The following is a 56479-nucleotide window of genomic DNA, read 5'->3' as shown; positions in this document are numbered from 1 at the left end:
GCGCCGCGGGCAGCGGCCGCCGCCACGAGGCCAGCGCCACCAGCACGGCGGTGGTGGCGAACGCGATCGCCAGCGCGGGCGGCAGCTGCAGCAGCAGCGGGATCAGCAGCAGCACGGCGGCGCCCAGCGTCCAGGCGCGGCTGCGGCCGCTCAGCGTGATCGGCGCAGGTGCGCTCATGGCAGCAGCGCCAGTGCGCGCAGGCAGGCATGGCGGTGCTGCGGTCCCAGGCCGGGGCCGAGCGGCGGCTGTCCGGGCAGCAGCAGGCGCGAGCGCAGTCCCTGGCGTTCGGCCTCGTCGATCCAGCGCGCCAGGCGGGCGATGCGCTGCTCGTCGCCCAGTGGCGCCAGCCTGCGCCAGTCCAGCACGACCTCGGTGCCGAGCGGGCGCTCGTACTCGCGCACCAGCAGACTGTCGCGCCGCGCCGAGTGCTTCCACGCGATCGCCCGCGGCGCATCGCCGGCGCGGTAGGGACGCAGCTGGTGCAGGTCCTCGCCCAGTGCGTGCAGGCGGCTGTGGCGGGCGTCGCCGGCGCCGTCCGGCAGCGGCGGGCCATCGTGCTCCGGGCGCGGGTACACCAGCAACGGCTGCTGCGGCCAGACCCATGACCACGCGCGCACCAGGCCCAGCGGCTGGGTGGTGGAGATGCGGATGCGCTCCAGCTCCAGCCAGCCGCGTTGCACGGTGGGCACCTGCAGCTGCGGATCGGCCTGGTGGGCGGAGTCGAGGCTGCAGAACGCCTTGGCGTCGCCGTGGTCGATGCGCAGGCCGCGCCGGGGACGGCCGTCCTGGCGGGCCAGTGCCAGCCGCATCCGCAGGGGCGTGCCGGCCGCGACCGGCTCGGCCGCGACCGTCTCGATGCGCAGCCCCGACAGCTGCAGGTGCGCGCCGATGGTGCTGGCCACGGCTGTTGCCCCCAGCAGCAGGGCCAGCAGCAGCGCCGGGTTGTTGTTGTAGTTCAGCGCACCCAGCAGCATCGCGCCCAGCAGCATCGCCACGAACAGGCCGAAGCGGGTCGGCAGCACGTAGATGCGCCGGCGGTCCAGCGTCACCGGCAGCGGTTCGGCCGCGCGCGGGCGCGCCAGCCGCTGCAGCCGCCGTCGTGCCGGGCGGATGCGCGGTCCCACCGTGCTCAATCCACCGGCACGCTGTGCAGGATCGCCTTGGCCAGGGTCGGGCCGGAGGAGGATTCGGCCACCGGCACGATGCGATGCCCGGCCACCGCCACGAACAGCGCCTGGATGTCCTCGGGCAGCACGTGGTTGCGGCCCAGCAGCAGCGCATAGGCCCGGGCGGCGCGCAGCAGCGCGATGCCGGCACGCGGCGACAGTCCCACGCGCACGCCGGCATGCTGGCGGCTGCGGGCCAGCAGCGCCTGCACGTAGTCGACCAGAGCCTCGCTGGCATGCACCTGCGCCGCCGCCGCGCGCAGGGTCTTCACCTCGCCGGCGGAGAGCCGAGGCTGCGCCTGCGCGATCAGGTCGCGGCGGTCGCTGCCGGACAGCAGCGCCTTCTCGGCCTGCGCATCGGGGTAGCCCAGCGCCAGCCGCAGCAGGAAGCGGTCCAGCTGCGAGTCCGGCAGCGGGAAGGTGCCGGACAGGTCCACCGGGTTCTGCGTGGCGATCACGAAGAACGGGTCGGGCAGGGCGTGGGTGGCGCCATCCAGGGTGACCTGCTGCTCGGCCATCGCCTCCAGCAGGGCGCTCTGCGTGCGCGGCGGGGCGCGGTTGATCTCGTCGGCCAGCAGCACGTGGGTGAACACCGGGCCGGGATGGAACTGGAACTGGCGCGATTGCGCGTCGTAGACCGATACCCCGAGCACGTCGGCCGGCAGCAGGTCGGAGGTGAACTGCACGCGCTGGACGCCCAGTCCCAGGCTGGACGCCATGGCGTGCGCCAGCGTGGTCTTGCCCAGGCCCGGCAGGTCCTCGATCAGCAGGTGCCCGCCCGACAGCACGGCGACGAATGCCAGCCTGACCTCTTGCGCCTTGCCCAGCAGCAGCGAGTTGACCTGGTCCTGCGCCTGGCGCAACGCATCGCGCAGGGCATCGGTTAGCATGCTCGTCGAGCGAAGTGATAAGGACATCACGTTTCCATGGCCTTCTGAAGGGGATCCCCACGCAATGCACGGCGAGGCGCGCGCGCAACGCAACTTCGTGATCCTGTGGACGTTGGTTACCGCCGTCAAGCTGGTCGTCGCGGCGCGGTTGCCGCTGTTCGTGGACGAGGCCTTCTACTGGCAGGAAGGCCGGCACCTGGCGCTGTCGTATTCCGATCTCCCGGGCATGACCGCATGGATGGCGCGGCTGGGCGTGGAAATCGGCGGCAACCACCTGTTGGCGCTGCGCATGCCGTTCCTGCTGGTGGCGGCGCTGCTGCCGTGGCTGGTCGTGCGCATCGCCACGCAGTGGTTCGGTGCCGCCGCGGGCTGGCGTGCGGGCAGCCTGACCGTGCTGATGCCGCTGTCGGCGACGCTGGGCATCCTGGCGCTGCCGGACGTGCCGATGGCGCTGGCGGCGATCCTGTGCCTGGGAGCAGGCGCGCGCCTGCTGCGCGAGGTCGAGGCGCCCAGTACCGTCGAGCTCGCGCTGGGGCTGGCGATCGGCGCCTTCAGCCATTACCGCTTCCTGGGGGTGATCGGCGTGGGCCTGGTCGCGCTGGCCTGCATCCCGCGCGGCCGCCAGGTGCTGCTCGATCCGCGGGTCTGGGTGGCGCTGCTGATCGGCATGCTCGCCTGGCTGCCGCTGCTGGCGTGGAACGCGCACCATCAGGAGGCCGGGCTGCGGTTCCAGCTGCTGGATCGCCATCCGTGGACGTTCCAGATCACCGGGCTGTCGTTCCTGGCGGTGCAGGCACTGCTGGTGACGCCGCTGCTGTTCGTCGCGATGGCCGGCGTCGCGCTGGCGGCGGCGCGCAGCGGCGGGACTGCCGGAACGCGGCTGCAGTGGCGCTACTTCGGGCTGGTCGGCGGTATTTCCACCGTGCTGGTGTTCGGCCTGGGCTTCTTCACCGACGTCGAACGCGTGAGCTTCCACTGGCCGCTGCCGGGGTACCTGGCGCTGCTGGTGGCGGTGCCGGTCGTCCTCAACCGCTGGGCGCGGCCGCTGCGGCTGGCGACACTGGGGCTGGCGGGCGTCGGGCTGGTGGGCGCGCTGGGCTACTACGTCGCCGTCTCCGTGCCCTCGGTGCGCGAGCAGGCGGCGGGCCACAAGTTCTACCCGCGCAACTTCGCCGGCTGGGATACGCTCGGCGCCGCCGTGCGCGAGGAACTGCAGGCGATGCCGGACGGCACCCGCGTGCTGGCCGACAACTTCAAGGTCGGTGCAGAGCTGGGCTTCGTGCTCGACGATGCGGACATCGAGGTGCTGCCGGCGCCGCTCAACGACAAGCACGGGCGCACCGTGCAGCTGCGAACGTGGGGCCTGCTCAGCGACGGCGATCGCGACGGGCCGCGGCTGCTGGTGCTCTCGCCCAGCGACAATCCCTACAAGTTCCTGCTGCAGCGCTATCACGACCTGTGCGCACTGGTGGGGCCGTTGCCGCCGCCGCGCGTGGTGTCGCTGGACCACGGCTACCAGCGCTTCCTGCTGATGCGGCTGCCGGCGCAGCGTGCATCCGGGGACTGCGTGACGCCGGCGATGGCGTGGATCGACGCGCCGCTGCCCGGTGCGGGCGTCGACGGCGCCTTCGAGGTGCAAGGCTGGGCGTTCAAGGACGGCGTGGGCCTTTCGAGGGTGGAACTGCTGCTGGACGGCCGGCCGCTGGCGAGCGCCGACTACGGGCACGTGCAGGACGTCACCGGGTTCTGGAAGATCTCCAACGACCCGCAGCACCCCCGTGTCGGCTTCCGCGCGAGGTTGCGCAGCCAGGACCTCCCGGCCGGCCGGCACTGGCTGGGCCTGCGCCTGCATGGCCATGACGGCAGCGTCGAGGACTGGTGGGAACAACCGCTGGAAATCAGGCATCCTTGAGGCCTCACCTGCCGCCCTGCAGTCACCGCGCCGCCATGTCCCCCTCGCTGGCCACTTCTCTGCCCGCGCCGCCATACGGGCCCGATATCGCCGTGCTCATCCCTTGCCACGACGAGGCGGCCGCCATCGCCAAGGTGGTGGGCGACTTCGCCGCGGCACTGCCGACGGCACGGATCTGGGTGCTCGACAACAATTCCTGCGACGGTACCGCCGGGGTGGCCAAGGCCGCCGGCGCGTGCGTACGCAAGGTCGCGCTGCAGGGCAAGGGCAATGTCGTCAGGCGCGCCTTCGCCGATATCGACGCCGACATCTACGTGCTGGTCGATGGCGACGATACCTACGATGCCGCCGCCGCGCCGGTCCTGGTCCGGCGCCTGCTCGATGATGGCCTGGACATGGTGGTCGGCGCTCGGCTCAGCGGTCACCAGTCCGCCTATCGAGCCGGCCACAGGACCGGCAACGCACTGCTAACGCGCTGCGTAGGCTTCCTGTTCGGGCGCAGCTTCGACGACATGCTTTCCGGTTACCGGGTGTTCTCGCGGCGCTATGTGAAGTCGTTTCCGGCGCACTCGTCCGGCTTCGAGACGGAAACCGAACTGGCAGTGCATGCGCTGCAACTGCGGATGCCGGTGGCGGAGGTCGAGACCCGCTACGGCGCCCGTCCGGAGGGATCGCAGAGCAAGTTGCGCACCTGGCAGGACGGGTTCCGCATCCTTGGCATGATCGCCCGCCTGTTCAAGGCGGAACGGCCTCTGTTGTTCTTTTCCTTCGGCTTTGCCGCCTGCGTGGTTGCCTCGCTCGTCCTGGCCGCCCCGCTGTTTCTCACCTACCTGGAGACCGGACTGGTGCCGCGCTTCCCCACGGCCGTCCTCTGCGTCGCACTAATGCTGTTGGGGGTGTTGCTGCTGGCCTGCGGGCTGATCCTGGATACGGTCACGCGCGGGCGTATCGAATCCAAGCACTTGGCCTATCTGGCCATTCCGCCGTGGCGGGAGCGCGGCGGCGGGAGGGAATCGCCCCAATGAGCCAGGCCGCAACCGGGAGCGGGGTGCAACCGCGGTCTCCGCGCTGCGCCAGGCACCTGGTCCGCCTGGGCCTGTGGCTGGACCACCGCTTCGCCTTCCGCAGTGCCGGCAACGTGGCGGCCACCGTCATCGCGGCGACGCTGGCCTGCGCGATGGCATCGCTATGGCTTGGCCAGGATGCCAACTGGGATCTGCGCAACTACCATCTCTACAACGCCCATGCATTGCTCCACGGCCGGGTCGGCATCGATCTGGCGCCGGCGCAGATGCAGAGCTATTTCAACCCGTTGCTGGATCTGGTGCATTACGGGCTGTTGATGCACTGGCCGCCGATGCTCGCGGCGATGGCGCTGGGGGCATTCCATGGGCTGTTGCTGCCGCTGGCCGCCGGCATCGCCTGGATGGTGCTGCCGGCCGATCAGCACCGTCCACGTCTGGCGCCCTTGCTCGGGGTCGCGGGTCTGTGCAGCGCCGCCTTTCTGTCCGAGCTCGGCGGCACCATGGCCGACAACACCACTGCGGTGTTCGTGCTCGCTGCCGTGGCGCTGGTGCTGTGGGCACAGCGGCGGCAGCGCGAACGGGTCGGTTTCTCCGTTCTGTGGTGGGCGTTGGCCGGTGCGGCGCTCGGCCTGGCAGTGGCTCTCAAGCTCACCAATGCCGCGTATGCGATCGCGCTCGGGCTGGCGGCACTGGCCGATGGCGGCAAGGCCGGGACGCGCGTCGCAGGGCTGGTGGTGATGACGGTCGTGGCGCTGGCGGTATTCACCGTGGCCGCCGGGCCATGGCTGTGGACGATGTGGACCACCTTCGGCAACCCGTTGTTGCCGCAATTCAATCACTGGTTCCAGTCGCCGATGGCATCGCTTGTCGGCGTGGCAGATGCCCACTGGTTGCCGCGCAACTGGGGCGAGCGGCTGGCCTGGCCGCTGGTGTTCACCGCAAATCCCTACCGGGTCGGCCAGGTTGCACTGTTGCAATGCATCTGGACGGCGTTGTACCTCCTGGCTGCCGTGCTGATCGTACGCTGGGGCCTGCGCCACATTGGTGCAGTGCGGCCACGCGCTGTCGTTCCGGCGGCGCCCCCGGCATTGCGGACCGTGCTCGTGTTCTTCGTGGCCGGCTACGTGTTCTGGCAGGCGATCTTCAGCATCCATCGCTACCTTGTCGTACTCGAGGTGCTCGCGCCGCTGCTGTTGTGGCTGGGTATGCGCAGGTTGCAGACATCCGCAGCTTCGTGCCGTTGGCCAGCGTTGGTAGTGGCCTTCTGCGCGCTGGTTTCCTTGGCCGGTTGGAGTGACTGGGGGCATACGCGCTGGGCGCCCCGGGCATTCGATGTCGAAGTGCCGGCTCTGTCGCGGCCCGGCGACTCGGCAGTGCTTCTGGTCGGCGATGAACCGCAGGCCTGGCGCGTGCCGTTTTTGCCGCAACACGCCGTGTATGCGGCGGTGGCGTCCAACTTTCCCGAAGGCGTGGGCTATCGCATGCGTCTGGATGCCATGCTGGCGCAGCGTTCCGAGGTGTTCGCGATGATCCCGGCCGCCGTCGACAGAAAGGCGGAGCGCCTGGTGCGTATCAATCGCTGGGCAGCGCGTCTGGGACTGGCCACGCAACCAGGCTGCACGACGCTGCGCTGGCTCGAGCGCCGGGGCCTGAAGTTGCAGGTCGAGGAGATCGGGGGACGCTGCCGGCTGGCGGCGCGGCCCGGCAGCCTGATCGATGTGGCAGCCGCCGATGCGGAACTGGCGCTTGCCGCGGATGCACAATTGTCCGCCTACGGATTGGAACTGGATCGCTCCGGCTGCCGGACGCTCCGTGCACGGATCGGGCAGGGAAATTTCCCCTACCAGTGGTGCCAGGTGCGGCGGCGTTGATTCCTGCTTTCCGCTGGCTGGCAACCGCGTAGCCTGGGGCGCCGGTCAGCCCGGGTGCGCGTGCTTGCCCGGGTTACGGATCTTGCGAACGGGCGTGTCCTGGCCGAATGCCAGCCATGCCCCGATCGTCGGGCTCAGGGCAGGATGAATCCCGCCTCGCGCAGCAGTCCCGACAGCGCGATCAGCGGCAGGCCGACCAGGGCGGTCGGGTCGCGGCTTTCGATCGCCTCGAACAGGGCGATCCCCAGCCCTTCGCACTTGAAGCTGCCCGCGCAGTCCAGCGGCGATTCGGCGTCGATGTAGCGTTCGATCTCATTCCGATCGAGCGGGCGCAGGCGCACGGTGGTGACGTCCGCGGCTGCCAGCGCCCGGCCGTGCCGCATCAGGCAGGCGGCGGTGTGGAAGACCACGCTGCGGCCGGACATGGCTTCGAGCTGGGCGATCGCCGCCGCGCGCGTGCCGGGCTTGCCCAGGGGGCGGCCATCGAGCTCCGCCACCTGGTCCGAGCCGATGACCCAGGCGTCCGCCGCCTGCACCGCGACCGCGGCCGCCTTGGCCGTCGCCAGCCTGGCCGCCAGGGCCCGCGGCGCCTCGCCCGGCAGCGGGGACTCGTCGACATGGGGCTTGCTGCAGGAGAAGGTCAACCGCAGCCGCTGCAGCAGTTCGCGCCGGTAGGGCGAGGTGGAAGCCAGGATCAGTGGGGGCAAGACCGGCGCTCCGGCGGCGGAAGAGGCGCAGTCTGCAGGCTGCGGCCATTGCCGGCAACCGGGTGTCGCGTCCACGCTAAAGTGCCCGCCCGGGAGTCACCCTCGGCCCGCATCGCCGCGTTGCCGGCCTTGCCGCGACGGCCAGTCCTGGCGGCCGGCGCCTTGCGCTGCAAGCCGATGGCGGCGTGCACGATCGGCACTGGAACGCGGGCGCGACACGGCGGTTTGACAGCGGCCGGGGCAGTCCTTAACATTCAGCGGCTTATGTCCGCGAACGTGCCCGAACTGTTGGATGCCTGGCGGATGGTGGCTGCGCATCGGCGCTTCGACGGCGTGCTGCCGTTGGCGGCGATGAAGCGCCTGCAGGGCAGTCTGGTCGATGACGGCGGCGAAGTCCGCTACTCGATCGAGTTCGGCCGTGACGACGCGCTCCAGGTACCCTACGCGGAACTGACCATCGACACCGCGCTGCCGCTGCAATGCCAGCGCAGCCTGCAGCCTTTCCTGCTGCCGGTGCAACTGGTCCAGCGGGTGGGCCTGGTCCGCAGCGAGGACGAGGAGGCGGCCCTGCCGCCGGACTACGAGGCGCTGCTGGTGCCCGAGGACGGCATGCTCAGGCCCGCCGACCTGGTCGAGGACGAGCTGGTGCTGGCGGTACCGCTGGTGCCGGTGGCGCCCGGGAGCGAGGCGGTCGAGGGCGACTGGCCGGCAACCGAGGAAGAACAACGCAAGGCCAGTCCGTTCGCGGCGCTGGCGGCGCTGAAGAAGCAATAGCCGCCGGCTTTGCCGGATGGCAGGACGTGGCGCCGGGCCCTGGCCCGATGCCGCGGAAAACCTAAAATAGACGAACCGAGTTTTGGAGCAATCCCATGGCTGTGCAGAAATCCCGTGTCACCCCCTCCCGCCGCGGCCAGCGCCGTGCGCACGACTCGCTGAGCGCCAAGCAGCTGTCGACCGACCCGACCACCGGCGAGATTCATATCCGCCACCACGTCACCGCTGACGGCTACTACCGCGGCAAGAAGGTGATCGCGACCAAGACCTCGACGGTCGAAGAAGACTGATCCGTGCCGCCCGCCGCGACCGTCGGCGGGCGACGCTACGTTCTTCCAGGGCGGTGCCTGCGCGCACGGCCCGCGCAACAGGAACCAGCATGAGCAAGCGGATCTATTCCAGGATCGCGGGCACCGGCAGCTATTTGCCCGAAAAGGTGTTGACCAACGACGATCTGGCCAAGATCGTGGACACCAGCGACGAATGGATCCGTAGCCGCACCGGCATCGGCGAGCGCCACATCGCCGCCGAGGACCAGACCACCAGCGACCTGGGCTACCGGGCCGCGATCAAGGCGATCGAGGCGGCCGGCATCGCGGTGGAGGACATCGACCTGATCGTGGTCGGCACCACCACCCCCGATTTCATCTTTCCGTCCACCGCCTGCCTGATCCAGGCGCGGCTGGGCGCGCTCGGCTGCCCCGCGTTCGACGTCAATGCCGCATGCTCCGGCTTCGTCTTCGCGCTGAGCACCGCCGACAAGTTCATCCGCTCCGGCGCCGCGCGTACCGTGCTGGTGATCGGTGCCGAGACGCTGACCCGCATCGTCGACTGGACCGACCGCAGTACCTGCGTGCTGTTCGGCGACGGCGCCGGCGCGGTGGTGCTCAAGGCCGACGATGAGACCGGCATCCTCAGCACCCACCTGCACGCCGATGGCAGCAAGAAGGAACTGCTGTGGAATCCGGTGGGCGTGTCCGCCGGATTCGGCGAGGGCGCCGGTGGCGGCGGCCACATCCTGATGAAGGGCAACGACGTCTTCAAGTACGCGGTCAAGGCGCTGGACGGCGTGGTCGACGAGGCGCTGGCCGCCAACGGGCTGGACAAGCAGGACCTGGACTGGCTGATCCCGCACCAGGCCAACCTGCGCATCATCGAGGCCACCGCCAAGCGGCTGGAGATGTCGATGGACCAGGTGGTGGTGACGGTTGACCGCCATGGCAACACCTCCTCGGCCTCGGTGCCGATGGCGCTGGACGCGGCGGTGCGCTCGGGCCGCGTCGAGCGCGGCCAGCTGCTGCTGCTGGAGGCCTTCGGCGGCGGCTTCACTTGGGGCTCGGTGCTGCTGCGCTATTGATCCGCCGAGTTCCGCATGCCGCGCCGGCCGCACGCCGGCCGCCTTTCCGGAGTTGGTTCCATGGCCGAACCCATAGTCATCGACGGGCAGCGCGCCTGGCTGAAGCAGTACGGCGACAGCAGCCGTGCGCTGACGCTGGGCGTGCTCGCTTTCGTTTCCCGGCGTTTCCATCTCGACGCGCTGCGCCCCCCGCCGCATCGCGGCGGCGATGCCGCGCGCGATGTCGAGGCGCGGCGGCTGGCCGAGCTGCACTCCCAGGACGTCAACGTGCCGCAGGTGATCGGGCAGGGGCGGGCCGCGCTCGTCCTCAGCGACAATGGTCGCTCGCTGGCCGCCTGCCTGGGCGAGGCCGACGACGCCGGCCGCGATGCGCTGGTGTCGCTGGCGATGGCCGCGATCGCCAGGGCGCATCGCAACGGCGCCTATTTCGGCCAGCCGTGGCCGCGCAACATGACCTACGACGGGCATGCGATCGGCTTCATCGATTTCGAGGAGGACCCGCTCGAGGTGATGGACCTGGAGCAGGCGCAGGCGCGCGACTGGCTGATGTTCGGCTATGGCGTGGCCAAGTACTACGACGACCGCCCCGACGTGCTGCAGCGGCTCATGTCCGCGGCGCTGGGCGAGGAACGGGCGCCGGTGCGCGCGCATGCCCAGGCGGTGACCGGGCGCCTGCAGGGGCTGGCCCGCGTCGGCCTGCGCATGGGACGTTCGGCGAGGGCGCTGGCGCATTCGATCCTGGTCATCCATGCCGCCGTCTCGCTGGGCGTGCTGCTGGTGGCGGTGATCTGCGTGGACTGGTTCATGGACGGCCATCTGGACATCCTCGATCCGTTTGTCTGAGAGGCTGGGATTCGGGATTCGGGATTCGGGATTGGTGGGGCCGGAACGAGGTCGCGCCGCATGGGCACTCGTGCAGGAGGCCTGGCCGCCGCACGATCTGCGAATCCCGAATCCCGAATCCCGAATCCCGAATCCCAGCCTCCGTGCATACGCGACAGTACAGACGCACGGACGGTTTCGCCCGTATCATCCCCGGCCTCGCTTTCCCGCAGGTGCAGCAGCGCGTGACCGATTCCAAACTCGCTTTCGTCTTCCCGGGCCAGGGCTCGCAGTCGCTGGGCATGCTCGCCGAACTGGCCGAACTGCACCCGCTGGTGCGCGAAGCCTTCGTCGAGGCGTCCGACGGCGCCGACGCCGACCTGTGGGCGCTGTCGCAGGGCGGGCCGGAGGAGATGCTCAACCGCACCGAGTACACCCAGCCGGCGCTGTTGGCGGCGGGGATCGCACTGTGGCGGCTGTGGCAGTTCCAGGGTGGTGCGCAGCCTGCGGTGCTGGCCGGGCACAGCCTGGGCGAGTACACCGCGCTGGTCGCCGCCGGTGCGCTTTCGCTGCACGAGGGCGCGCGCCTGGTGCGGCTGCGTGGCCAGTTCATGCAGGAGGCGGCGCCGGCCGGGATCGGCGCGATGGCCGCCGTGCTCGGCGCCGACGATGCGCTGGTGCAGGAAGTCTGCGAGCAGGCGGCGCAGAGCCAGGTGCTGGTGCCGGCCAACTACAACTCGCCCGGGCAGATCGTGATCGGCGGCGATGCCGCCGCGGTGGACCGCGCGCTGGCGCTGCTGGCCGAGCGCGGTGTGCGCAAGGCGGTCAAGCTGGCGGTGAGCGTGCCGTCGCATACCCCGCTGATGCGCGAGGCCGCCAACCGGCTGGGTGAGGCGATGGGCGCGCTGCGCTGGCAGGAGCCCTCGCTGCCGGTCGTGCAGAACGTCGATGCACGCGTGCACGACGGCGTGGAGGCGATCCGCGCCGCGCTGGTCGAGCAGCTGTACCTGCCGGTACGCTGGACCGAATGCGTGCAGGCGCTGGCCGCACGCGGCGCCGTGCGGGTCGCAGAATGCGGCCCGGGCAAGGTGCTGACCGGCCTGGCCAAGCGCATCGACAAGTCGCTGGATGCGCGCGCGCTGGCCACGCCGGCCGATTTCCAGGGCGCGCTGGAGGCGTGGCGCGCCTGAGCCATTCCCGTTGCCGTGGACATCGTGTCCGCGGCCGCAACCGCGGCGCCGGGCGCCGCTGCCGAAGAGGAACATGAAATGTCGCAACCCCTGAAGGGCGAGATCGCCCTGGTCACCGGTGCCAGCCGCGGCATCGGCGCCGCCATCGCCGACGAACTGGCCGCGCAAGGCGCCATCGTCGTCGGCACCGCCACCTCCGATGCCGGCGCGCAGGCGATCGGCGAGCGCCTGGCCGCCTCGGGCGGTGCCGGGCGCAGGCTCGACGTCACCGACGCGGCCGCCATCGATGCGCTGGTCGAGGCCGTCGCCAAGGATTTCGGCCCGGTCTCGATCCTGGTCAACAACGCCGGCATCACCCGCGACAACCTGCTGATGCGGATGAAGGAGGAGGACTGGCAGGCGATCATCGACACCAACCTGTCCAGCGTGTTCCGCACCTCCAAGGCGGTGATGCGCGGGATGATGAAGGCGCGCCGCGGCCGCATCGTCAACATCGCCTCGGTCATCGGCGTGACCGGCAACGCCGGGCAGGCCAACTACGCCGCGGCCAAGGCCGGCATCATCGCCTTCTCCAAGTCGCTGGCCAAGGAGATCGGCTCGCGCGGGGTGACCGTGAACGTGGTCGCCCCCGGTTTCATCGATACCGACATGACCAAGTCGCTGCCGGAGGAATCGCGGCAGACGCTGCTTGGCCAGATCGCCCTGGGCAGGCTCGGAGAGCCGGCCGACATCGCCCGTGCGGTGGCATTCCTGGCCAGTCCCTCGGCCAGCTACATCACTGGCGAAACCCTGCACGTCAACGGCGGCATGTACATGCCGTAGGCAGCTGGCGGACCTGGCCGGGCCGGGGCCGCGATGCGTCTGTGCGGTGCGGGATTTCCGCCCCTGCGCAGCCGGATTTCCGCCTCGATCCGCCAGGCCGGCAGCCTCCTGGCGTGCGGTGGCGCATGGAGCGCCTTCCAAGTGGTTGATCGCAGTGGACTTTGGCTGCATGCAAGGTCCTGCCGCTTTCCACTACACTATCCAACGCGGCCATCGCAGCCCGATGGCGTTTTTGTGAGTCCCCTCACAGGAGCACCGCACATCCACGTGCGGGGGTCCTTTTTTCGAACCACCACTACTCCATCTGGAGCGAGAACCCAATGAGCACCATCGAAGAACGCGTCAAGAAAATCGTCGTCGAACAGCTTGGCGTCAAGGAAGAGGAAGTCACCAACAGCGCATCGTTCGTCGATGACCTCGGCGCCGACTCGCTGGACACCGTCGAGCTGGTGATGGCGCTCGAGGAAGAGTTCGAGTGCGAGATCCCGGACGAAGAGGCCGAGAAGATCACCTCGGTCCAGCAGGCCATCGACTACGTCACCGCGCACGTCAAGAGCTGACGCGTGCTGCCTCGCGGCGGCAGGGCGAGCGCGTCCGCAGCCGCCGCGTGACACATCCATGGGGCCGCGCATGCGGCCCTGTGCTTTTACAGGGTCGACCCTCCAGTGAACGGGTCAGGAGAATCCGCAATGAGTCGTCGTGTCGTCGTTACCGGCATGGGCATGGTGTCGCCGCTGGGCAATGACCTGGCCAGCAGTTGGGAAGGCATCGTCAACGGACGTTCGGGCATCGGCCCGATCACCCAGATCGATGCGTCGCAGTTCACTACCCGTATTGCCGGCGAGATCCGCGACTTCGATCCGACGAAGTTCGTGTCCGCCAAGGACGCCAAGCGGATGGACCCGTTCATCCACTACGGCGTCGGCGCCTCGTTCATGGCGCTGGACGACTCGGGCCTGGAGATCACCGAGGCCAACGCCGAGCGCGTGGGCGCGATCCTGGGTTCGGGCATCGGCGGCCTGCTCGGCATCGAGGAGCAGACCGTCAAGTTCCACGAGGGCGGGGCGCGCAAGATCTCCCCGTTCTACGTCCCCAGCACCATCATCAACATGCTTCCCGGGCAGGTCAGCATCATCAAGGGGCTGAAGGGGCCGACGTTCTCGGCGGTATCCGCCTGCGCCACCGCCAACCACTCCATCGGCACGGCGATGCGCATGATCCAGCACGGCGACGCCGATGCGATGCTGGCCGGCGGCGCCGAGCGCGGTTCCTCGCCGACCTCGGTGGGCGGCTTCTGCTCGATGAAGGCCATGTCCACCCGCAACGACGATCCGACCCGGGCCTCGCGTCCGTGGGACAAGGACCGCGACGGCTTCGTGCTCGGCGACGGCGCCGGCGTGCTGGTGCTGGAGGAATACGAGCATGCCAAGGCCCGCGGCGCGCGCATCTACGCCGAGCTGATCGGCTTCGGCGCCAGTTCCGACGCCTACCACATGACCGCGCCGAGCGAGGATGGCGACGGCGCCGCGCGCAGCATGCTCAATGCGATCCGCGACGCCGGCATCAATGCCGAGCAGGTGGACTACCTCAATGCCCACGGCACCTCGACGCCGCTTGGCGACCTGGCCGAGACCATGGCGATGAAGCGCGCGCTGGGCGACCACGCCTACAAGGCGATGGTCAGCTCGACCAAGTCGATGACCGGCCACCTGCTGGGCGCGGCCGGCGGCGTGGAGGCGATCTTCTCGGTGATGGCGATCCACGACGGCATCATCCCGCCGACGATCAACCTGGACGAGCCCGGCGAAGGCTGCGACCTGGACTACGTGCCCAACGTGGCGCGAGAGAAGAAGATCGACGTGGCCATGTCCAACGGCTTCGGCTTCGGCGGCACCAACGGCACGCTGGTGTTCCGGCGCATCTGAAGCCGCCCGCCGGGCTCGTCCTCGCAGGAGCCTCCCCTTCTCCCGCTCGCGGGAGAAGGTGGCGCGCAGCGCCGGATGAGGGGGCTTTTGCTGTTGCTTCCCGATGCTCCGAACAGCCCCCATCCGCCCTTCGGGCACCTTCCCCCGCAAGCGGGAGAAGGAGAGAGGACGAAGATTCGGGCTTTCCAGGAAGCGGGCTTTCCGGAAGCCGGAAGGGACAACCGCGCCACCGCGCATCCCCCATCACTCCAGGCCGATGACCCTCATTCGACCCCTGCGCGCCGATACCGACCTGCTGGCGCTGCACCGGCTCGCGCCGCAGCGCTACCCGGCGCTGTACGAATCCACCGCCTCCGGCACCGAGCATGGCCGCTGGGACCTGCTGCTGATGGCCGACGGCAGCGGATTGCGCCTGGAGGCCGATGGCCGGGTGCGCGACCTGCGCGGCGCGGCGGTCGCCGGCGGCTTCCTCGCTGCGCTGGACGCCGCATGGCGGACGGAGCGCATCGACGTGGCCGCGCCGCCCGCGTCGTTGCCGTTCCGCGGCGGCTGGGCGCTGTTGCTGGACTATGAACTGGCCGCGCAGGTGGAACCGGTGCTGGCGCTGCCGATGCGCGCCGATGGCGTGCCGGTCGCGCTGGCGCTGCGCTGCCCCGCGGCGCTGCTGCGCGACCGCCGCGACGGCACATGCTTCGCCGTGGCCGAGCCGGGGCAGGAACCGTTGCTCGAACGCATCGCCGCCGATGCCGGGACGGCGATGGCGCTGCCGCCGTTGCCTGGCTGGGAGGCGCCGGTCGCCATCGAGGAGGACGATCCGGCGCGATTCACCGCAGGGGTGGAGCGGGTGCTGGAGTACCTGCGTGCCGGCGACGTGTTCCAGGCCAACATCTCGCGCGCCTGGCAGGCGCGCTTCGCCCGCCCGCTGTCGCCGGTGGCGCTGCACGCGCGGCTGCGGACCGCCAATCCCGCGCCGTTCGCCGGCCTGTTCGTCGCGCAGGGGCGTGCCGTGGTCAGTTCCTCGCCCGAGCGGCTGGTGTCGGTGCGCGGCGATGTCGTGCAGACCCGCCCGATCGCCGGCACCCGCGCGCGCTTTCCCGGCGACGACGATGCCGCGCGCATCCGCGAGCTGGTCGGCCATCCCAAGGAGCGCGCCGAGCACGTGATGCTGATCGACCTGGAGCGCAACGACCTGGGGCGCATCTGCGCCCCGGGCAGCGTACAGGTGGATGAACTGATGGCGGTGGAGAGCTATGCCCACGTCCACCACATCGTCAGCAACGTGCGCGGGCGGCTGCGCCGGGCCGTCACGCCGGGCGAGGTTATCGCGGCGGTGTTCCCCGGCGGCACCATCACCGGCTGCCCCAAGGTGCGCTGCATGCAGATCATCGCCGAGCTGGAGCGCGCCCCGCGCGGCGCCTACACCGGCGCCTTCGGCTGGCTCGGCCGCGATGGCGACCTGGACCTCAACATCCTGATCCGCAGCGCGGAAGTCGCGGGAACCGGCGCGCGCTTCCGCACCGGCGCCGGCGTCGTCGCCGATTCCGATCCGCAGCTCGAGCTGGATGAGACCCGCGCCAAGGCGCGCGGGCTGCTGCGCGCCTTTGCGGCGTCGAAGTCCCTGTAGGGACGATGCAGGAGCGACTTCAGTCGCGGGGCCTTTTCCCCGGGACCGATCGGTGCCGAGTTCCAGTCCTTGCTCATCGCTACGGCCTTTCGGTCGTAGTCCCCGCGAAGGCGGGGCCCCAGCTACATGAGCTTCTGCCGCGACAAGGCACCGGGTCCCCCCCTTCGCGGGGACGACGGTCGGGTTCGATGCGAAAACTGGCACTTGGCACCAATCAGGTCCCAGCAAGGTCAGGTCCCGGCTGACGCCGCTACCGGAGGCAACCCGGGCGGGTTTGGCGGGGTTGCGGCGTGGCGCGGTATCCTGCGCGCCGCGAAATCGGATTCGAGGTGGTCGTGGCGGCAGTCAAGCGCGGGTGTCTGGCGGTGGTGGCGATATTGCTGGTGCTCGTGCTGGCCGTTGCCGGCGGTGCTGCGTGGTCGTGGCAGCACTACCAGCAGTTCGCCGCAACCCCGGTCGCCACCGGCCAGCCCAGCGTGACGATCGCCTCCGGCGATTCGCTCAAGGTGGTCGTGCGCAAGCTGCGCGAGGCCGGCGTCCACGCCGGGCACGACCTGGAATGGCAGCTGCTGGCCCGCGAACTCGGCGCCGCCGGCAAGCTCAAGGTCGGCGAGTATGCGCTGCAGCCGGCGCCCAGCCCGCGCGAGCTGCTGCTGCGCATGCGCGACGGCCGGGTGATCCAGTACCGCTTCACCGTGGTCGAAGGCTGGAACATCCGCCAGCTGCGCGCCGCGCTGGACGCGGCCACGCCGCTGCTGCACGAGACCGCCGGACTGGACGACGCCGCGCTGATGCAGCGGCTGGGCTTCCCCGGCCAGCATCCCGAAGGGCGCTTCCTGCCGGAGACCTATCTCTACCAGCGCGGCGATTCCGACCTGGACCTGCTGCGCCGCGCGCATGCGGCGATGGATGCCGCGCTGGCCGAGGCCTGGGCCGCGCGCGCCGCCGACCTGCCGCTGGAAACGCCCGAGCAGGCGCTGATCCTGGCCTCCATCGTCGAGAAGGAAACCGCACTGCCGGCCGAGCGGCCGCAGATCGCCGGCGTGTTCGCGCGCCGGCTCAAGCTGGGCATGAAGCTGCAGACCGACCCCACCGTGATCTACGGGATCGAGAACTACGACGGCAACATCCGCAAGCGCGACCTGGTCACCGACACGCCGTACAACACCTACACCCGCACCGGGCTGACGCCGACGCCGATCGCCATGCCCGGGCGCGATGCGCTGCGCGCGGCGGTCAAGCCGGCCGAGGGCAGCAGCCTGTATTTCGTCGCGGTCGGCGACGGCTCCGGCGCGCACGTGTTCAGCGACAGCTACGCCGAACACACCGCCGCGGTGGCGCGCTACCTGCAACGGCTGCGCCAGGCCCCGGCCGAGGCCCGGCCATGACCCCGGCGCTGCTGCGGCACCCGCGCTTCATCAGCCTGGAAGGCGGCGAAGGCGCCGGCAAGACCACCGCCATCAATGCCATCCGCGACTGGCTGCAATCGCAGGGCCACGACGTGGTGCTGACCCGCGAGCCCGGCGGCACGCCGCTGGCCGAGCGCATCCGCGAGCTGGTGCTCGGAGGCGCGCCCGCGCTGGAGATCGAGGAACCGCTGGCGCCGGAAACCGAACTGCTGCTGGTGTTCGCCGCGCGCGCCCAGCACGTGCGCGAGGTGGTACGCCCGGCGCTGGCCCGCGGCGCCTTCGTGGTCAGCGACCGATTCACCGACTCCAGCTATGCCTACCAGGGCGCCGGCCGCGGCCTGGACCTGCAGTGGATCGCCGACCTGGAGCGGCGCGCGGTCGGCCTGCAGCCCGGGCTGACGCTGCTGCTGGACGTGGACGTGCGCGTCGGCCGTGCCCGCGCCAGCGGCCGCGACCTGTGGCCGGACCGCATCGAGAACGAGCGCGACGACTTCTTCGAGCGTGTGCGCGAGGCCTTCCGCCGGCGCGCGCAGGACGATCCCGGGCGCTTCCGCATGATCGACGCCGGCCAGCCGCCGGCCGGCGTGGCCGCCGACGTCGCCGCGCAGGTGGCCGCCTTCGTCGCGCGCGGGGAAACGGCATGAGTACCGTGTTCTCGCCCTGGCAGCAGCGCGCCTACGACCAGACCGTGGCCGCGCTCGACGCCGGCCGCCTCGGCCACGGCCTGCTGATCTGCGGCCCGGCCGGACTGGGCAAGCGCGAGGTCGCGCTGCGGCTGGCCACGCACGTGCTGGAGCAGGGCGAGGATGCGGCCACGCGCGCGCGCCATGCCCAGCTGATCGCCGCCGGCACCCATCCGGACCTGCAACTGGTGTCGTTCGTCCCCAACCATAAGGGCGACAAGCTGCGTACCGAGATCGTCATCGAGCAGGTGCGCGCGATCTCCGAGAAGCTGGCGCTGACGCCGCAGTACGGCGTGGCGCAGGTGGTGATCGTCGATCCGGCCGACGCCATCAACCGCGCCGCCTGCAACGCACTGCTCAAGACCCTGGAGGAGCCGTCGCCCGGCCGCTACCTGTGGCTGATCAGCGCGCAGCCGGCGCGTCTGCCGGCGACCATCCGCAGCCGCTGCCAGCGGCTGGAATTCAAGCTGCCGCCGCGCGCCGAGTCTATGGTCTGGCTGCTGGCGCAGGGCCATCCGGAAAAGACCGCCGCCGAGGCGCTGGACGCCGCCCGCGGCCATCCCGGCCTGGCCGACCAGTGGCTGCGCGAGGACGGGCTGGCGCTGCGCCGGCAGGTGATCGCCGACCTGGAGCAGGTCGGCAGCGGCCGCCTGGGCGTGGTCGAGGCAGCGCAGCGCTGGACCGGCGACGAGCACGCCGACCTGCGCCTGCGTCACGCCGCCGACCTGGCGCTGGCGCAGGCCGCGGCCGGCTTGACCGCAGCGGCGCGCCTGCACAAGCTGGCGGACTGGTTCGATGCGGCCAACCGGACCCGCGATCTGCTGCACACCACCGTTCGCAGCGATCTGGCGGTGGCCGATCTGCTGCTGGCCTGGCGCGAAGCAGCACAGGATGGGAGAGCGCCGACATTGCAGCAGGGGAGCCGACGATGAGCGCCGCCACCACCGCACGCCAGGGCATTCTTTCGCTGGCCATCCGCGACAACGCCGCGCTGTACAGCGCCTACATGCCGTTCGTGAAGAACGGCGGCATCTTCGTGCCCACGCCCAAGCGCTACTTCCTCGGCGACGAGGTGTTCCTGCTGCTCACGCTGCCCGATTCCAGCGATCGCCTGCCGGTGGCCGGCAAGGTGGTATGGGTGACGCCGCTGGGGGCGCAGGGCAACCGCACCGCCGGGATCGGCGTGCAACTGGCCGAAGGCAGCGAGGGCGAGGCGGTCCGCAACCGCATCGAGCCCCTGCTGGCCGGTGCGCTCGGCGGCGAAAAGCCGACCCAGACGCTGTGATGGCGTTGACGCGCGTTGCAGCTGCTATATAATGCGCGGCTCGCAACACGGGCGGTTAGCTCAGCGGTAGAGCATTGCCTTCACACGGCAAGGGTCACAGGTTCGATCCCTGTACCGCCCACCATGCGACGCATCTCACGAAAAGCCGGCCCTGGGTCGGCTTTTTGCGTTTCCGGCGTCTTGGCAGAGGCGGAGGGCTGCCGGCCGCCGTGCTCAGCCTTGGTTCTTGAGCGCGGGGGTATTGCCCAGCTTCTCGATCGTGCCGCCGTCGCGCTCGAACTTCTTCAGGTCGGCGTCGATGCGTTCGTGGGTAAGCTGTGCCTTGCCCGAGGCCGCGCGGTCGCTGCGGGTGAACGAGGTGTTGTCCTTGTTGCGCGGAGTGGCCATCGGTGCGTTCCTGGTCGGTCAGTACATCGTGATGGGGATGCCGCGGCGGCGTTGTTCCCGGTAGCTGTCGTGGATGTCGCAGCAGTAGGGGCCGGCCATGACGAAGCGCCGGCAGGTGTCCGGGCGGGTTTCGTAGATGGAACAGCGCATGGTGGCCGGGTCGATCGCCACGCACCAGCCTTCCTCGTCGCGCGCCATGATCGTCCAGCCTTCGCGGGTGCGGTGGGTGAGGTGGGCGGGGATGCTGTCGCTGGCTTCCACCACCACCAACAGGCGGCAGCAGACGGCATCACAGCTGTCGCAGTGCGGTTTGCGGGATGTCGCTACGGATGGCTGTGGTTGCAAGAGGTTTCCGGTGCCGTCCCCCCGGGGGGACTTCTGGAAGAGAACGGGACGGCAACGGGGTGGATCGCCGGATCGGAGCACCGTGGCGCGGTGCAGGTCCATGCTACACCGCGGATGTTCTTTCGCCGTGTTGGCGGAGGCGGGGCGGGCGCTTGGTACCGGCTGCCGGCGACGAACCCGTGGCCCGGGTAAGCGGGAGGAGCGCCGGTCAATCGGCCATTCTGGGTGCGCTTCGCTTACCCGGGCTATGCGTGTGGGCCGTCGTTGGTTCCACGCGGCCGACGCGCGGGTAGGCAGCGCTCATGCGAGCCGGAGGTGCGGCCCGGCATGGCCGAGGCTTTGCCGCGGTGCTTGCCGCTGCTGTGCCGCGCTTGCCGCTCATGGCATCTCGCGCAGCCAGCGCCACAGCGTGGTACGCGAGATGCCGAGCAGGCGCGCGGCCTGTTCGCGGTTGCCGTCGGCACGCTGCAGTGCCTGGCGCAGTGCTTCCGCACCGGGCCTGCGCGGTTGCGGGGCAGGCGAGCCAGCGGGAGTGGAGGGCATTGGCGACGGGGCGATGGCGTCTTCGCCCAGTTCCGGCGTCCACGCCAGCAGTTGCCGCAGCGATATCGGGCCGCCGTCCGCCGCGGCCGCGCGATGGATCTGCAGGCGTTCGACCACGTTGCGCAGTTCGCGCACGTTGCCGGGCCAGGCATGTGCATGCAGCCGCGCCAGCGCCTCGGGCGCCAGCACCTGCGCCGCGGGCAGGCCGAACAGGTGGGCGACCAGCGCGTCCAGGTCCTGCAGCCGCTCGCGCAGCGGCGGGATGTCGATCCGCAGCGTGGCCAGGCGGTAGTACAGGTCGCGGCGGAAGCGGCCCGCGGCGACCTGGGCTTCCAGCGCCTGCAGGCTGGCGGCGATCACCCGCACGTCCACCGCCACCGGCTCGGTGGCGCCCACGCGCAGCACCTCGCGTTCCTCCAGTACCCGCAGCAGCCGGGTCTGCAGGCCCAGCGGCATCTCGCCGATCTCGTCCAGGAACAGGCTGCCGCCATCCGCCGCTTCGACCAGGCCCATGCGTCCGCCGCGGCGCGCGCCGGTGAAGGCGCCCTCGCTGTAGCCGAACAGCTCCGCCTCCAGCAGCGATTCGGTGATGGCGCCGCAGTTGAGCGCGACGAAGCGGCCGCGGCGACCGCTGGCGGCGTGCAGGTGGTGGGCGACCAGTTCCTTGCCGGTGCCGGTCTCGCCGCCGACCAGCACCGTGCCCGGATGCGGCGCGTACAGGGCGATGCGCTCGCGTACCTCGACGATGCCGGGGCTGGCACCCAGCAGCGGCTTCTCCTGGCGCGCGACGCGGCGGCTGCGGCGACGCAGGACGGGGTCGGCGGCGGCGGGGCGGGCCAGCGTCCGCGCCAGTTCGATGGCCTGCTCGAACGCCCGCCGCACCGAGTCGGCCGAGTACAGCAGCACCCCTGGCAGGCCGGCCTGCTCGGCCAGGTCGATCGCCATGCCGGTGCCGACCACCACCTCGATGCCGGCGGCGGCCAGGTCGGCGATGCAGTGGCGTGCGTCCTCGGCGGTGACGAAGCGGCGGTGCTCGATCTCCAGTCCGAAGCTGTCCTGGAAGTGCTGGAACGAGGGCACATCGCCGGCATGGGTGACCACGCCGATGCGCGGGGCGATGCGCCGCGCGCGCGCCAGCGCTTCCATCAGGTCGAAGCCGTTGGCCTGGATCGGCACCAGCGGCACGTCCAGCCGCGCGCGCAGGTAGGCGGCATTGGAGCCGGCGGCGACCACCACGTCGCAGCGCTGGCGCCGCAGGCGCTGGCCGATGGCGTCCACCGCCTCGGCAAAACCCAGGTTGACCGGGACGATGGCGGCGCGCGCATCGAACTCGGGGGTGACATCGGCCAGCAGGGCACTCAGGCGCGAGACGCTGACTGTCCAGATGGCCGGTCGTACGGAATCGAGGTCGGGCATGTTTCGTTTCATCGTGTTTCTGATGGTTCAAGTGTGACATATGAAACAAGAATCGAAACGCCGCGACCATAGAAATCAACGACTTGCAGTTGGCACGGCCCTTGCGCAAGGGAACATATGCCGAATCTCACGATGCCAAGCCAAGGACTCTCGCCATGACCGCAGCCCCGTCTCCAGCGCCCGCCAGTGCCGGCGCCTCCGCATCCCCGGGAGCGAAGTTCCGCGCCGCGCTCGCCGCCGAGTCGCCGCTGCAGGTGATCGGCGCGATCAACGCCAACCACGCGCTGCTGGCCCAGCGCGCCGGCTACAAGGCCATCTACCTGTCCGGCGGCGGCGTGGCGGCCGGCTCGCTGGGCCTGCCGGACCTGGGCATCAACACGCTGGAGGACGTGCTGATCGACGTGCGCCGGATCACCGACGTGTGCCCGCTGCCGCTGCTGGTGGACATCGACACCGGCTTCGGCCCGTCCGCGTTCAACATCGAGCGCACCGTCAAGAGCCTGATCAAGGCCGGCGCGGCCGCCTGCCACATCGAGGACCAGGTGGGCGCCAAGCGCTGCGGCCACCGCCCGGGCAAGGAGATCGTGTCGCAGGGCGAGATGGTGGACCGCATCAAGGCCGCGGCCGATGCCAGGACCGATCCGGAATTCTTCCTGATCGCTCGCACCGATGCGATCCAGGCCGAGGGCGTGGACGCGGCGATCGAGCGCTCCATCGCCTGCGTGGAGGCCGGTGCCGACGGCATCTTCGCCGAGGCCGCCTACGACCTGGACACCTACGGCCGCTTCGTCGAGGCGGTGAAGGTGCCGGTGCTGGCCAACATCACCGAGTTCGGCGCCACCCCGCTGTTCACGCGCGACGAACTCGCCTCGGCCGGCGTGGCGATACAGTTGTTCCCGCTGTCGGCCTTCCGCGCCGCCAACAAGGCCGCCGAGAACGTCTACCGCGCCGTGCGCCACGACGGCAGCCAGAAGAACGTGATCGACACCATGCAGACCCGCGAGGAGCTGTACGACCGCATCGGCTACCACGCTTTCGAGCAGCGCCTGGACTCGCTGTTCGCCACCAGGAAGTAGCGTCATCTCGTGATGGACAGGCATGCCGGTCGATTGCCGCGGCATGGCGGCAGCCCCGTAGGAGCGACTTCGGTCGCGATGGAGCTTTACCGGTGAAGTCCCATCGCGACCGAAGTCGCTCCTACGGAAGACATTGAACAGCGCCAGCAGCGAAACAACGGGAGGAAACCAAGATGAGCGAACCCACCACCACCGCCTTCAAGCCGAAGAAGTCCGTCGCCCTGTCCGGCACCGCCGCCGGCAACACCGCGCTGTGCACGGTCGGCCGCAGCGGCAACGACCTGCACTACCGCGGCTACGACATCCTCGACCTGGCTCGATCCAGCGAGTTCGAGGAGATCGCCTACCTGCTGGTGCACGGCAAGCTGCCCACCGATGCCGAGCTGCGCGGCTACAAGGCCAAGCTGAAGTCGCTGCGCGGCGTGCCGGCGGCGGTGAAGGCCGCGCTGGAGCAACTGCCGCCGTCGGCGCACCCGATGGACGTGATGCGCACCGGCGTGTCGGTGCTCGGCTGCGTGCAGCCGGAGAAGGACGACCACAACACGCCGGGCGCGCGCGACATCGCCGACAAGCTGATGGCCTCGCTCGGCTCGATGCTGCTGTACTGGTACCACTACAGCCACAACGGCCGGCGCATCGAGGTGGAGACCGACGACGACTCCATCGGCGGCCACTTCCTGCACCTGCTGCACGGCACCGAGCCGCGCGAGTCGTGGGTCAAGGCGATGCACACCAGCCTGATCCTGTACGCCGAGCACGAGTTCAACGCCTCCACCTTCGCCTGCCGCGTCGTCGCCGGCACCGGCAGCGACATGTACAGCGCCATCGCCGGCGGCATCGGCGCGCTGCGCGGGCCCAAGCATGGCGGCGCCAACGAGGTCGCCTTCGAGGTGCAGAAGCGCTACGACACGCCCGACGAGGCCGAGGCCGACATCAAGGCGCGGGTGGAGCGCAAGGAAGTGATCATCGGCTTCGGCCACCCGGTCTACACCGTGTCCGATCCGCGCAACCAGGTGATCAAGGAGGTGGCGCGCGAACTGTCCGACGAGGCCGGCAGCCGCAAGATGTACGACATCGCCGAGCGGCTGGAGAGCGTGATGTGGGACATCAAGAAGATGTTCCCCAACCTGGACTGGTTCAGCGCAGTCAGCTACCACATGATGGGCGTGCCCACGGCGATGTTCACCCCGCTGTTCGTGATCGCCCGCACCGCCGGCTGGAGCGCGCACATCATCGAGCAGCGCATCGACGGCAAGATCATCCGCCCCAGCGCCAACTACACCGGTCCGGAGGACCAGGCGTTCGTGCCGATCGACCGGCGCAAATAGGCAAGCCCAACCCTTCTCCCGCTTGCGGGAGAAGGTGCCCCGCAGGGGCGGATGAGGGTGCTCTTGCGCGCCTTCGGCGCGCCCCCATCCGCCTTCGGCACCTTCCCCCGCAAGCGGGGGAAGGGAAGCAGACTCTCCTTCCTGAAGCCGCCAGCATGAACAGCCAGCACCGCAAACCCCTTCCCGGCACCTCGCTCGACTGGTTCGATGCGCGTGCCGCCGTCGATGCCATCGCTCCCGGTACCTACCGGACGCTGCCGTACACCTCGCGTGTGCTGGCCGAGAACCTGGTGCGGCGCTGCGATCCGGCCACGCTCGATGCCTCGCTCAAGCAGCTGATCGAGCGCAGGCGCGATCTCGACTTCCCCTGGTTCCCGGCGCGGGTGGTGTGCCACGACATCCTCGGCCAGACCGCGCTGGTGGACCTGGCCGGGCTGCGCGACGCCATCGCCGAGCAAGGCGGCGACCCGGCGCAGATCAACCCGGTGGTGCCGGTGCAGCTGATCGTGGACCACTCGCTGGCGGTGGAATGCGGCGGCTACGATCCGGACGCGTTCGCCAGGAACCGCGCCATCGAGGACCGCCGCAACGCCGATCGTTTCCACTTCATCGAGTGGACCCGCGACGCGTTCAAGAACATGGACGTGATCCCGGCCGGCAACGGGATCATGCACCAGATCAACCTGGAGAAGATGAGCCCGGTGGTCTACGTCAAGGACGGCGTCGCCTTCCCCGATACCTGCGTGGGCACCGACAGCCACACCCCGCACGTGGACGCGCTGGGCGTGATCGCCGTGGGCGTGGGCGGGCTGGAAGCGGAGAACGTGATGCTCGGCCGCGCCTCGTGGATGCGCCTGCCGGACATCGTCGGCGTGCACCTGAGTGGCCAGCACCCGCCCGGCATCACCGCCACCGACATCGTGCTGGCGCTGACCGAGTTCCTGCGCAAGGAGAAGGTGGTCGGCGCGTGGCTGGAGTTCTTCGGCGAAGGCGCCGCCAGCCTGACCATCGGCGACCGCGCCACCATCTCCAACATGTGCCCGGAGTACGGCGCCACCGCCGCGCTGTTCCACATCGACGGCCAGACCCTGGACTACCTGCGCCTGACCGGGCGCGAGGAACAGCAGGTCAGGCTGGTGGAGACCTACGCCAAGGCCGCCGGCCTGTGGGCCGACGACCTGCAGGCTGCGCAGTACGAGCGCGTGCTGCACTTCGACCTGGGCAGCGTGGTGCGCAACATGGCCGGCCCGTCCAACCCGCACCGGCGCCTGCCGACCAGCGCGCTGGCCGAGCGCGGCATCGCCGACGAAGCCAAGCTCGATGCCGGCAAGGCCGAGGAGGCGCAGGGGCTGATGCCCGACGGCGCGGTGATCATCGCCGCGATCACCAGTTGCACCAACACCTCCAACCCGCGCAACGTGATCGCCGCCGCACTGCTGGCGCGCAACGCCAACGCGCGCGGGCTGACCCGCAAGCCGTGGGTGAAGACCTCGCTGGCGCCCGGCTCCAAGGCGGTGCAGCTGTACCTGGAGGAAGCCGGCCTGCTGCCCGAGCTGGAAAAGCTCGGCTTCGGCATCGTGGCGTTCGCCTGCACCACCTGCAACGGCATGAGCGGCGCGCTCGATCCGGCGATCCAGCAGGAGATCATCGACCGCGACCTGTACGCCACCGCGGTGCTGTCGGGCAACCGCAACTTCGACGGCCGCATCCACCCGTACGCCAGGCAGGCCTTCCTCGCCAGCCCGCCGCTGGTGATCGCCTACGCCATCGCCGGCACCGTGCGCTTCGACATCGAGCGCGACGTGCTCGGCACGGACACGGACGGCAACGATGTGCGGCTCAAGGACATCTGGCCCGACGATGCGGAGATCGACGCCATCGTCCGCGCCAGCGTCAAGCCCGAGCAGTTCCGCAAGGTGTACGGGCCGATGTTCGACGTGAAGGTCGAGCACGCCCGGGTCAGCCCGCTGTACGACTGGCGCGCGCAGAGCACCTACATCCGCCGCCCGCCGTACTGGGAGGGCGCGCTGGCCGGCGAGCGCCCGCTGCGCGGCATGCGCCCGCTGGCGGTGCTCGGCGACAACATCACCACCGACCACCTCTCGCCGTCCAACGCCATCATGGCCGCCAGCGCGGCCGGCGAGTACCTGGCGAAGATGGGCGTGCCGGAGGAGGACTTCAATTCCTACGCCACCCACCGCGGCGACCACCTCACCGCGCAGCGCGCCACCTTCGCCAACCCCAAGCTCGTCAACGAGATGGCGGTGGTGGACGGCGAGGTGCGGCAGGGCTCGCTCACCCGCCTGGAGCCGGACGGCACCGTGGTGCGCATGTGGGAGGCGATCAAGACCTACATGGAGCGCAGGCAGCCGCTGATCATCATCGCCGGCGCCGACTACGGCCAGGGCAGCTCGCGCGACTGGGCGGCCAAAGGCGTGCGCCTGGCCGGGGTGGAGGCGATCGTGGCCGAGGGCTTCGAGCGCATCCACCGCACCAACCTGATCGGCATGGGGGTGCTGCCGCTGCAGTTCCCGCTGGAAGTGGATCGCAAGGCGCTGGGCATCGACGGCAGCGAGACCTTCGACGTGGTCGGCGAGCGCACCCCGGGGGCGACGCTCACCCTGGTGATCCACCGCGCCAACGGCGAGGTGATCGAGACGCCGGTGCTGTGCCGGCTCGACTCGGACGAGGAAGTGGGCATCTACGAGGCCGGCGGCGTGCTGCAGCGCTTCGCGCAGGATTTCCTGGCGTCCGCGAAGGCGGAGGATGCGGCTTGAGCTGCTGCCTGCACCGGCGTGCCGCGTCGTCCGGTCGATGCCAGGCGTGGACGGCAAATATTGATGAGGGTCGGCGGCGGCCGACCCGAACCGGACCAATGAAATGACCTACCCAGCGCAGATCCGCATCCCCGCCACCTACATGCGCGGCGGAACCTCCAAGGGCGTGTTCTTTCGCCTGGAAGATTTGCCCGAGGCCGCGCGCGTACCCGGCAAGACACGCGACAGGCTGCTGCAGCGGGTGATCGGCTCGCCCGACCCCTACGGCAAGCAGACCGACGGCATGGGCGGGGCCACCTCGTCCACCAGCAAGTGCGTGATCGTCGCGCCGAGCGCGCAGCCCGGCCACGACATCGACTACCTGTACGGCCAGGTCAGCATCGACGAGGACTTCGTCGACTGGTCCGGCAACTGCGGCAACCTGAGCACCGCCGCCGGCGCGTTCGCGCTGCATGCCGGCTACGTGGACAAGGCGCGCGTGCCGGACAACGGCGTGGTGGTGGTGCGCATCTGGCAGGCCAACATCGGCAAGACCATCCTCGCCCACGTGCCGGTCACGGATGGGCGGGTGCAGGAGACGGGCGGCTTCGAGCTGGACGGGGTGACCTTCCCCGCCGCGGAGATCGTGCTGGAGTTCCTCGACCCGGCCGACGACGGCGAAGGCGAGGGTGGCGGCGCCATGTTCCCTACCGGGTACGTGGTGGACGCGCTCGATGTGCCCGGCGTCGGCACGCTCCAGGCCACGCTGATCACCGCCGGCATCCCGACCGTCTTCGTCGATGCCGCCGCCATCGGCTTCACCGGCACCGAACTGCAGCCGGCGGTCAACGGCGACCCGGCAGCGCTGGCGAAGCTGGAGGCGATCCGCGTGGCCGGCGCGCTGCGCATGGGCCTGATCGAGACGCCGGCGGAAGCGGCCACGCGCCAGCACACGCCCAAGGTGGCCTTCGCCGCGCCGGCGGGGGACTACGTGACCTCGGCCGGCAAGCCCGTCGCCGCCGGCGACATCGACCTGCTGGTGCGCGCCATGTCGATGGGCAAGCTGCACCACGCGATGATGGGCACCGCGTCGGTGGCCATCGCCACCGCGGCGGCGGTGCCGGGCACGCTGGTCAACCTCGCCGCTGGCGGAGGGCTGCGCGAGGCGGTGCGCTTCGGCCACCCGTCCGGCACGCTGCGCGTGGGCGCGGCGGTGAAGCAGGTGGATGGCGAATGGACCGTGGCCAAGGCAGTGATGAGCCGCAGCGCGCGCATCCTGATGGAAGGCTGGGTGCGCGTGCCGGGCGATATCTTTTGAGTGATCTGGTTGGCGTTGGGTGTCGGCGATCGAAGCCGCTCTCTTGGCGCTGTCTCGCCATCAAGAAAAGGAGTATGGGAAAGCCACCGCAGAAGCGCCCTCATCCGGCGCTGCGCGCCACCTTCTCCCGTGCACGGGAGAAGGGAGGCTCCGCAGTGATTCCAGATAACCGACTGCTGTTCCTTCTCCCGCGTGCGGGGGAAGGTGCCCGAAGGGCGGATGGGGGCAGCTTGGAGCATGGGAAAGCCACAGCAAAAGCTCCCCCATCCGGCGCTGCGCGCCACCTTCCCCCGCAAGCGGGAGAAGGGCACTGATATTCGACACCAGTCGGGTCATCATCCCGGCCGGGGCCCGCATATGCTGTCGGGACGGGACCCACACCATCCCAGCGGCTTCGGCGGCCAGGCAGCTTCCTTCCCGACGGCAACCCCTGCCACGAGGAACATCCCATGTCCGAATCCGTCGCCGCTTCCGCCCGCCGCCCCAAGCCCGACCAGGTGCTGGTCGACATCGCCGACTACGTCGCCAGCTACGACATCGGCTCCGAACTGGCCTACGACACCGCGCGCAACTGCCTGATCGACACCCTCGGCTGCGGCCTGGAGGCGCTGGAGTATCCCGCCTGCACCAAGCTGCTCGGCCCCGTCGTGCCCGGCACGGTGGTGCCCAACGGCGCCAAGGTGCCGGGCACCCAGTTCCAGCTCGATCCGGTCAAGGCCGCCTTCGACATCGGCGCGGCGATCCGCTGGCTGGACTTCAACGACACCTGGCTGGCGGCCGAATGGGGCCATCCTTCCGACAACCTCGGCGGCATCCTCGCCACCGCCGACTGGCTCAGCCGCAACAACGTCGCCGCCGGCCGCAGGCCGCTGACGATGAAGGCCGTGCTCACCGCGATGATCAAGGCGCACGAGATCCAGGGCTGCATCGCGCTGGAGAACTCGTTCAACAAGGTCGGCCTGGACCACGTGGTGCTGGTCAAGGTCGCCACCACCGCGGTGGTGGCGCAGATGCTCGGGCTGGGCCGCGAGGAGATCATCAACGCGGTGTCGCTGGCGTGGGTGGACGGGCAGGCCCTGCGCACCTACCGCCATGCGCCCAACACCGGCTCGCGCAAGAGCTGGGCCGCCGGTGACGCCACCAGCCGCGGCGTGCGCCTGGCGCTGATGGCGGCCAAGGGCGAGATGGGCTACCCGAGCGCGCTGACCGCCCGGACCTGGGGCTTCTACGACGTCTCGTTCAAGGGCAGGGCGTTCGCCTTCCAGCGCCCGTACGGCAGCTACGTGATGGAGAACGTGCTGTTCAAGATCAGCTACCCGGCCGAGTTCCACAGCCAGACCGCGGTGGAGGCGGCGATGACGCTGCATGGGCAACTGGCCAAGGCCGGCAGGCGGGTGGAGGAGATCAGCGCGATCACCATCCGCACCCACGAGGCCTGCATCCGCATCATCGACAAGCAGGGACCGCTGGACAATCCGGCCGACCGCGACCACTGCATCCAGTACATGGTCGCGGTGCCGCTGATCTTCGGCCGCCTGACCGCCGCCGACTACGAGGACGCGGTGGCCGCTGATCCGCGCATCGACACGCTGCGCGCGAAGATCGTCTGCGTCGAGGACCCGCAGTTCACCGCCGACTACCACGACCCGGACAAGCGCTCCATCGCCAACGCCCTGACCGTGGAATTCGACGACGGCACGGTGCTGCCCGAGGTGGTGGTCGAATACCCGATCGGCCACCGTCGCCGCCGCGAGGAAGGCATCCCGCTGCTGGAGGCCAAGTTCCGCACCAATCTGGCGCGTCGGTTCCCGGCCAGGCAGCAGCGGGCGATCCTGGACGTCTCCCTCGACCAGGGCAGGTTCGAGGCGACGCAGGTACATGAATACGTCGATCTATATGTGATCTGAGCGGGATCCAGCCGCCGATCTTCTCCCCCGGCAGGCGGGGGAGGCGGATACCGGCGGGGGACAAGGGATGCGCCGCCGGCGCCGGAAACGCCGTGTGCCGGCAGCCCGTTTCCGGGGCAAGTCTGCGCGATTGCACCAACGCAATGCAATGTCGCCCGGTGGCGTGGAATGCCCGTGCCGGCCTGCAGATGTCGGGCCATGTGGGTACTTGGCGTTAAGAAACTGTCATGTTGTACTGATACCGCATCGCAGCACCCGCCGTTCGGCCCCACCCCAACGCCAAGGTAAGACCATGACCGCAAGCAAGCCCCTGCGTGGAACGCTAGCCCTCGCCATCAACTCCGCCCTGCTGCTGGCCGCCTTCCACGCGCAGGCGCAGCAGGCATCGCCCGCTTCCCCGGACGTGGCCCGCCTGGATACCGTCACGGTCACCGCCGAGCGTCGCGCCGAGGATTCCAAGGATGTCCCGGTCTCCGCCTCGGTGCTGCGTCCGGAGTACCTGGACGCGATCGCCACCAGCGGTTCGGACGTGCGCGTGCTGGCCGGCAAGGTGCCCAGCCTGAACATCGAATCGTCCAACGGCCGCGTGTTCCCGCGCTTCTACATCCGCGGCTACGGCAACACCGACTACACCACCTATGCCTCGCAGCCGGTCTCGTTGATCTACGACGACGTGGTGCTGGAGAACGCCTTCCTGAAGGGCTTCCCGATGTTCGACCTGGCGGGCGTGGAGGTGCTGCGCGGCCCGCAGGGCACGCTGTTCGGGCGCAACACCCCGGCCGGCGTGGTCAAGTTCAACTCGGTCAGGCCGACCATCGGTGCCAGCGACGGCTATGCCGGACTGTCCTACGGCAGCTACGGCACCATGACCCTGGAAAGCGGCCTGAGCATCCCGATCAACGAGCAGTGGGCGGCGCGCCTGTCGGTGCTCGGCCAGCACCGCGACGACTGGGTCGACAACACCTACAACGGCAGTTCGCTGGAAGGCTACATGGACTCGGCGGCGCGGCTGCAGGTGCTGTTCCAGCCCGGCGATGACTTCAGCGCGCTGTTCAACGCCCACGCGCGCCGCCTCGACGGTACCGCCAGGCTGTTCCGCGCCAACATCTTCGAGGCCGGCAGCAACCAGCTGGTCGACGGCTTCGACCCGAAGAAGGTCTTCAACGACGGCCACAACGACCAGGAGCTGCGCACCTACGGCGGCAGCGCCAACCTGAGCTGGGACTTCGGCGAGCTGGCGCTGCATTCGATCACCGGCTACGAGGGCATCTCCACCTACTACAGCCGTGGCGACATCGACGGCGGCGTGGCCGGGGTGGGGCCCGGCACGATCCCGTACTCGTCCGAGACCGCCGGCGGCATCAAGTCGCTCGACCAGTGGACCCAGGAGCTGCGGCTGGAATCGCAGTACGACGGCCCGCTGAACTGGCAGGCCGGCCTGTTCTTCTTCCACGACAAGGTGCAGGGCGAGAGCTTCTCCTACAGCACCCCGGCCAGCCGCAGCCGCAGCGATTGGTACTTCTACGGGCTGACCGAGCAGAAGAACACGTCATGGGCCGGCTTCGGTTCGGTCAACTGGCAGGTCAGCGACCGTTTCAACGTGCGCGCCGGCCTGCGCTACACCTACGACAAGAAGACCTTCGACACCCTGGCCTGGGACAGCAAGGACAGCGTCGGCAACGTGACCTCGAACCTGGCGGCGCTCACCTATCCGGAAGGCAGGAAGATCGACGACTCGCAAATCAGCGGCGACGTCAGCGCCACCTATGCGCTGAGCCCGGACGTCAACCTGTACGCGCGCTATGCCCGCGGCTTCCGCGCCGGCAGCTTCTCCACGCCGTCGGAGTTCTCGCCGACGCTGACCAGCGTCGATCCGGAGAAGGTCGATTCCTACGAGCTCGGCATCAAGGCCGAGCTGTGGGATCGCCGCGCCCGGGTCGACTTCGACGTGTACTGGATGGACATCAAGGACCAGCAGCTGACCGCGGTCGGCGGCACCTCCAACGTGGTGCAGCTGATCAACGCCAGGAAGAGCGAGGCCTACGGTGCCGAGTTCAACTTCGAGGCGCTGCTGAGCGAGAACCTGCGCTTCACCCTCAACGGCAGCTACAACCACACCGAGCTCAAGGACCGCGACCTGTCGACGTCGACCTGCGGATCGGGGCTGTGCACCGTCACCGATCCGATCAACGCCGACGGCTACGCGATGCTGTACGGCAACCCGCTGCCGCAGGCCGCCAAGTGGATCGGCAACGCCACCCTGCGCTACGGCATCCCGGTCGGCGACGACGGCGAGGTGTTCTTCTACACCGACTGGTCCTATCGCAGCGAGGTCAACCTGTTCCTGTACGAGTCCAGGGAGTTCATCGGCCAGCCGCTGTTCGAGGGCGGCGCCAAGATCGGCTACAACTGGGCCGGCGGCGCCTACGAGGCCTCGGTGTTCTGCCGCAACTGCACCAACCAGATCCGAGCCACCGGTGCGATCGACTTCAACAACCTCACCGGCTTCATCAACGACCCGCGCATCGTCGGCGTGCAGTTCCGCGCCAACTTCTGACGCCGGTCGGGGGCAGGGAGGGCGTGCCTGCCATGCGCTGATCCTTCCCCCGTTCTCGGGGGAGAGAAGGTGCGTTCCCGCTTTGGGGGACGCATCTCTCCCCGCGAAGGCGCTGCCTGCAAGCGGCCCGGATTTCCGTTCCTCCACTTGCGGGAGCCCCCTCTTCCCTTCTCCCGCAGGCGGGCTGGGCACCGGGCACCCTCCGGGTGGAAGGTGCCGAAGGAGGATGGGGGCGCTTTCCGCATCGCCATCGGTATCCGCGGTTTGCCGACCAGGCACATGCCCTATCGGCCGGAGTTCGTGATGTGCGGTAGGACGTCGGTCTGTGGCGGCAGGTACTCCCGGAACCCGGTCCGTTACCGCCATGCCGGCTTTCCACGGCAAGCGACCCCTGCACACGCTTTCACTCTCACGGATAATCCCCGGCATTCCGCCGTGAGTGGCCCTACGACCTGAGGTCGAGTACATGCGTATCCGCGCAAGAGCGCTGTCGCTGGCAGCAGCATTGCTGGCGGCGGTACTGCCGCTGCACTCCGTCGCCCAGCCGGCCGACGGACAGAAGATCGTCGTCTCCACCGACATCGGCGACGACATCGACGACGCCTTCGCCCTGGGCCTGCTGCTCTCCAGTCCCGAATTCGAGGTGCTGGGCATCGCCTCCACCTGGGGTGACACCGCGTTGCGCGCCCGGCTGCTGCAGCGCCTGCTGGCGAACACCGGCCATGCCGGCATACCGCTGGCGATGGGCGTGCCGACACGCTCGGAGATTCCCTTCAGCCAGTCGCGCTGGGCCGGGCAGGGGAAGGCGGTCGACGGCCTGCCGGAGGCGGCCGACTTCATCCTCGCGCAGGCACGGCGCCACCCGGGGCAGGTCACGCTGCTGGCGCTGGGGCCGCTGACCGACGTGGCACGCGCGATCGAGCGCGATCCGCAGGCCTTCCGCCAGCTGCGGCAGGTGGTACTGATGGGCGGCTCCCTGCGCGCCGGCTACGGCAAGTCCGACTACCGGCCGCCGAACCCGCCCGCGCCGGAGTACAACATCCTTTCCGACATCGCCGCCGCGCGGAAGCTGTTTGCCTCCGGCGTGCCGATCGTGATGCTGCCGCTGGATGCCACCCAGGTCGGCCTGGAAGAGCCGCAGCGGGTGGCGCTGTTCGCCCACGGCAGCGCGATGACCGACGCGCTGGCGCAGCTCTACTACCAATGGCGCGATACCGACCAGCCCTGGGCCAGCGCCACGCCGACCGTTTTCGACGTGGTGCCCGTGGCCTGGCTGCTGGCGCCATCGTTGTGCCCGCTGCAGCCGGTCCGGATCGAAGTGGACGACCAAGGCTATACGCGTGAAACCCCGGGACAACCCAATGCGCGGGCCTGCCTGAAGCTTGACAAGCCGGCGCTGGTCGATTTCTACATGCGCCGGTTGCTGCGCTGAACGGGGACGGGCTTCTCCATGGCAGGAACGGCGCGTAGCCCGGGTAAGTGCAGCGCATCCGGGGGACAGGAGGGGGGGGCCTAGGCCTTGCCCGGGCCAGGTGGTCCTACGATGACATGGGGCGGGCGCTGGCCCGTCGCACGGCTTGCGTGCAACCGGCCCGCATGCCCCCAGCCTTGATCCAATCCGAACCTCGATCGTCCCTTGCGTGCGGTTGGTGCGTGACCTCGTCACCTCAACGGTCGCGGCAGACTCCGCTGCGGTGGGCCAAGGTCCACCCTATGCCCTGAATGCTACGCGGCAGGGTCTTGCGAGCTAAAAGCTGCCTTCGCCCGCGCCAGCTCGCGATACCGCGCATCCAGCTCCGCCACCGCAGCGTCCAGATGTGACGGGTGGCCATCGTTGACCACCACGTCGTCCGCCAGCGCCAGTCGTGTCGAGCGCTGCGCCTGCGCCGCGATCATGCGCTCGGCCAGCTCGGCGCTGATGCCGTCGCGCAGCACCAGCCGGGCGTGCTGTGCAGCCTCGGGCGCATCCACCACCAGGACGCGGTCGATCCACGGATACACCTGTCGTCCGCCGGCCTCGGCCAGCAGCGGGATCGCCGCGATGGCGTAGGGGCTACCGGCTGCCGCGCAGGCCTCGCGCAGAAGGGCGCGTATCGCCGGATGGGTGATCGCCTCCAACTGCCGCCGCGCCTCGTCGTCGGCAAACACGATCTCGCGCAGCGCACGCCGTTCCAGCGTGCCATCGGCCTGCAGCACCCGTGGCCCGAACACCTCGGCGATCCGCTCCAGCGCCGGGCCGGGCTCGACCACCCGGCGCGCGGCCAGGTCGGCGTCGGCCACGCCGATACCCAAGGCCTCGAAGCGGCGGCTGACCTCGCTCTTGCCCGAGGCCACGCCGCCGGTCAGGCCGATGATGAAATCGCTCATGGTGAAAGCATCAGTGACAATCCTCTTCGCGTTGGTGCCGGACAGCCAGGAGGGTCACCGTGTCCCCGTTCTCGATCTCGAACAGAGCGACATAGCCGGAGGCACCATGTCCTATGACCAGTTCGCGCAGGAACGGATCACCCTGACCGGCCTTGCGGCAGCTGAAAGGAGAGAACGCCAGTAGTTCCAGGGCATGCCGAATGGCGGCCAGCGCATCCAAGGCAGCGGCGATGCCCGAACGTTCGAGCAGGAAATCGAAGAGCCTGAGCAGATCGTCTTCGGCTTCTTCCGTGAAGCGGACACGATAGCTCATTCGTCGGCCTGTTCCTTGGCGATGCGAATCCGGGCTTCGAGCTTTTCCAGCACCTGGGACACGTCTGCATAACGTCCATGCCGTCGTGCCGATGCCCTGGAGGCCAGTCCACGGGCAACGAATTCGGCCTGCAATCGCCTGTGGGCGATTTCGCTACGGATGGATTGCTCCACGAAGCCGGACAGGCTTTCGCCCTCTTCGAGCACCTGTTCGGCTGAACGCCGGAGCTCAGGGTTCACCCTTACGGGAGGAAAGGTCGCGCTCTTCATGCAGCCACCATTGCGTTGCATATGTGATGCAATGGTGGTGCCTGTGGAGAAGCGTTGCAAGGGGGGCCCAGGGGGACGGCAGCCTCCTATCGCAGCCCGGCAATCCGCATGTAGCCACCGATCAGCTGCTCGCCCCAGAAGAACACGATCCAGCCGGCGACGGCCAGGTACGGGCCGAACGGAATCGGCGTGGCACGGTCGCGGCCCTTGGCCGCCAGCCAGATCGAGCCCAGGATCGCGCCTACCAGCGAGGAGATCAGGATGATCGGCAGCACCCCGTGCCAGCCGCACCAGGCGCCCAGCGCCGCCAGCAGCTTGAAGTCGCCGTGGCCCATGCCTTCCTTGCCGGTGATCTGCTTGAACAGCCACCACACCGACCACAGCACCACGTAGCCCAGCGCGGCGCCGATCAGCGCCTGCTTGGCCGGCATGTACAGGCTGTCCATCGAGCCGAGCAGGCCCAGCCACATCAGCGGCAGGGTCAACTGGTCGGGCAGCAGCCGCGTTCGCAGGTCGATGCCCGCCAGCGCGATCAGGAAGCAGCTGAATACGATCGCGCCGAAGCCCTGCCAGCCGAAGCCGAAGCGCCACACGCTGGCGGTCACCAGCAGTGCGGTCAGCAATTCGACCAGCGGGTACTGGATCGAGATCGGCGCGCCGCAGTGGCGGCACTTGCCGCCCTGGATGACCCAGCTGAGCAGCGGGATGTTCTCGTACCAGGCCAGTTTGTGCTTGCAGTGCGGACAGTGCGAAGGCTCCACCACGATGCCCGGCGGCGCCGGCTCGTACAGGTCCGGCTCCTCTAGGATCTCGCGCGCGTCGCGCTTCCACTGCCACTCCATGCGCCTGGGCAGGCGCAGGATCACCACGTTGAGGAAGCTGCCCAGCAGCAGCCCAAGCCCGGCGGCGGCGGGGTAGCCGAGGCCGGGATGCTGGTCGAGAAATGCCATGCCCTATTAAACCACCGATGCCAGCTTGAAGATCGGCAGGTACATGCCGATGACCATGCCGCCGACGACCACGCCGATGAAGATCATGATCAGCGGCTCCAGCAGGCTGCTCAGCGCATCGACGGCATTGTTGACCTCCAGCTCGTAGTACTCGGCCACCTTGAACAGCATGCCGTCCAGCGCGCCGGCCTCCTCGCCGATGGCGGTCATCTGGATCACCATGTGCGGGAACAGGTTGACCTGCTTCATCGCCATGTTGACCGGGTAGCCCACCGACACGTCGTCGCGCATCCGCAGCACGGATTCCTCGTAGATCTTGTTGCCGGTGGCGCCGGCGACGATGCCCAATGCCTCCACCAGCGGCACGCCGGCCTTGAAGGTCACCGCCAGCGTCCGCGAGAACCGCGCGATCGAGCTGTTGTGCATGATCTGGCCGAGCACCGGAACCTTCAGGATCAGCCGGTCCATTGCATGCTGCATGCGCGGCGAGCGCTTGTAGGCAAAGACGAAGCCGAACAGGCTGCCCGCGACGACGAGCAGCATCAGCCACCACCACGACACCATGAAGCGCGATGCGGCCACGATCATCTGGGTGAAGGCGGGCAGCTCGGCACCGAAGCCCTTGAACACGTCCTCGAACTGCGGCACGACATAGATGAGCAGGATCGAGCTGACGATCAGTGCGACGGCGATCACCATGGCCGGGTAGAACAGCGCCTTCCTGATCTTGCCCTTCAGCGCCTCTATGTTCTCCTTGTAGCTGGCGATGGTCTCCAGCACCGTTTCCAGCACGCCGGCGCCTTCGCCGGCCTTGACCAGGTTGCGGTAAAGCTCGTCGAACTGCACCGGGTGCTGGCTGATGGCCTCGTACAGCGACGAACCGCCCTCGATGTCGGCGCGGACCTGGTTGACCATCTTCTTCATGCGCGGGTTCTTGTGCCCGCTGGCGATGATTTCCAGTGCGCCCACGATCGGCACGCCGGATTTCATCATCGTCGCCATCTGCCGGCTGAAGAACGCGATGTCCTTGGGCGTGACCTTGCTGCCGGCCGAGCCGAACAGCGGCTTGGGCTTGGGCTTGACCACCGTGGGCGTGATGCCCTGCTTGCGCAGCTCCGCGCGCAGGAAGTTGGCGTTGCGGGCGGTCTGCTCGCCCTTCATCTTGATGCCGCGCTTGTCGGTTCCCTCCCAGACGAACGTCTGCAACGGGTTGGCATCGCGGGACGCCGGATTCTTGATCGCGCTACGGGCTACGGACATGCGTTGGGCTCCCCATCCGGCCTCCCCAGGCCGGAGCTGGTCCGCATGGTAGCCGGTTTCCCGGCGGTCACGCATGCGGTTGACCGCCAAGCGGGGCCGCGGTCACGTTTGGTGGATATGCATGTGGAATACGTAGGTCGCCCCGCGCGGCAGACGCGTGCGGTGCCGGGGCTCGCGGAGGCGTCGGGGCATGTCTGAGCCCGGAGGGACCCACAGGGCTGGCCTTGGCCCGCCGTTGCACGGAGTGCAGTGGCACGTCAGCGATGGACTTCAGTCCGCCCTATGTTCTGCCTTCGGTCCTCTCGGATTGCGGAGCGTCGGAGACGTGTCCTCAGCCTGTGGTCTGCCGCTAAGTGACAAAAAGTGACGCAAGACGTCCGCCCGCCAAATCCATGGCAGATGAGGTATCGAAGGCTTCCATTCCCCCGCATTGCTGCCATCATGCTCACTGGGGAGTCTAGGAAAGCGTGCCAACAATCTGGCACGCGACCTGCTTGAACCTTCCTGTAAGTGGCACCGGACCGCGCGTCGCTGGGGCGATTGCTGACCGGGTGGCTTGAGTTTTCCATCAACCTCTAGGGGATGTAGAAATGAAGAAGCAGCAGGGTTTTACGCTGATTGAATTGATGATCGTGGTCGCGATTATTGCCATTTTGGCAGCTATTGCGTTGCCGGCTTATAGTGACTACACGAAAAAAGCTAAGGTGTCGGAGGTGATCTTGGCTGCATCGGCCTCGCGTACCGCTATTTCTGAGTACGTATCTAGCAATGGTGAATTGCCTGATTCAACGTGGGAGCCGGCCAGTGTGGCGACGCAGTATGTTAGTGGCGTGACTTGGGATGGCAGCAAAATCACTGCTACTGCCACAAATATCGCAACTGGAATTGATGGCGAAACTATTACGCTTACGCCGGCCGCTCCGGTTGACGGAGTCATTGCTAGCTGGGGATGTGGTGGCTCGATCCCGGCACAGTTCCGGCCGGGTAGCTGCCAGGCCGCTGCTGGCGCAGTAACGCCCGAGCCGACCGATCCGTAATCTGTAATAACGGGGTCAGATTCACTTACCTGATTCTGCTCTGACCCGCCGTAGCCAACGACAAGCCCGCTTTCCGGCGGGCTTGTCGCTTTCCATTGTGGTACTTGGGGTCTCATGAGCACGGGGCGTGGCCCGGACTTGCGACCGATCTGCGCGAGGGACCAAACAAAAGGGGCCCATAGGGGGCCTTCATACCTGCCGTGCTGCGGCACCGACGATGGCATAGGACACCGACCGCTCCGGTGTAACGATGATGTCCTCTACGGTACCGATCTTCTCCATTTTCTCGTTATAGACGGTCTTGCCGACAACCTGCTTCTTGACGCTCCAGCCGGCTGCGACCGCCTTCAGTTCGGTCACCGACTGCTGGAGCTTGCCACCCTGTGCGAACGCCGCGTGCGAGCCGGATGCCTCGACCAGGGCGGCGAGTACGAGGTTGAGGATCTTTCTCGATAAGACGAACAGGGGATTTCTCCCTGGGGATGGAAAGCGGGGGGGGTCCGTAATTGACTTCGATGCTCTGTTCTGTATGGCCGTAGCATCGTGACTTCGTAGTGGCGACGGCGCCCTTCCGGGGCAGGTGCCTCTGGCGAGGCTACCAAACGAACGGCACTAGGTTGCGGTATCTTTGCTCCGCTCTCTGGGGACGTTCCGCATGAACGCTGTCGCTTCCGCCAACCTGGTTGGCATCACCGGTATTGCCCGCCGCCTGGTGCAGGACGGGGCACTCGACGAGTCCGCGGCCCGGGGGGCCATGGCCGATGCGGCCGCGGCCAGGGTGCCGCTGCCGCAGTGGTTCACCGAGAAGAAGCTGGTCAGCGCGGCGCAGCTGGCGGCGGCCAATGCGATCGAGTTCGGCATGCCGCTGCTGGACGTGTCGGCGTTCGATGCCGGCCAGAACGCAATCCGCCTGGTCAGCGAGGAGCTGCTGCGCAAGCACCAGGTGCTGCCGCTGTTCAAGCGCGGCGGGCGGCTGTTCGTCGGCACCAGCGATCCCACGCGTTCGCTGGACGAGATCAAATTCCATACCAATCTAGCGGTCGAGCCGATCCTGGTGGACGAGGACCAGATCCGGCGCACGCTGGACCTGTGGCTGGCGAGCAGCACGTCGCTGGGCGACAGCCTCGGGGGCGACGACGAGGGGCTGGAGAACCTGGAGACGTCCGCGGGCGACGAGGACGGCGGAACCGATTCCGGCGTGGACGCCAAGGGCGACGACACGCCGGTGGTGAAGTTCGTCAACAAGGTGCTGGTGGATGCGATCCGCAAGGGCGCCTCGGACATCCATTTCGAGCCGTACGAGGACGACTACCGGGTGCGCCTGCGCATCGATGGCCTGCTCAAGCAGGTCGCCAAGGCGCCGGTCAAGCTCAACCAGCGCATCGCCGCACGCCTGAAGGTGATGGCGCAGCTGGACATCGCCGAGAAGAGGGTGCCGCAGGACGGGCGCATCAAGCTCAACCTGTCCAAGTCCAGGCAGATCGACTTCCGCGTGAGCACGCTGCCGACGCTGTTCGGCGAGAAGATCGTGCTGCGCATCCTCGACGGCAGCGCGGCCCGGCTGGGCATCGACAAGCTCGGCTACGAGCCGGACCAGCAGAAGCTGTTCCTCGACGCCATCCACAAGCCCTACGGCATGGTGCTGGTGACGGGCCCCACCGGTTCGGGCAAGACCGTGTCGCTGTACACCGCGCTGGGCATCCTCAACGACGACACGCGCAACATCTCCACGGCCGAGGATCCGGTGGAAATCCGCCTGCCGGGCGTCAACCAGGTGCAGCAGAACGTCAAGCGCGGCATGACCTTCGCCGCGGCGCTGCGCTCGTTCCTGCGACAGGACCCGGACATCATCATGGTCGGCGAGATCCGCGACCTCGAGACCGCCGAGATCGCCATCAAGGCGGCGCAGACCGGCCACATGGTGCTGTCCACGCTGCACACCAACGACGCGCCGCAGACCATCGCGCGACTGATGAACATGGGCATCGCTCCGTACAACATCACCTCGTCGGTGACGCTGGTGATCGCCCAGCGGCTGGCGCGGCGGCTGTGCGGCCGCTGCAAGCGGCCGGTGCACCTGCCCGGGCACGCGCTGCTGGCCGAGGGCTTCACCCAGGCCCAGCTCGATGCCGGCATCGAGCTGTACGAGCCGGTGGGCTGCGACGAATGCACCGAGGGCTACAAGGGCCGCACCGGCATCTACCAGGTGATGCCGATGACCGACGAGATCGCCGAGATCGTGCTGGAGGGCGGCAACGCCCTGCAGATCGCCGAGGCGGCGCGGCGGATCGGCGTGAAGGACCTGCGCCAGTCGGCGCTGATCAAGGCAGCGCACGGTATCACCGGCCTGGCCGAGATCAACCGCGTCACCAAGGATTAGCCGGCCCATGGCTGGGGGGCGTGCCCACGGCCCGCCTGCCACGCCGGTGCACACGCACCGTATCCGGTTCGCTACCGCGGTCGACGGCGCGGTGGCGGACGCGGCGCATTGAGGTTCCATCTGCCCTAATCGATCACCGTCCTCTCACGGTGCAGCGACTAGCGTGCCGCTGTCGGCGGGAGATCCGATTCCGGCCGGCAAACACAGACACGACAAGGAGATGGACGTGAAAAGCATGCTGAAGAAGCTGGCCCCCGTGGCGTTGGCCCTGGCTGCCGCCGGTGCGGTCGGCGCGGCCGGTGCGCAGGTGGCCGGTTCGACCACGGTGGGCGTATCCGTGGAAGAGCTGCGTACGGTCGCGGTGGGCTGGAGTGCCAAGAAGAACATCCTCGGCAAGACGGTCTACAACGAAGCCAAGGAAAAGGTGGGCACCGTCGACGACATCATCGTCACGCCGGACAGCTCGGTGTCCTACGCGATCGTCGGTGCCGGCGGTTTCGTCGGCCTGGGACGCCACAACGTGGCCGTGCCGGTCAGGCAGTTCCGCCTGCAGGGCCAGGACTTCGTGCTGCCGGGCGCGACCAAGGATGCGATCAAGGCATTGCCCGAGTTCCAGTACAGCAAGTAGTGCCAACCGGTACGTATGCAGGAGCCCGCGACCTTCCGGTGCGCGGGCTTTTGTTTGTCGGCATCATGCCGGTAACGGCTACTCCATCCCCAGCTTCTTGAGCTTGTAGCGCAGCGCGCGGAAGGTGATGCCGAGCTTGGCGGCGGTCCGGGTCTTGTTCCAGCGGTTCTCTTCCAGCGCCTTCTGGATCGCGGCGCGCTCCATCTGCTCGATGTAGGAAGGAAGTGCGGTCGATTTCGGATCGATGTCGTGCACCGCTTCCGCGGCCGCGGCGGGTTCTGCGGGCGCGGCCCGGGTCGCCGCGCTCCGCGGCAGGCGCAGGTCGTCGGCGCCGATCTGGTCGTCCTCGGCCAGCGCGAGGGCGCGCTCGAGCACGTTCTCCAGTTCGCGCACGTTGCCGGGAAAGCCGTAGTGTTCCAGGGCGTCCAGCGCCGACGGCGACAGCAGCGGGATCGGCCGTCCCTGGCTGCGTGCCAGCCGTGCCAGGATCGCGGCGGCGAGCCGTGGCAGGTCGCTGCCGCGCTCGCGCAGCGGCGGTACGCGCAGTTCGATGACGTTGATGCGGTAGTAAAGGTCGTGGCGGAAACGGTTGTCCTCGACCAGGTCGGCCAGGTTCTTGTGGGTGGCCGAGAGGATGCGCACGTCCACCGGCACCTCCGTGGCCGCGCCCACCGGGCGCACCGACTTCTCCTGGATCGCGCGCAGCAGCTTCACCTGCATCTGCAGCGGCAGCTCGGCTACCTCGTCCAGGAAAAGGGTGCCGCCGGTGGCCGCCTGGAACAGGCCCGGCTTGTCGGCGTGGGCACCGGTGAAGCTGCCCTTCCTGTGGCCGAAGAACTCGCTTTCCATCAATTCGGAGGGAATGGCCCCGCAGTTCACCGGCACGAACGGCCCGGCGCTGCGCGCGCTCTGCTCGTGGATGGTGCGGGCCACCAGTTCCTTGCCGACGCCGGATTCGCCGAGGATGTACACCGGGGCCTGGCTGCGCGCGACCTTGGCGATCAGGGCGCGCAGCTCGGCCATCGGCTGCGAGTCGCCGAGCAGGCGGCTGGACTGTTCCGGCGGCGGCGGTGGCGGTGCCGGACGCTCGGTGTTGTTGAGTTCCAGCGCGTGGCGTACCAGCCCGCGCAGCACCGCGATGTCCACCGGCTTGCTGACCACATCGAAGGCGCCGGCCTTCAGCGCTTCCACCGCCAGGTCCATGCTGCCGAAGGCGGTGATCATCGCCACCGGGGTGTTGGGGTGGTTGCGGTTGATCTCGCTGATCAGCTCGATGCCGTTGCCGTCGGGCAGGCGCATGTCGGTGATGCACAGGTCGTAGCTGTTGCTCGCCAGCAGTTCGCGCGCCTCGGTGAGATTGGCGGCGGTGTTGATGCGAAGCCCCATCCGTCCCAGGGTCAGCACCAGCAGCTCACGGATGTCGCGCTCGTCATCGACTATGAGGGCTGTGCGATGTTCGTTCATGAGCCGGGAAGATAGCCGAGCCTGAACGATTGTGACAGTTCGCAGGTGACGGTTTGTGACGCCGGACGCCGGTTTTTTCAGTGCGGCCGCAGGCCATTCGGGGCCGGCAGCGTGATGCGGAAGCAGGCGCCGCCGGTGGGTGCGCCGACGTATTCCAGCTGCGCCTGGTTGGCGCGGCAGAGCTCGTGGGCGATGTAGAGTCCCAACCCGGTGCCGTGCTCGGACGTGGTGAAGAACGGGCGAAACAGCTGCGAGGCCACCGCTTCCGGGATGCCGGGGCCGCGGTCGGCCACCTCGAGGACGGGATGCCGTTCGAGCGTGGCCACCCGCAGCCTGACCTGCGCCGGGGTGTCCGGGGTGCGGCCGTACTTGAGCGCGTTGTGCACCAGGGCGGTGAGTATCTGTTGCAGGTGGCGCGGGTCCACCAGTGCCGCCATTTCGTCGGCATCGGCGCTCATCTCCAGGCTGTCGGTCTCGATCGACAGGGTGAGCCGGTACTCGTCCACGAACCGGCGGGCGAAGGCGACCAGTTCCAGGTTCTCGGGATTGGCGCGCTCGCGCCGGGCCAGACCGAGCACGCTCTCGACGATGCCGTTGGTGCGCTGGCACTGTTGGTGGATGATCTGCAGCAGGCGCCGGTCGGTTTCGTCGATGCCCCGCGACTCCTGCAGCAACTGCGCGGCATAGTTGATCGCCGCCAGCGGATTGCGGATCTCGTGCGCCAGGCTAGCCGAGAACCGCCCCAGCGTGGACAGGGTGAGCGATTCGGCGCGCCGCGAGACCACCGTGGCATCGTCCAGGAACACCAGCGTCAGCTCGCCGTCGGCCAGCAGGCGGGCGAAGCGGGGCTGGATATCCGGCTGGCCCGGGGACAGTTGCAGCGGCGTTTTCTCGCCCTCCCAGCCCTTGCGCCAGCGCTGCAGCCGCCGCGCCAGTTGCGGTGCGACGGCGCCCAGTTCGCGGGTTCCGCTGGCGACGGTGCCGCCGTCCTCGCCGAGGATCGCCGTCGCCGCCTCGTTGGCCAGGGTGATGCGGTCGTGGGCGTCGACCACGAGCACGCCGGTACGCATGCGGCGGATGATCAGCTCGTTGATCTCCGACAGGTTGGCGACCTCGGCGCCGCGGCGTTCGGCCAGGGCCTGGTTGGTGCGTGCGCGCACGCCGATCTGGTAGCAGATGTAGGCCACCGCGAGGTAGCTGGTGGCGAACATCGCCAGTTCCGCCAGCGAGCGCACGGTGTCGCCGCCGTCCAGCATCGTCCACAGGTACTCGAGCACGATCGCGATGCCGGCGGTGACCGCGATCGCCATGCCGTAGCGCAGCGCCAGCAGCATCGAGGCCGCCGCGACATTGAACAGCAGCATCATCGCGATGCCGGCGCTGGCGCCGGGCATGGCGTGGGTGGCCAGCACCGCGACCAGGATGTCGGCCGGCACGCTGGACAGGATGATCGGCTTGAGCCAGCGCTCGTTGCGGCCCCACAACAGCAGCAGCGCCGCCAGCACCAGGTAGCCGGCCGCCACCGCGCCGGCCAGCTGCGGGAAACGCGGCTCGCCCACCGTCACCGCCAGCGGGCTGAACACCAGGGCGGCGATGAGCCCGGCTACCAGCACCCGGTACAGGGCGAAGAAATACAGTTCGCGATGCGGGACCGAGCGGATGCGGTGGACGAACGGGACGTTGGCGGGCGACACCGGCTTCCCCGAGGGTGACGAGGCGCAAGTATAAGAGTGCCGTCCCCGCCGCCGCGTCTTCGCATGGGGCGAGGGGCACCGGAAGCCGCGGACGAGGCCAGGGGTGCGGCGACTTGTCGCACTTTGCGGCTTTTGGCGGCGCCGGGCGCAGCCGCGGTGCAATGGACGTCCCGGGAGCGGTGTAGCGGGCCTGCCTGCGTCGCTTTGTCGCTGGCAAGGGGTTTTGCGCCAGGGGGCTGCGTCGGCGACAATGAGTGGCCCGCCCGTGCACCTGGGCAGCCCCCGGACCGGCGGCTGTCTGAAAAACGGAGCGTTCGTTCCCTATTTCCCACGGTGACGCATGAATTTTCACGAATACCAGGCGAAACAGCTTTTTGCCGACTACGGCATCCCGGTTCCGGCCGGACAGGTAGCCTCCACGACCGAGGAAGCCGTCAAGGCGGCCAATGCACTGGGCCAGGGCCCGTGGATGGTCAAGGCGCAGATCCACGCTGGCGGCCGCGGCAAGTCCGGCGGCGTCAAGTTCTGCAAGACCATCGATGACGTGAAGACCGCCGCCGATGCCATGCTCGGCAAGAAGATGGCCACCTACCAGACCGCCGGCGTCGAGCTGCCGATCAACCTGGTGCTGGTGACCGAGGCCAGCGAGATCGCCAAGGAGCTGTACCTGTCCGTCCTGGTCGATCGCGGCACCCGGACCATCACCTTCATCGCCTCGTCCGAGGGCGGCGTGGAGATCGAGAAGGTCGCCGCCGAGACTCCCGACAAGATCCAGACCCTGAACGTGGATTTCGTCGAGGGTTTCCAGGCCTACCAGGGCCGCGAGATCGGCTTCAAGCTCGGCCTGACCGCCAAGCAGGCCAACCAGCTGGCCAAGCTGATGGGCGGGCTGTACAAGCTGTTCAACGAGAAGGACCTGTCGCTGGTGGAGCTGAACCCGCTGGCGATCCTCGGTGACGGCAACCTGGCCGCGCTGGACGGCAAGATCAATTCCGACGACAACGCCGCGTTCCGCCACAAGGACCTGGTCGCCATGCGCGACACCACGCAGGAAGACGCGGCCGAGGTGCTGGCGTCCGAGCACGACCTGAACTACGTGACCATGGACGGCGACATCGGCTGCATGGTCAACGGCGCCGGCCTGGCGATGGCGACCATGGACGTGATCAAGCTCAACGGCGGCGAGCCGGCGAACTTCCTCGACGTCGGCGGCGGCGCCACCAAGGAGCGCGTGACCACCGCGTTCAAGCTGATCCTGTCCTCGGACAAGGTCAAGGCCATCTTCGTCAACATCTTCGGTGGCATCGTCCGCTGCGACATGATCGCCGAGGGCATCGTCGCCGCGGTCAAGGAAGTGGGCGTCAAGGTCCCGGTGGTGGTGCGGTTGGAAGGCACCAACGTCGAGGCCGGCAAGAAGCTGCTGGCCGAGTCCGGCCTGGCCCTCATCCCGGCCGACGACATCAACGACGGTGCCAAGAAGGCCGTCGCCGCCGTCGCCGCCTGAGCCCACACGAAACCTAGGAATCGACAATGTCTGTAATTGTTAACAAGAACACCAAGGTGCTCGTGCAGGGCTTCACCGGCCAGCAGGGCACCTTCCACGCCACCCAGATGATCGAGTACGGCACCCAGGTGGTCGGCGGCGTCACCCCGGGCAAGGGCGGCACCACCCACCTCGAACTGCCGGTGTTCGACACCGTCAGCGATGGCGTCAAGGCCACCGGCGCCGACGCCTCGGTGATCTACGTGCCGCCGCCGTTCGCGGCCGACGCGATCCTGGAAGCCATCGCCGCCGGCATCAAGGTGATCGTGGCCATCACCGAGGGCATCCCGGTGCTGGACATGCTGCGCGTGAAGAACGTGCTCAAGGAGCATCCGGACGTGGTGCTGGTCGGGCCGAACTGCCCGGGCATCATCACCCCGGGCGAGTGCAAGATCGGCATCATGCCGGGCCACATCCACCAGAAGGGCAAGATCGGCATCGTCTCGCGCTCGGGCACGCTGACCTATGAAGCGGTCAAGCAGACCACCGTGGCCGGCCTGGGCCAGTCCACCGTCATCGGCATCGGTGGCGACCCGATCAACGGCCTGAACTTCGTCGACTGCATCAAGCTGTTCAACGAGGATCCGCAGACCGAGGGCATCATCATGGTCGGCGAGATCGGCGGCGACGCCGAGGAGACCGCGGCCGAGTACATCAAGGCCAACGTCAAGAAGCCGGTGGTCGGCTTCATCGCCGGCGCCTCCGCGCCGAAGGGCAAGCGCATGGGCCATGCCGGCGCGATCGCCTCCGGCGGCAAGGGCACGGCCGAGGGCAAGTTCGCCGCGCTGGAAGCGGCTGGCGTCACCACCGTCCGTTCGCCGGGCGACCTGGGTGCGGCCATTGCCGAGCGCTTGAAGAAGTAAGAGCCGACGGCCTTCGGGCGACGGTAACAGAAGGCCGCCTTTGGGCGGCCTTCTTGTTTCAAGGGCTGCCCTCATCCGCCCTTCGGGCACCTTCTCCCGCAAGCGGGAGAAGGGAGCAGAGCAAATGCTGCTCTCGCTCCTGCTCCTGCTCTTGTTCCTGCTCCTGCTCTTGTTCCTGTTCCTGTTCTTGCTCCTGCCTTTGCTTTTGCCCTTGCTTCTGCCAATCCTTCTCCCGCTCGCGGGAGAAGGTGGCGCGTAGCGCCGGATGAGGGCGCTTTTCGCGCAAAGACTGCATTCCCCCACATATCCAAGCAAACTTCGCCGATAGGATATCGCTGCCGTTGGTTGCATTTTTCCCGTGCAGATCGCATGGGAGAAATCGGTGCGCGAAGGACAGAAGCGCGGGTTGGCCCGCAAATTGCGTCGGGACATGACCGAGGCCGAGCGCCAGCTCTGGTATCGCCTCCGTGATCGCCGCCTGCTGGGGTGCAAGTTCCGTCGGCAATGGCCCGTCGGACCCTATGTCGCGGATTTCGCCTGTCTCGAGCATCGATTGATCCTGGAGCTGGATGGCAGTCAGCACCTGAATTCGGCCCACGATGGTGTTCGCGACGAGTTCTTGCGTCGCCAAGGCTTCGCCGTGCTGCGCTTCTGGAATAATGACGTGCTGGCAAAGACCGACGATGTCTGTGATGCCATCCTGCGATGGCTGTCCGACCGATCTTCCATTCTTTCTCCCAGCAGGGAGAACCCGGAAAAAGGCTGATGAAATGTCCAAGCCCCTTCGCATCGCCATGGCCCAGTTCGACTTCCCGGTCGGCGCGGTGGCTCAGAACAGCGACCGGATCATCGAGCTGATCGCGCAGGCGCGCGACGAGCTGGGGGCCGACGTGGTGCTGTTCCCGGAACTGGCGGTCAGCGGCTACCCGCCGGAGGACCTGCTGCTGCGCCCGGGCTTCCTGGCGCACTGCGAGCAGGCCATCGGCCGCATCGCCGCCTCGGTGCAGGGCATCGCCGCGGTGGTCGGCTGGCCGCAGAGTGCCGGCAGCGTGGTCTACAACGCCGCCAGCGTGCTGCGCGACGGCCGCATCGAGACCACCTACCGCAAGCGCGAGCTGCCCAACTACGCCGTGTTCGACGAGCGTCGCTACTTCGACGTCGACCCGGACGGCGGCGCCTGCACCTTCCAGATAGGCGAGGTCACGCTGGGCCTGGTGATCTGCGAGGACCTGTGGTTCTCCGAGCCGCTGGACGACAGCGTGCGCGACGGTGCGCAGCTGGTGCTGGTGCCCAATGCCTCGCCTTACGAGCGCGGCAAGCATGCCCAGCGCGACGCGCTGCTGGCCGAGCGCACCCGCGACAGCGGTGCGGCGATCGCCTACCTCAACGTGGTCGGCGGGCAGGATGCGCTGGTGTTCGACGGCGCATCGGTGGTGGCCGACGGCGACGGCACCGTGCACCCGGCCGCGGCGGCGTTCACCGAGCAGTGGCTGGCGGTGGATTTCGATCCCGAAGGCCGCCGCTTCACCCCGGTGCTGTGGATGGACGACGGCGACGAGAGCATGGACGCGCTGGCCTGGCGCGCGGTGGTGCGCGGGATGCAGGACTACTGCCGCAAGAACGGCTTTTCCAAGGTGCTGCTGGGCCTGTCCGGCGGCATCGACTCGGCGCTGGTGCTGGCCATCGCGGTCGATGCGATGGGCGCGGGCAACGTCACCGCGGTACGGCTGCCATCGCGCTATACCGCGGACCTGTCCAACGACCTGGCCGCCGAGCAGTGCGCGGCGCTGGGCGTGCAACTGGAGACCATCGCCATCGAGCCGGCGTTCGAGGGCTTCCTCAAGGCGCTGGAGCCGGTGTTCGCCGGCACCGAGCCTGACATCACCGAGGAGAACCTGCAGTCGCGCAGCCGTGGCGCCATCCTGATGGCGCTGTCCAACAAGTTCGGCGGGCTGCTGCTGACCACCGGCAACAAGAGCGAGTACGCGGTCGGCTACGCCACCATCTACGGCGACATGTGCGGCGGCTACGCGCCGCTGAAGGACCTGTACAAAACCGAGGTGTTCGGCCTGGCGAAGTGGCGCAACACCGTGGGCGGGGCGCCGGTGATCCCGCCGGCGGTGATCGCGCGGCCGCCCTCGGCCGAACTGCGTCCCGACCAGACCGACCAGGACTCGCTGCCGGCCTACGACGTGCTCGACGGCATCCTGTACCGCTACGTCGACCAGGAGCAGTCGCGCGAGGAGATCGTCGCCGCCGGCTATGCGGCCGAGGTGGTCGACAAGGTGCTGCGGCTGGTGCGCATCAACGAGTGGAAGCGCCACCAGGCCGCGCCGGGGCCCAAGGTGTCGCGGCGCGCATTCGGCCGCGAGCGGCGCTATCCGATCACCAACGGCTATCGCGGGGAATAGGGACGGGCCGGGGCGGCTTGGTGGGCCCTGTTTCCCCTGCTTCGACGCTGCCGATTCGTCCCGGATCTGCACAGGCAAGCTCCCTACTCCCGCCTGCGGGGGAAGGGGGCAGCCCCCATCCGCCCTTCGGGCACCTTCCCCCGCAAGCGGGAGAAGGGGAAATCGGCAAGAAAAAGGGGCCTTGCGGCCCCTTTTTCCATGCTTGTCAGTCAGCTCACTTGCGGTCGATCACCGCGTTGCGCTGCCCGGTCGCGGCCGATTTCTCGCCGGCGAATGGGTTGAGCTTGCGGATCGCCCACGGGTACTTGGGCCAGTTGCCGGCCAGCCACGGATGCTGCGGCTGGTTGAGCTCCAGCACGCGGCGGGCATCGTCGGCCAGCGTCTGGTTGCCCAGGCGGGTGTACGCCTCGGCCAGTACCGCCACCGCGTCGTACTGGAAGGCGCTCTGCGGGTAGGTTTCCAGGATGTAGTTGGCGCGGCTGGCGGCCGACACCCAGGCGCCGCGGCGCATGTAGTACAGGGCGTTGTCCAGCTCGGCCTGGGCGAAGATGTCGCGCAGGGCGAGCATGCGCTGGCGCGCGTCGGCGGCGTAGCGGCTGTTGGGGTAGCGGTCGGCGACGATGTTGAAGTCACTGTAGGCCTGCTGCGGGGTGGACAGGTCGCGGCGGCTGGGATCCAGCGACCACACCCGGCGCAGGAACACGGTGTCGCGGTTGGAATTCGACAGCCCGCGCAGGTAGTACAGGTAGGCGATGTTGCGGTGGGTCGGGTAGGTGCGGATGAAGCGGTCGATGCTGGAGATCGCATCGTCGTGCTTGCCGGCCTTGTACTGGGCGTAGGCGGTCTCGATCATCGCCTGCTCGGTGTACGGGCCGTAGGGATATTGCGCGATCAGCCGCCTGTAGCTGGTCTCGGCGCCGGACCAGTTGCCCTTCTCCATCAGGCCGTGGGCCCGCTCGTAGATCTGCTCGACCGGCATGCCCTCTTCGGGGTTCTTGCCCTTGGTGCCGCGGTGGCAGCCGGTGGCGACGAACGCGATGACCAGCATCAGCGCGATCAGGCGGAGGGGCGAAAAGCTTGGGGCAGGGCGTCGGATCATGGGGGTAGGGCGGGACGCGTCAGGAAATCGAAAGGTCGATGATAGCCTAGTGGCCTGTCCCGCGACTGACTTGACCGTCGCCCGGGCCCCGTATCCGTCCACGCAGTGCCTTCCATGTCCGACCCGAATCCCGAATTTTCCCGCCAGGCGGCGGTCCCCGACAGCGCCGCCGGCCGCCGTTTCGACGCGGTGCTGGCCGAGCTGTTTCCCGAATTCTCGCGCTCGCGCCTGGCCGAATGGATCAAGTCCGGGCAGGTGCTGCTGGACGGCGTCCAGGTGCGCCCGCGCGACCCGGTGCGCGGTGGCGAGGTTGTCAGCCTGCGGGCGGTGCAGCAGACCCAGACCCATGCGCAGCCGCAGGACATTCCGCTGGACGTGCTGTACGAGGACGAGCACCTGTTCGTGATCGACAAGCCGGCCGGGCTGGTGGTGCATCCCGGCGCGGGCAATCCGGACGGCACCCTGGTCAATGCGTTGCTGCACCGCGACCCGGCGCTGGCCGCGCTGCCGCGCGCCGGCATCGTCCATCGCCTGGACAAGGACACCAGCGGGGTGATGGTGGTGGCGCGCACGCTGCCGGCGCAGACCGCGCTGGTGGAGCAGCTGGCCGCGCGCGACGTGCACCGGCAGTACCTGGCGGTGGTGGTCGGGGCGCTGGTGTCCGGCGGTACCGCCGACGCGCCGATCGACCGCCATCCGCGCGACCGGCTGAAGATGGCCGTGCGCGAGGACGGCCGCGATGCGGTCACCCATTACCGCCTGCGCGAGCGCTTCCGCGCCCATACCGCGCTGGAATGCCGGCTCGAGACCGGCCGTACCCACCAGATCCGCGTGCACATGGCCCATCTGAAGCATCCCATCGTCGGCGATCCCGTCTATGGCGGCGCGCTGAAGCTGCCCAAGGGCGCCACCGAGGCGCTGGTCGCCGCGCTGCGCGGCTTCCGCCGGCAGGCGCTGCACGCCGAGACGCTGCAGTTCGCGCACCCGGTAACCGGCGAACCGGTGAGCGCCAGCGCGCCGGTGCCGCAGGACATGCTGCAGCTGCTGGCGGCCTTGCGCGAGGATTCGCGGCTGGCAGCCGAGCGCGAACGGCGCTGAGCGGGGAGGGGCGGCGATGATGCCGATGACTGGCTATCGATCCGATACCGGAGTTTTCCGGGGCCGCGGCGAGGGATTTCCGCGCCTTGCGGTCCGGGAAAGCGCCGATCGCCGCTCCTGCGCCGGCGCGAGCCCATGGACGTTGCCGTGTCCGGTCCGAACACCGCCGGATGGGGCAGCCATGACCGGTCATGACCGGCCGTTCGGCTGTGGTGAAGCATTTCGGCTGCCGGAAGGTACTTCCCGCGTTCGCGCGGATGACGAGGGGCGGCGAGCAAGCGTGCTGCCGCATCCGATATCGAACGTCGCTCATGCTTGCCCGCCAGGTCACGTTCCGCTGCAACGGTCGGTAGGAGCGACTTCAGTCGCGATGGGGATTGGCGGTAAGGCTTCATCGCGACTGAAGTCGCTCCTACAGGGCGAGGGCCGGGTTTCGCAGGGGGCCGTTGGCCACCGCGGCGGCGTCCTGCCGATCGCGATGGTTCCCGATGTGCAGCAACGACGCCCGGACGTCGACGCGGCGGACGGCAGTGTGCCGGCGTGGACGACTACGCCGCGTCGGGTGCAGCCCGGAAACGGTCGGCGATGAACGAGATCGTGCTGCAGGCCGACTGGCCGGCGCCGCCGCAGGTGCGTGCCTTCACCACGCTGCGCCACGGTCTGGGCGCCTCCGAACCGCCGTTCGATACGTTCAACCTCGGCAACCGCAGTACGCCCGAAGGCGACGATCCGGCGCGGGTGCAGCGCAACCGCGAGCTGCTGGCCGAGCGCATGGCGCTGCCGGGTCCGCCGCACTGGCTGCGGCAGGTGCACGCGACCGATGTGCTGCGTTTCGACACCGCGCCTGTCGCCAGCGGCATCGAGTCGGAACCGGTGGCCGATGCCGCGGTGACCTCGGTGCCCGGCGTGGTCCTGGCGATCCTGACCGCCGATTGCCTGCCGGTGGTGCTGGCCGCTGCCGACGGCAGCGAAGTCGCCGCCGCGCATGCCGGCTGGCGCGGACTTGCCGATGGCGTGCTGGAGCGCACGGTGCAGGCGATGCGCACCGCGCCGTCGCGGCTGCGGGCGTGGCTGGGGCCGGCGGCCGGGCCGCAGGCCTACGAGATCGGCGAGGAGGTGTTCGAGGCCTTCGTCGGCCGCGAGGCCGCCGCCGCCGGCGCTTTCGCGGCCACCCGGCCGGGACACTGGCGGGTGGACCTGTATGCACTGGCGCGCAGGCGGCTGGCCACGGCGGGCATCGCGGCGGAGCGGGTGCACGGCGGTGGCCTGTGCACGATCTCGGACCCGCAGCGCTTCTATTCGCATCGTCGCGACCGCCGCAGCGGGCGCATGGCGACGCTGGCATGGATCGCTCCCTGAGAGTGCGCCGGCGGCCTGGCCAGAGTGCCGCCGGTACTAAGTCGTCCTCGAAGCAAACGGCCGGCAAGCATCGCAACGATGCCGAATCCCGCTGGGCTCCCGCTGCCTCGCCGCCGCTCTCTCCCATCCGGGCTGCCCACTGCCGGTGATCGTCGCCGTGCGCATGCCCGTGCAAGCGCAGGCACGGAGCCTTTCCTGTCCAGCCCGGTAGGCCCCCGCCTGGGCGGGAGCCCCGATGCAGGGCGTTTCCGCTCCCTGCCTGCAGCGTCCGCTGTGCGGGCATGGCAGGGCTGCCTCGGGTCGGCCGTCCTCGCTCGCTGACGCGGCGGCGGGGCCGCGTCAGCGTCCGGCCGGTCAGGCGGCGATGTCGTCGTCGTCGATCTGCAGGTAGACCAGGGTCTGGTTGAGCACCTGGTAGGCGATCTCGCCGAAGGTGACCGGTCCGACCAGTTGGCCCGTGCGCTTGCCCTCCAGTTCCGAGTACAGGAAGTTGAGGATGCAGTTGCAGCTGAACACGGGATTGGACGCGACCTGGGGAAGCCGTCGCGAGAATTCCTCCACGTAGTCGGCGACCGGTGCCGCCAGCCGGTACTCGACGCCGTGGAAGACGGGCGCATACAGCTTCACCCGGCCCTTCGCGGCATCGATCGACTGGATGCCGACGTTGATCATCTCGCCGTTGTAGTCCGCCACCAGCGGTAGCCGGGGATCGGCCTGCCTGGCGGCGAGGTACTCGGAGAACGTCCGCGGCCGGCCGTTGACCAGGCACTGGCCGATCTCGAAGCCGTCCTCCGGGAACGTCAGCACGTCGCCATCGTCCTGGCGGAAACAGTTGACGATGCCGATCGAGGCCCGGCTGCTGCCGGCCAGCGTGGCATGCAGGGCCACGCAGCCTCCGTCGTAGCGCTTGCCGCTGGTGCCGTCGTAGACCCTGGGCAGGGTCCGGCCCAGTTCGGCCAGGTCGACGCCGGCGACCCAGCCGGCGATGTGCTTGAGGTAGAGGCCCGGGTAGTCCGGCGAATCCTGGGCGTAGCGGACGTGGGCCTGGCTGCCGTTGGGCAGGATCAGCAGGCTGAAGCCATGGTCGGGCGAGTCGTCGACGATCCGGGCCAGGTCGGCCACGTCGTACCAGTGGATGCGCACGCCGGTGACCGAGCGCGGCAGTTCGGTGACGAAGACCAGATCGCGGCTGTGGACGCCTCCGCGCTGGTCCATGAAGTAGGGGATCGTCCCGCCGATCCAGTTGCCGCGCGGCAGGCTGTCCAGCAGCGATTCGTCTCCTGCCAGGTACAGCGTGGCGCCGGCACGGATCTTCTCCGCGACTTGTTCGGGTGTGGTCAGCATCGGTGTTCTCCCTCAGAAGTAGGCCAGCAGTTCGTCTTTGTAGAGGTTCTCGTACTTGCAGAAGAAAGCATGGGCTTCGTCGATGCAGGCCTGCAGCGTCTGCGCGGAAGGATCGGCTTTCACCTTGCGTGCGCACTGGCCCAGCATCATGTTGCCGGCGAATACGCGAAACGTGGGCTTGATGTCGCCACGTACGAGGGCGGCCCACTTGGGATTGTTCTTGCTCGGAATCATCGCTGTTCCTCCCGCGGATTGACTGAAGAATCCCCCTCTCCCGGGCTATCGGCGGGTGTCGTGCCGGGTTGAGGCGGCCAGGCACGGAATGGCGCGATCGAGGGGGCGGCTTTTCGTCGCGGCGGTGCGCACGCGGCAGGGTTTGTTCGCGAGCGGAGGCGAGGTTGCGCCCGTGCGGCGGGTGCCGGGCACCGGGCGGCGAATGCCCTGTGCTGTTGGGAGAGGCCGGCTTTCGAGAGGGAGCCAGGCCTGGCCCGCGGCATACGGGCGCTGGCTCCTGACGCTGGCCGGCTCGCCGGATCGCCTCGCTGCGGGAGGCCGCTGCTGGCTGGATTTCGCACAGACACGAAAAAGCCGACGCTCGGAGCGAGCGTCGGCTTTGCAAGCGGATGCCACGATGTGCCGCATGGCCGGCGCCTCGAGGCGCCGGCGGCGAGGGACTACAGCGCCTGCAGCTCCGGGTTGACGTTGCGGCTGGCCGGCCGGTCCGGCTTGGCGGCCGGATCCTGGGCCGGGGTGGCATGCGTGTCGGGCACTTCCAGGTACGGCAGGTTCAGGGCCTGGCTGGTCATGCCGCGGATCTCGTTGGTCAGTTCCGGGCTGTCGTTGATCTTGCGCCCGTAGGACGGGACGATCTGCTTCAGGCGTTCCTGCCAGCCGCCGGCCATCTGCTGGGGGAAGGCCTTGGCCAGCAACTCGAGCATGATCGGCGGCGAGGTGGAGGCGCCGGGGGAGGCGCCCAGCAGCGCGGCGATGGTCTTGTCCTGGTCGGTCACGATCTCGGTGCCGAACTGCAGCACGGCGCCCTTCTCCGGATCGCGCTTGATCACCTGCACGCGCTGGCCGGCCGTCACCAGCTTCCAGTCCTCGGGCTTGGCGTTGGGGTAGTACTTGAGCAGTTCCGCCTGGCGGTCCTTGTCGGTGAGCCGGGCCTGCTGCATGAGGTACTTCACCAGGTCCAGGTTCTCCGCGCCCACGCCCAGCATGCCGAGCAGGTTGTTGTGGTTGACCGAGGAGAACAGGTCGAACCAGGAGCCTTCCTTCAGGAACTTGGTGCTGTACAGCGCGAA

General features: G+C 68.7%; 52 protein-coding genes and 1 tRNA gene (2 of these 53 cut by a window edge). 33 read left to right on the top strand and 20 right to left on the bottom strand.

Annotated elements, in window-relative coordinates; all coding sequences use genetic code 11:
- The 3 genes in view from LRX76_RS03740 to LRX76_RS03730 are tightly spaced (at most 17 nt apart) and all read right to left on the bottom strand, a layout consistent with a single transcriptional unit that may run on beyond the window.
- Positions 1-178, bottom strand: the beginning of a protein-coding gene (locus LRX76_RS03740; protein WP_231802222.1) for a DUF3488 and transglutaminase-like domain-containing protein. 1781 nt of this gene lie to the left of the window's left edge; the window shows 178 of its 1959 coding nt (coding positions 1-178); it begins with the start codon at positions 176-178; its stop codon lies off the left edge, out of view.
- Positions 175-1113 (bottom strand): DUF58 domain-containing protein, encoded by a 939-nt coding sequence (locus tag LRX76_RS03735; RefSeq protein WP_231802638.1) that lies wholly within the window; start codon positions 1111-1113, stop codon positions 175-177. The genes LRX76_RS03740 and LRX76_RS03735 overlap by 4 nt, the downstream gene beginning before the upstream one ends.
- 17 nt (positions 1114-1130) lie before the next feature.
- Positions 1131-2084: an AAA family ATPase gene (locus tag LRX76_RS03730; protein WP_231802220.1), complete on the bottom strand. Its 954-nt coding sequence runs from the start codon at positions 2082-2084 to the stop codon at positions 1131-1133.
- Positions 2085-2121: 37 nt separating this feature from the next.
- On the opposite strand from LRX76_RS03730, the gene LRX76_RS03725 reads away from it, so the two are divergent.
- From LRX76_RS03725 to LRX76_RS03715, 3 genes are read left to right on the top strand one after another with little or no spacing between them, the layout of a single operon-like run.
- The gene (locus tag LRX76_RS03725; protein WP_231802218.1) at positions 2122-3969 is read left to right on the top strand and encodes a glycosyltransferase family 39 protein; all 1848 of its coding nucleotides are present in this window, start codon (positions 2122-2124) and stop codon (positions 3967-3969) included.
- Positions 3970-4004: 35 nt separating this feature from the next.
- Positions 4005-4994: a glycosyltransferase family 2 protein gene (locus LRX76_RS03720; protein ID WP_231802216.1), complete on the top strand. Its 990-nt coding sequence runs from the start codon at positions 4005-4007 to the stop codon at positions 4992-4994.
- Positions 4991-6865, top strand: coding sequence for a hypothetical protein (locus tag LRX76_RS03715; protein WP_231802214.1), 1875 nt, complete (start codon positions 4991-4993; stop codon positions 6863-6865). The genes LRX76_RS03720 and LRX76_RS03715 overlap by 4 nt, the downstream gene beginning before the upstream one ends.
- Positions 6866-6999: 134 nt before the next feature.
- On the opposite strand, the gene LRX76_RS03710 is transcribed toward LRX76_RS03715, so the two are convergent.
- Positions 7000-7572, bottom strand: a complete 573-nt coding sequence (locus LRX76_RS03710; RefSeq protein WP_231802212.1) for a Maf family nucleotide pyrophosphatase — start codon at positions 7570-7572, stop codon at positions 7000-7002.
- 264 nt (positions 7573-7836) lie between these two features.
- Between LRX76_RS03710 and LRX76_RS03705 the strand changes: the two genes are divergently transcribed.
- From LRX76_RS03705 to LRX76_RS03640, 14 genes are all read left to right on the top strand, one after another.
- Positions 7837-8346: a YceD family protein gene (locus tag LRX76_RS03705; RefSeq protein ID WP_231802210.1), complete on the top strand. Its 510-nt coding sequence runs from the start codon at positions 7837-7839 to the stop codon at positions 8344-8346.
- 95 nt (positions 8347-8441) lie between these two features.
- A complete protein-coding gene (gene rpmF, locus LRX76_RS03700; protein ID WP_231802208.1) occupies positions 8442-8636 on the top strand; it encodes a 50S ribosomal protein L32 in 195 nt (64 codons plus the stop codon).
- An 89-nt stretch (positions 8637-8725) separates the two neighbouring features.
- Positions 8726-9703, top strand: coding sequence for a beta-ketoacyl-ACP synthase III (locus tag LRX76_RS03695; protein ID WP_231802206.1), 978 nt, complete (start codon positions 8726-8728; stop codon positions 9701-9703).
- Between the two features lie 60 nt (positions 9704-9763).
- The gene (locus tag LRX76_RS03690) at positions 9764-10546 is read left to right on the top strand and encodes a serine/threonine protein phosphatase (RefSeq protein ID WP_231802204.1); all 783 of its coding nucleotides are present in this window, start codon (positions 9764-9766) and stop codon (positions 10544-10546) included.
- 224 nt (positions 10547-10770) lie between these two features.
- Positions 10771-11715: an ACP S-malonyltransferase gene (fabD, locus tag LRX76_RS03685; protein WP_231802202.1), complete on the top strand. Its 945-nt coding sequence runs from the start codon at positions 10771-10773 to the stop codon at positions 11713-11715.
- A 78-nt stretch (positions 11716-11793) separates the two neighbouring features.
- Positions 11794-12537: a 3-oxoacyl-ACP reductase FabG gene (fabG, locus tag LRX76_RS03680; RefSeq protein ID WP_231802200.1), complete on the top strand. Its 744-nt coding sequence runs from the start codon at positions 11794-11796 to the stop codon at positions 12535-12537.
- 320 nt (positions 12538-12857) lie between these two features.
- Positions 12858-13097, top strand: coding sequence for an acyl carrier protein (gene acpP / locus LRX76_RS03675; protein ID WP_231802198.1), 240 nt, complete (start codon positions 12858-12860; stop codon positions 13095-13097).
- A gap of 129 nt (positions 13098-13226) precedes the next feature.
- The gene (fabF, locus tag LRX76_RS03670; RefSeq protein ID WP_231802196.1) at positions 13227-14462 is read left to right on the top strand and encodes a beta-ketoacyl-ACP synthase II; all 1236 of its coding nucleotides are present in this window, start codon (positions 13227-13229) and stop codon (positions 14460-14462) included.
- A gap of 256 nt (positions 14463-14718) precedes the next feature.
- The gene (locus LRX76_RS03665) at positions 14719-16086 is read left to right on the top strand and encodes an aminodeoxychorismate synthase component I (RefSeq protein ID WP_231802194.1); all 1368 of its coding nucleotides are present in this window, start codon (positions 14719-14721) and stop codon (positions 16084-16086) included.
- Between the two features lie 335 nt (positions 16087-16421).
- Complete coding sequence (gene mltG / locus LRX76_RS03660) at positions 16422-17474, top strand: endolytic transglycosylase MltG (RefSeq protein WP_231802192.1); 1053 nt, start codon at positions 16422-16424, stop codon at positions 17472-17474.
- Positions 17471-18139 (top strand): dTMP kinase, encoded by a 669-nt coding sequence (tmk, locus tag LRX76_RS03655; protein ID WP_231802190.1) that lies wholly within the window; start codon positions 17471-17473, stop codon positions 18137-18139. Before mltG ends, tmk begins: the two co-directional genes overlap by 4 nt.
- Positions 18136-19110 carry a DNA polymerase III subunit delta' gene (locus LRX76_RS03650; RefSeq protein WP_231802188.1) on the top strand — a complete coding sequence of 325 codons (975 nt, stop codon included), beginning with the start codon at positions 18136-18138 and terminating at the stop codon, positions 19108-19110. The genes tmk and LRX76_RS03650 overlap by 4 nt, the downstream gene beginning before the upstream one ends.
- Positions 19107-19463 (top strand): PilZ domain-containing protein, encoded by a 357-nt coding sequence (locus LRX76_RS03645; protein ID WP_231802186.1) that lies wholly within the window; start codon positions 19107-19109, stop codon positions 19461-19463. Before LRX76_RS03650 ends, LRX76_RS03645 begins: the two co-directional genes overlap by 4 nt.
- A gap of 49 nt (positions 19464-19512) precedes the next feature.
- Positions 19513-19587: transfer RNA gene (locus tag LRX76_RS03640), tRNA-Val, on the top strand.
- A gap of 89 nt (positions 19588-19676) precedes the next feature.
- On the opposite strand, the gene LRX76_RS03635 is transcribed toward LRX76_RS03640, so the two are convergent.
- The 3 genes from LRX76_RS03635 to prpR form a co-directional block, all read right to left on the bottom strand.
- Entirely contained in the window at positions 19677-19850 is a 174-nt protein-coding gene (locus LRX76_RS03635; RefSeq protein ID WP_231802184.1) for a hypothetical protein, read from the bottom strand.
- Between the two features lie 18 nt (positions 19851-19868).
- Positions 19869-20195 carry a YkgJ family cysteine cluster protein gene (locus LRX76_RS03630; RefSeq protein WP_231802636.1) on the bottom strand — a complete coding sequence of 109 codons (327 nt, stop codon included), beginning with the start codon at positions 20193-20195 and terminating at the stop codon, positions 19869-19871.
- A 378-nt stretch (positions 20196-20573) separates the two neighbouring features.
- Positions 20574-22166, bottom strand: a complete 1593-nt coding sequence (gene prpR / locus LRX76_RS03625) for a propionate catabolism operon regulatory protein PrpR (RefSeq protein ID WP_231802182.1) — start codon at positions 22164-22166, stop codon at positions 20574-20576.
- A gap of 143 nt (positions 22167-22309) precedes the next feature.
- Here prpR and prpB point away from each other — a divergent pair, with 143 nt between their 5' ends.
- The 7 genes from prpB to LRX76_RS03590 all read left to right on the top strand — a co-directional run bounded on the left by prpB (position 22310) and on the right by LRX76_RS03590 (position 34528).
- Positions 22310-23230, top strand: a complete 921-nt coding sequence (gene prpB / locus LRX76_RS03620; RefSeq protein WP_231802180.1) for a methylisocitrate lyase — start codon at positions 22310-22312, stop codon at positions 23228-23230.
- A 173-nt stretch (positions 23231-23403) separates the two neighbouring features.
- The gene (prpC, locus tag LRX76_RS03615) at positions 23404-24558 is read left to right on the top strand and encodes a 2-methylcitrate synthase (protein WP_231802178.1); all 1155 of its coding nucleotides are present in this window, start codon (positions 23404-23406) and stop codon (positions 24556-24558) included.
- A 155-nt stretch (positions 24559-24713) separates the two neighbouring features.
- Complete coding sequence (gene acnD, locus LRX76_RS03610; RefSeq protein ID WP_231802176.1) at positions 24714-27335, top strand: Fe/S-dependent 2-methylisocitrate dehydratase AcnD; 2622 nt, start codon at positions 24714-24716, stop codon at positions 27333-27335.
- Between the two features lie 103 nt (positions 27336-27438).
- Complete coding sequence (gene prpF / locus LRX76_RS03605) at positions 27439-28632, top strand: 2-methylaconitate cis-trans isomerase PrpF (protein ID WP_231802174.1); 1194 nt, start codon at positions 27439-27441, stop codon at positions 28630-28632.
- A gap of 449 nt (positions 28633-29081) precedes the next feature.
- Positions 29082-30539 carry a bifunctional 2-methylcitrate dehydratase/aconitate hydratase gene (locus LRX76_RS03600; protein WP_231802172.1) on the top strand — a complete coding sequence of 486 codons (1458 nt, stop codon included), beginning with the start codon at positions 29082-29084 and terminating at the stop codon, positions 30537-30539.
- A gap of 292 nt (positions 30540-30831) precedes the next feature.
- The gene (locus tag LRX76_RS03595; RefSeq protein ID WP_231802170.1) at positions 30832-33096 is read left to right on the top strand and encodes a TonB-dependent receptor; all 2265 of its coding nucleotides are present in this window, start codon (positions 30832-30834) and stop codon (positions 33094-33096) included.
- Between the two features lie 466 nt (positions 33097-33562).
- Entirely contained in the window at positions 33563-34528 is a 966-nt protein-coding gene (locus LRX76_RS03590; protein WP_231802634.1) for a nucleoside hydrolase, read from the top strand.
- A 293-nt stretch (positions 34529-34821) separates the two neighbouring features.
- Here the strand turns inward: LRX76_RS03590 and coaE are convergent, their stop codons facing one another.
- The 5 genes from coaE to LRX76_RS03565 all read right to left on the bottom strand — a co-directional run bounded on the left by coaE (position 34822) and on the right by LRX76_RS03565 (position 38255).
- Positions 34822-35463: a dephospho-CoA kinase gene (gene coaE, locus LRX76_RS03585; RefSeq protein ID WP_231802168.1), complete on the bottom strand. Its 642-nt coding sequence runs from the start codon at positions 35461-35463 to the stop codon at positions 34822-34824.
- Positions 35464-35473: 10 nt separating this feature from the next.
- Positions 35474-35776, bottom strand: coding sequence for a type II toxin-antitoxin system RelE/ParE family toxin (locus LRX76_RS03580; RefSeq protein ID WP_231802166.1), 303 nt, complete (start codon positions 35774-35776; stop codon positions 35474-35476).
- The gene (locus LRX76_RS03575) at positions 35773-36045 is read right to left on the bottom strand and encodes a YlcI/YnfO family protein (RefSeq protein WP_231802164.1); all 273 of its coding nucleotides are present in this window, start codon (positions 36043-36045) and stop codon (positions 35773-35775) included. The genes LRX76_RS03580 and LRX76_RS03575 overlap by 4 nt, the downstream gene beginning before the upstream one ends.
- A gap of 86 nt (positions 36046-36131) precedes the next feature.
- Positions 36132-36995, bottom strand: coding sequence for an A24 family peptidase (locus tag LRX76_RS03570; protein WP_231802162.1), 864 nt, complete (start codon positions 36993-36995; stop codon positions 36132-36134).
- A gap of 6 nt (positions 36996-37001) precedes the next feature.
- Entirely contained in the window at positions 37002-38255 is a 1254-nt protein-coding gene (locus tag LRX76_RS03565) for a type II secretion system F family protein (protein ID WP_231802160.1), read from the bottom strand.
- A gap of 590 nt (positions 38256-38845) precedes the next feature.
- On the opposite strand from LRX76_RS03565, the gene LRX76_RS03555 reads away from it, so the two are divergent.
- The gene (locus tag LRX76_RS03555; RefSeq protein WP_269450700.1) at positions 38846-39292 is read left to right on the top strand and encodes a pilin; all 447 of its coding nucleotides are present in this window, start codon (positions 38846-38848) and stop codon (positions 39290-39292) included.
- Positions 39293-39481: 189 nt separating this feature from the next.
- Here the strand turns inward: LRX76_RS03555 and LRX76_RS03550 are convergent, their stop codons facing one another.
- Positions 39482-39652 (bottom strand): PRC-barrel domain-containing protein, encoded by a 171-nt coding sequence (locus tag LRX76_RS03550; RefSeq protein ID WP_231802158.1) that lies wholly within the window; start codon positions 39650-39652, stop codon positions 39482-39484.
- A gap of 295 nt (positions 39653-39947) precedes the next feature.
- On the opposite strand from LRX76_RS03550, the gene pilB reads away from it, so the two are divergent.
- Positions 39948-41672, top strand: a complete 1725-nt coding sequence (gene pilB / locus LRX76_RS03545; protein WP_231802156.1) for a type IV-A pilus assembly ATPase PilB — start codon at positions 39948-39950, stop codon at positions 41670-41672.
- A 235-nt stretch (positions 41673-41907) separates the two neighbouring features.
- The gene (locus LRX76_RS03540; RefSeq protein WP_231802630.1) at positions 41908-42300 is read left to right on the top strand and encodes a PRC-barrel domain-containing protein; all 393 of its coding nucleotides are present in this window, start codon (positions 41908-41910) and stop codon (positions 42298-42300) included.
- 78 nt (positions 42301-42378) lie between these two features.
- Here LRX76_RS03540 and LRX76_RS03535 read toward each other — a convergent pair whose 3' ends face one another.
- Positions 42379-43764, bottom strand: coding sequence for a sigma-54 dependent transcriptional regulator (locus LRX76_RS03535; RefSeq protein WP_231802154.1), 1386 nt, complete (start codon positions 43762-43764; stop codon positions 42379-42381).
- Between the two features lie 77 nt (positions 43765-43841).
- Entirely contained in the window at positions 43842-45458 is a 1617-nt protein-coding gene (locus LRX76_RS03530) for an ATP-binding protein (protein WP_231802152.1), read from the bottom strand.
- A gap of 340 nt (positions 45459-45798) precedes the next feature.
- Here LRX76_RS03530 and sucC point away from each other — a divergent pair, with 340 nt between their 5' ends.
- Positions 45799-46962 (top strand): ADP-forming succinate--CoA ligase subunit beta, encoded by a 1164-nt coding sequence (gene sucC, locus LRX76_RS03525; RefSeq protein ID WP_231802150.1) that lies wholly within the window; start codon positions 45799-45801, stop codon positions 46960-46962.
- 26 nt (positions 46963-46988) lie between these two features.
- Complete coding sequence (gene sucD / locus LRX76_RS03520) at positions 46989-47864, top strand: succinate--CoA ligase subunit alpha (protein WP_231802148.1); 876 nt, start codon at positions 46989-46991, stop codon at positions 47862-47864.
- Positions 47865-47922: 58 nt separating this feature from the next.
- Here the strand turns inward: sucD and LRX76_RS03515 are convergent, their stop codons facing one another.
- The gene (locus LRX76_RS03515; RefSeq protein WP_231802146.1) at positions 47923-48159 is read right to left on the bottom strand and encodes a hypothetical protein; all 237 of its coding nucleotides are present in this window, start codon (positions 48157-48159) and stop codon (positions 47923-47925) included.
- An 87-nt stretch (positions 48160-48246) separates the two neighbouring features.
- On the opposite strand from LRX76_RS03515, the gene LRX76_RS03510 reads away from it, so the two are divergent.
- Positions 48247-48630, top strand: coding sequence for a DUF559 domain-containing protein (locus tag LRX76_RS03510; protein WP_231802627.1), 384 nt, complete (start codon positions 48247-48249; stop codon positions 48628-48630).
- A gap of 4 nt (positions 48631-48634) precedes the next feature.
- Positions 48635-50275 carry an NAD+ synthase gene (locus LRX76_RS03505; RefSeq protein ID WP_231802144.1) on the top strand — a complete coding sequence of 547 codons (1641 nt, stop codon included), beginning with the start codon at positions 48635-48637 and terminating at the stop codon, positions 50273-50275.
- A 214-nt stretch (positions 50276-50489) separates the two neighbouring features.
- Here the strand turns inward: LRX76_RS03505 and LRX76_RS03500 are convergent, their stop codons facing one another.
- A complete protein-coding gene (locus LRX76_RS03500; RefSeq protein WP_231802142.1) occupies positions 50490-51374 on the bottom strand; it encodes an outer membrane protein assembly factor BamD in 885 nt (294 codons plus the stop codon).
- A gap of 114 nt (positions 51375-51488) precedes the next feature.
- Between LRX76_RS03500 and rluD the strand changes: the two genes are divergently transcribed.
- Both rluD and pgeF read left to right on the top strand, forming a co-directional pair.
- Positions 51489-52472 (top strand): 23S rRNA pseudouridine(1911/1915/1917) synthase RluD, encoded by a 984-nt coding sequence (rluD, locus tag LRX76_RS03495; protein WP_231802140.1) that lies wholly within the window; start codon positions 51489-51491, stop codon positions 52470-52472.
- A 585-nt stretch (positions 52473-53057) separates the two neighbouring features.
- Complete coding sequence (gene pgeF / locus LRX76_RS03490; RefSeq protein WP_231802138.1) at positions 53058-53831, top strand: peptidoglycan editing factor PgeF; 774 nt, start codon at positions 53058-53060, stop codon at positions 53829-53831.
- A gap of 354 nt (positions 53832-54185) precedes the next feature.
- Here pgeF and LRX76_RS03485 read toward each other — a convergent pair whose 3' ends face one another.
- The 3 genes from LRX76_RS03485 to mqo form a co-directional block, all read right to left on the bottom strand.
- Positions 54186-55175 (bottom strand): hypothetical protein, encoded by a 990-nt coding sequence (locus tag LRX76_RS03485; RefSeq protein ID WP_231802136.1) that lies wholly within the window; start codon positions 55173-55175, stop codon positions 54186-54188.
- Between the two features lie 12 nt (positions 55176-55187).
- Positions 55188-55409, bottom strand: coding sequence for a hypothetical protein (locus tag LRX76_RS03480; protein ID WP_231802134.1), 222 nt, complete (start codon positions 55407-55409; stop codon positions 55188-55190).
- Between the two features lie 440 nt (positions 55410-55849).
- Positions 55850-56479 carry the 3' portion of a malate dehydrogenase (quinone) gene (mqo, locus tag LRX76_RS03475; protein ID WP_231802132.1) on the bottom strand. It continues 1056 nt past the right edge of the window, so 630 of the gene's 1686 nt are visible here — the last part of the coding sequence; the start codon falls outside the window, past its right edge; it ends in the stop codon at positions 55850-55852.

It is taken from the genome of Stenotrophomonas sp. MMGLT7, from assembly GCF_021168555.1.
GTDB lineage: Bacteria > Pseudomonadota > Gammaproteobacteria > Xanthomonadales > Xanthomonadaceae > MMGLT7.
This window is presented reverse-complemented; position numbering and strand designations above follow the sequence as displayed.

What these genes read in the sequence shown, in the direction of transcription:
- LRX76_RS03730 (WP_231802220.1), bottom strand. Translation starts at nt 2,084, where the DNA reads ATGTCCTTATCACTTCGCTCGACGAGCATGCTAACCGATGCCCTGCGC.
- LRX76_RS03725 (WP_231802218.1), top strand. Translation starts at nt 2,122, where the DNA reads ATGCACGGCGAGGCGCGCGCGCAACGCAACTTCGTGATCCTGTGGACG.
- LRX76_RS03720 (WP_231802216.1), top strand. Translation starts at nt 4,005, where the DNA reads ATGTCCCCCTCGCTGGCCACTTCTCTGCCCGCGCCGCCATACGGGCCC.
- LRX76_RS03715 (WP_231802214.1), top strand. Translation starts at nt 4,991, where the DNA reads ATGAGCCAGGCCGCAACCGGGAGCGGGGTGCAACCGCGGTCTCCGCGC.
- LRX76_RS03705 (WP_231802210.1), top strand. Translation starts at nt 7,837, where the DNA reads ATGTCCGCGAACGTGCCCGAACTGTTGGATGCCTGGCGGATGGTGGCT.
- rpmF (WP_231802208.1), top strand. Translation starts at nt 8,442, where the DNA reads ATGGCTGTGCAGAAATCCCGTGTCACCCCCTCCCGCCGCGGCCAGCGC.
- LRX76_RS03695 (WP_231802206.1), top strand. Translation starts at nt 8,726, where the DNA reads ATGAGCAAGCGGATCTATTCCAGGATCGCGGGCACCGGCAGCTATTTG.
- LRX76_RS03690 (WP_231802204.1), top strand. Translation starts at nt 9,764, where the DNA reads ATGGCCGAACCCATAGTCATCGACGGGCAGCGCGCCTGGCTGAAGCAG.
- fabG (WP_231802200.1), top strand. Translation starts at nt 11,794, where the DNA reads ATGTCGCAACCCCTGAAGGGCGAGATCGCCCTGGTCACCGGTGCCAGC.
- acpP (WP_231802198.1), top strand. Translation starts at nt 12,858, where the DNA reads ATGAGCACCATCGAAGAACGCGTCAAGAAAATCGTCGTCGAACAGCTT.
- fabF (WP_231802196.1), top strand. Translation starts at nt 13,227, where the DNA reads ATGAGTCGTCGTGTCGTCGTTACCGGCATGGGCATGGTGTCGCCGCTG.
- LRX76_RS03665 (WP_231802194.1), top strand. Translation starts at nt 14,719, where the DNA reads ATGACCCTCATTCGACCCCTGCGCGCCGATACCGACCTGCTGGCGCTG.
- tmk (WP_231802190.1), top strand. Translation starts at nt 17,471, where the DNA reads ATGACCCCGGCGCTGCTGCGGCACCCGCGCTTCATCAGCCTGGAAGGC.
- LRX76_RS03650 (WP_231802188.1), top strand. Translation starts at nt 18,136, where the DNA reads ATGAGTACCGTGTTCTCGCCCTGGCAGCAGCGCGCCTACGACCAGACC.
- LRX76_RS03645 (WP_231802186.1), top strand. Translation starts at nt 19,107, where the DNA reads ATGAGCGCCGCCACCACCGCACGCCAGGGCATTCTTTCGCTGGCCATC.
- LRX76_RS03635 (WP_231802184.1), bottom strand. Translation starts at nt 19,850, where the DNA reads ATGGCCACTCCGCGCAACAAGGACAACACCTCGTTCACCCGCAGCGAC.
- prpR (WP_231802182.1), bottom strand. Translation starts at nt 22,166, where the DNA reads ATGAAACGAAACATGCCCGACCTCGATTCCGTACGACCGGCCATCTGG.
- prpB (WP_231802180.1), top strand. Translation starts at nt 22,310, where the DNA reads ATGACCGCAGCCCCGTCTCCAGCGCCCGCCAGTGCCGGCGCCTCCGCA.
- prpC (WP_231802178.1), top strand. Translation starts at nt 23,404, where the DNA reads ATGAGCGAACCCACCACCACCGCCTTCAAGCCGAAGAAGTCCGTCGCC.
- acnD (WP_231802176.1), top strand. Translation starts at nt 24,714, where the DNA reads ATGAACAGCCAGCACCGCAAACCCCTTCCCGGCACCTCGCTCGACTGG.
- prpF (WP_231802174.1), top strand. Translation starts at nt 27,439, where the DNA reads ATGACCTACCCAGCGCAGATCCGCATCCCCGCCACCTACATGCGCGGC.
- LRX76_RS03600 (WP_231802172.1), top strand. Translation starts at nt 29,082, where the DNA reads ATGTCCGAATCCGTCGCCGCTTCCGCCCGCCGCCCCAAGCCCGACCAG.
- LRX76_RS03595 (WP_231802170.1), top strand. Translation starts at nt 30,832, where the DNA reads ATGACCGCAAGCAAGCCCCTGCGTGGAACGCTAGCCCTCGCCATCAAC.
- LRX76_RS03590 (WP_231802634.1), top strand. Translation starts at nt 33,563, where the DNA reads ATGCGTATCCGCGCAAGAGCGCTGTCGCTGGCAGCAGCATTGCTGGCG.
- coaE (WP_231802168.1), bottom strand. Translation starts at nt 35,463, where the DNA reads ATGAGCGATTTCATCATCGGCCTGACCGGCGGCGTGGCCTCGGGCAAG.
- LRX76_RS03580 (WP_231802166.1), bottom strand. Translation starts at nt 35,776, where the DNA reads ATGAGCTATCGTGTCCGCTTCACGGAAGAAGCCGAAGACGATCTGCTC.
- LRX76_RS03575 (WP_231802164.1), bottom strand. Translation starts at nt 36,045, where the DNA reads ATGAAGAGCGCGACCTTTCCTCCCGTAAGGGTGAACCCTGAGCTCCGG.
- LRX76_RS03570 (WP_231802162.1), bottom strand. Translation starts at nt 36,995, where the DNA reads ATGGCATTTCTCGACCAGCATCCCGGCCTCGGCTACCCCGCCGCCGCC.
- LRX76_RS03565 (WP_231802160.1), bottom strand. Translation starts at nt 38,255, where the DNA reads ATGTCCGTAGCCCGTAGCGCGATCAAGAATCCGGCGTCCCGCGATGCC.
- LRX76_RS03555 (WP_269450700.1), top strand. Translation starts at nt 38,846, where the DNA reads ATGAAGAAGCAGCAGGGTTTTACGCTGATTGAATTGATGATCGTGGTC.
- pilB (WP_231802156.1), top strand. Translation starts at nt 39,948, where the DNA reads ATGAACGCTGTCGCTTCCGCCAACCTGGTTGGCATCACCGGTATTGCC.
- LRX76_RS03540 (WP_231802630.1), top strand. Translation starts at nt 41,908, where the DNA reads ATGCTGAAGAAGCTGGCCCCCGTGGCGTTGGCCCTGGCTGCCGCCGGT.
- LRX76_RS03535 (WP_231802154.1), bottom strand. Translation starts at nt 43,764, where the DNA reads ATGAACGAACATCGCACAGCCCTCATAGTCGATGACGAGCGCGACATC.
- sucC (WP_231802150.1), top strand. Translation starts at nt 45,799, where the DNA reads ATGAATTTTCACGAATACCAGGCGAAACAGCTTTTTGCCGACTACGGC.
- sucD (WP_231802148.1), top strand. Translation starts at nt 46,989, where the DNA reads ATGTCTGTAATTGTTAACAAGAACACCAAGGTGCTCGTGCAGGGCTTC.
- LRX76_RS03515 (WP_231802146.1), bottom strand. Translation starts at nt 48,159, where the DNA reads ATGCAGTCTTTGCGCGAAAAGCGCCCTCATCCGGCGCTACGCGCCACC.
- LRX76_RS03505 (WP_231802144.1), top strand. Translation starts at nt 48,635, where the DNA reads ATGTCCAAGCCCCTTCGCATCGCCATGGCCCAGTTCGACTTCCCGGTC.
- LRX76_RS03500 (WP_231802142.1), bottom strand. Translation starts at nt 51,374, where the DNA reads ATGATCCGACGCCCTGCCCCAAGCTTTTCGCCCCTCCGCCTGATCGCG.
- rluD (WP_231802140.1), top strand. Translation starts at nt 51,489, where the DNA reads ATGTCCGACCCGAATCCCGAATTTTCCCGCCAGGCGGCGGTCCCCGAC.
- pgeF (WP_231802138.1), top strand. Translation starts at nt 53,058, where the DNA reads ATGAACGAGATCGTGCTGCAGGCCGACTGGCCGGCGCCGCCGCAGGTG.
- LRX76_RS03485 (WP_231802136.1), bottom strand. Translation starts at nt 55,175, where the DNA reads ATGCTGACCACACCCGAACAAGTCGCGGAGAAGATCCGTGCCGGCGCC.
- LRX76_RS03480 (WP_231802134.1), bottom strand. Translation starts at nt 55,409, where the DNA reads ATGATTCCGAGCAAGAACAATCCCAAGTGGGCCGCCCTCGTACGTGGC.